Source organism: Streptomyces sp. NPDC015130 (assembly GCF_043080005.1).
Classification (GTDB): Bacteria; Actinomycetota; Actinomycetes; order Streptomycetales; family Streptomycetaceae; genus Streptomyces.
The window spans coordinates 1-54,355 of sequence record NZ_JBIBVC010000029.1; the positions used below are offsets into that span (position 1 = coordinate 1).

Genomic DNA, 54,355 nt, shown 5'->3' on the forward strand with positions numbered 1-54,355 from the left:
TAATCTGGCGTTGATTTTTGGCACGCTGTTGAGTTCTCAAGGTGCGGACGCTTCCTTTGTACTCACCCTCGCGGGCTTTCCTCCGGGCTTTTCCTTCGTTCCGAAGCCTATCAGATGTTTTCCATCCGATTTCCTCGGCGCTTTCCGGTCCCTTTCGTTTTCACTCCGGGGGCCTTTCGGCGTGTCCACTACGTTAGCTGATTTCTCCGGCGACTCATAATCGAGCCATTCGAATCGAATTTCGGAATGCCGAAATACGCCCCAGCCGGGGAATCATCGAGAGTAGTGGGTGGCCGCCACGGGGTGCTTGAACAAGCAGGCCCGCTTTCTGCGGCTCGGGCCACGTTAGTAGCTCGGGCGGTCAGAGTCAAGGCGGCGCTTCCTGGGGGTGTGGGGGCGGTACGGGCTGACCGTCGGGTCGTCGGTGATCCAGAAGCGCCAGGGGTGTGGGGCGCCCTCGCCGCCGACGCCGGTGCGGGGGCCGCTGCTGATCGCTTCGGGGGCGGGGGGTGTGCCGGTGAGGAGGGTGAGGGGGGCGTTCGGGCCGGCGCAGGTGTCCGTGCCGTTGAGGGAGAGCGCGACGTCCAGGGCTGTGGCCAGGCGGGCCGGGCCTTTGGCCAGCTCCCTGTCGTTGCGGGCCGAGCGGCGGCGGGTGCGAGCCTGTTCCGCGCCGGCCAGGATCTCGCCCGCGCGCAGCAGGACTCCGCTCGCCTCGCCCTCGGGGCCGCAGACCAGGTTCAGGCAGTGCCACATGCCGTAGGTGAAGTAGACGTACGCGTGACCGGGTGGGCCGAACATGACCGCGTTGCGTGCGGTGCGGCCGCGGAAGGCGTGCGAGCCGGGGTCGATCGCGCCGGCGTACGCCTCCACCTCCGTGAGACGCAGTTCGATCCGTCCTTCGGCCGTGTCGCGGACGAGGGTGCGGCCGAGCAGGTCCGGGGCGACCACGAGGACGGGCCGGTCGAAGAAGCTCCGCGGGAGGCGCGTACGGGAGGGGGTGTCGCTCATGGCGGCCGAGCGTAGTGGCGGGCGGCGGGGAACCGGCTACGGTCGTCGCGCGTATGTAGAGGTCAGTACCGAGAAGGAGTGGAAGTCATGGGATTCAAGAAGCTGCTCGCGAGCCTGGGTGCCGGTGGGGCCACCGTGGAGACCGTTCTCTCCGAGGTGAACGTCGTTCCGGGTGGTGTTGTCCAGGGTGAGGTGCGGATCCAGGGCGGCAACGTCGACCAGCAGATCGAGGCGCTCTCCGTCGGGCTGCAGGCGCGGGTCGAGGTCGAGGGCGGCGACCAGGAGCACAAGCAGGACATCGAGTTCCTCAAGGTGCGTCTGGGTGGTGCCTTCGAGGTGAAGGCCGGTGCGGTGCACGTGGTGCCGTTCGGTCTGGAGGTGCCGTGGGAGACGCCGGTGACCTCCGTCGCCGGTCAGCAGCTGCACGGCATGAACATCGGTGTGACCACGGAGCTGGAGATCGCCCGGGCCGTGGACTCCGGTGACCTGGACCCGATCAACGTGCACCCGCTGCCGGCGCAGCAGGCGATCCTGGACGCCTTCATCGGTCTGGGCTTCCGCTTCAAGAGCGCCGACATGGAGCGCGGGCACATCCGGGGGACGCGCCAGAAGCTGCCGTTCTACCAGGAGATCGAGTTCTTCGCGCCGCAGCAGTACCGCGGCCTGAACCAGGTCGAGGTCAGCTTCGTCGCCGACGAGCGGGAGATGGACGTCGTCCTGGAGATGGACAAGAAGCCCGGTCTGTTCGGTGAGGGCAGCGACTCGTTCCGCGCGTTCAAGGTGGGGCTGCACGACTTCCACACGACCGACTGGGCGGCCTACCTGAACCAGTGGCTCGCCGAGGTCGGTGGCCGTCGCAACTGGCTCTAGGCTCGGCGGGGACAGGCTGCTGAGGCAGTAGGTACGGGCGATACGGAGGTTTCCACGTGTCCGAGGGCAAGAGGGCGCCGCTTCCTCATGACTTCCACCCGCCGGTGGCGGAGTTCACGGTCGTGAGCGACGACGTCACGCCGGGCGGAGTCCTGAAGGACGCGCAGGTGTACGCGGCGGGGAACACCTCTCCGCATCTGCGCTGGGAGGGGTTCCCCGAGGGGACGAAGAGCTTCGCCGTCACGTGCTTCGACCCGGACGCCCCAACGGGGAGCGGGTTCTGGCACTGGGTGCTGTTCGACATCCCGGTGTCGGTGACGGAGCTGCCCGTCGGTGCCGGGTCGGGCTCGTTCGAGGGGCTGCCGGCCGGGGCCGTGCACGTCCGGAACGACTACGGCGCGAAGGAGTTCGGCGGCGCCGCTCCCCCGGCCGGTGACCCGGCGCACCGCTATGTGTTCACGGTGTACGCCGTGGACGGCGAGCGGCTCGGGCCGGACGACGGCGCCTCGCCGGCGGCCGTCGGTTTCAACCTGCGCTTCCACACGCTGGGCCGTGCCCAGTTGGTCGCCGAGTACGCGGCTCCCGCGGCGGTCTGATCGTTCGTTTGTTGTTTGCCCGCTTCTGGTCTTGGAGAGATCAGAAGCGGGCATCTTTTGTTGCGCAGGAAAATTGCGTTGTCCGACCCCGGCCGGCCCGGCCATCGTTGATCCAGGCTCCACGTCCCGCTCCGGGGCGGGGCCGGCACACGGGAGGTGGGCACAATGCGGGACACGCTGGTACTGAACGCGAGCTTCGAGCCGCTGTCGACGGTCACACTCAACCGTGCGGTGGTGCTTGTCCTGCAGGACAAGGCCGTCGTCGAGCAGGCCCATCCCGAACTGCGGGTGCGAGGTGCCGCCGTCGATCTTCCGGTGCCGCGGGTGATCAGGCTCTGCCGGTACGTACGGGTGCCCTTCCGAAGACACGCCCCGTGGTCGAGGCGGGGGGTGTTGGTCCGGGACCAACACAGGTGCGCGTACTGCGGGAAGAGGGCGACGACCGTCGACCATGTCGTGCCGCGTGCCCAGGGGGGTGGGGACAACTGGCTGAACACCGTCGCCTCCTGCGCCGAGGACAACCACTTCAAGGCCGACCGGACGCCGGAGCAGGCGGGGATGCCGCTGCTGCACGAGCCGTTCGTGCCGTCGCCGGCGGACGCGATGCTGCTCGCGCTGCGGGCCGGTGAGCGGTCCGCGCTGCCGGATTGGCTCGCGAACTCGGCCGCGTAGACCGTCTCGTACGGTGTCCGCCGTCTCGTACGGTGTGAGCCCGCCTTCCCTTGTGGGGAGGGCGGGTTCTTTCGTGGCCGGGGACGGCCGGGCTACTTCAGGGTGAGCTGGAGGATAGCGACGATGCCGACGGCGATGATCACCCCGCGCAGGACGGTGGGCGGCAGCTTGCGGCCGACCTTGGCGCCGATCTGACCGCCGATGGTGGAGCCGACGGCGATCAGGAGGACGGCCGTCCAGTCGAACTCGGCGACGAAGAGGAAGAAGACGGCCGCGACTCCGTTGACGAGGGCGCCGAGGATGTTCTTGACGGCGTTGATCCGCTGCAGGGTGTCGTGGAGGAGCAGGCCCATGAGGGAGAGGTAGAGGACTCCCTGGGCGGCGCCGAAGTATCCGCCGTACATGCTGGCGAGGCAGAGGCCGACGAGGAGGACGGGGCCGCCGTCGGGGTGGGCCGCCGTGCCGGTCTGTTCGCGGCGGCGCTGGACGGCCGCGGCGATGCGGGGCTGGAGGAGGACCAGGACGAGCGCGAGGCCGATGAGGACGGGGACGATCGCGTCGAAGGCGTCGGACGGCAGGGCGAGGAGGAGGACCGCGCCGATGAGCCCGCCGAGGAGGGCCACGCTGCCGAGGCGGATGATGCGGGCCTTCTGGCCCTTCAGTTCGCGGCGGTAGCCGATGGCCCCGCTGATGGAGCCGGGGACGAGGCCCAGGGCGTTGGAGACGTTCGCGGTGATCGGGGGCAGTCCGGTCGCGAGAAGGACCGGGAACGTGATGAGCGTTCCCGATCCGACGATGGTGTTGATGGTGCCGGCGCCGATGCCGGCGGCGAAGACTGCCAGTGCTTCCCAGATGGACAACGCCATCTCCTTACATGGTCAATGAGTCGCCTCCCCGCACTGAGTTGGTCAGGGTCGAGGGGCTCGCACCGATCATGCACGAGTTTTAGGTGTACGTGTCAGTCAACCGGGGGTTCTTCTCGCCTGGCGGCCGGTACGTCCTTGGTGTTGAAGCCGGGGGTGCCGCCGCCGATGTTCCCGAAGGCGCCGGAGAGGCCCTTGAGGGCGTCGCCGATCTCGCTGGGCACGATCCAGAGCTTGTTGGCGTCGCCCTCGGCGATCTTCGGGAGCATCTGGAGGTACTGGTACGAGAGGAGCTTCTGGTCGGGGTCGCCGGCGTGGATGGCCTCGAAGACCGTACGGACGGCCTGGGCCTCGCCCTCGGCGCGCAGGGCCGCCGCCTTGGCCTCGCCCTCCGCGCGGAGGATCGCCGACTGCTTCTCGCCCTCGGCGGTGAGGATCTGGGACTGGCGGGTGCCCTCCGCGGTGAGGATGGCGGCGCGCTTGTCGCGCTCGGCGCGCATCTGCTTCTCCATCGAGTCCTGGATGGAGGTCGGCGGCTCGATCGCCTTGAGCTCGACGCGGTTGACGCGGATGCCCCACTTGCCGGTGGCCTCGTCGAGGACGCCGCGGAGTGCGGCGTTGATGTCCTCGCGGGAGGTGAGGGTCCGCTCCAGGTCCATGCCGCCGATGATGTTGCGCAGGGTGGTGACGGTGAGCTGCTCGATCGCCTGGATGTAGCTGGCGACCTCGTAGGTCGCGGCCCGGGCGTCGGTCACCTGGTAGTAGATGACCGTGTCGATGTTGACGACGAGGTTGTCCTGGGTGATCACCGGCTGCGGCGGGAACGGGACGACCTGTTCACGGAGGTCGATCCGGTTGCGGATCGAGTCGATGAACGGGACGACGATGTTCAGTCCGGCGTTGAGGGTGCGGGTGTAGCGGCCGAAGCGCTCCACGATCGCCGCACTCGCCTGCGGGATGACCTGGATCGTCTTGATCAGGGCGATGAAGACGAGCACCACCAGAATGATCAGGACGATGATGACTGCTGACATCGTGTTTCCCCGTGCCCTTCGCTACCGGTTGACTGCCGGACGGCTTTCGATGATCGAGTTTCCCAGACGACGGAACGTCATGGGCGAGGTTCGGTCACATGACGACGGCCGTCGCACCGTCGATCTCGGCGACGTCGACCTGGTCTCCCGGTTCGAAGGTCTGTCCGCTGTCGAGCGCGCGGGCCGACCAGATCTCGCCGGCGAGCTTGATGCGGCCTCCGCCGCCGGCGTCGATCCGTTCCAGGACGACGGCCTGACGCCCCTTCAGGGCGTCGATGCCGCTGGCCAGTCGGGGCCGGTCGTCGCGGTGGCGGGCGGCGATCGGGCGTACCACCGCGATCAGGGCCACGGAGACGACGGCGAAGACGAGCACCTGGGGGGTGACGCCGAAGCCGAGGGCGGCGGTCACCGCCCCGGCGACCGCGCCGACGGACAGCATTCCGAACTCCGGCATCGCGGTCAGGACCAGCGGAATGCCGAGCCCCACCGCGCCGATCAACCACCAGACCCACGCGTCGATGTCCACGTGGTCATGGTAGGGCGGTGGGGTCCCTCCGGGACAGGGCGCGGGCGGCTGTGCGGGACGCCGGCGCTCCGCTGCGTCACTTCAGGGGCAGGCCCTGGGCGGTCCAGCGGTCGCCGACGCGCTCGACGACGAGCGGCAGGCCGAAGCAGAGCGAGAGGTTGCGGGAGGTCAGCTCCATCTCCACCGGACCGGCCGCGAGGACCTTGCCCTGACGGATCATCAGGACGTGGGTGAAGCCGGGCGCGATCTCCTCGACGTGGTGCGTGACCATGATCATGGAGGGGGCGTACGGGTCGCGGGCGAGGCGGCCGAGGCGGCGGACGAGGTCCTCGCGGCCGCCGAGGTCGAGGCCGGCGGCGGGCTCGTCGAGGAGGAGGAGCTCGGGGTCGGTCATCATCGCGCGGGCGATCAGGGTGCGCTTGCGCTCGCCCTCGGAGAGGGTGCCGAACTTGCGGTCCAGGTAGTCGTTCATGCCGAGGCGGTCGAGGAAGGCCTTGGCGCGGTCCTCGTCGACCGGGTCGTAGTCCTCGTGCCAGGTGGCCGTCATGCCGTACGCGGCGGTGAGGACGGTCTGGAGGACGGTCTGGCTCTTGGGCAGCTTCTCCGCCATCGCGATGCCGGCCATGCCGATGCGGGGGCGGAGTTCGAAGACGTCGGTGCCGACGCCGCCGAGCTGCTCGCCGAGGATCGTTGCGGCGCCCTTGGTGGGGAAGAGGTAGCTGGAGGCGATGTTCAGAAGGGTGGTCTTGCCGGCGCCGTTGGGTCCGAGGATCACCCAGCGCTCGCCCTCCTTGACCGACCAGGAGACCTCGTCCACCAGAGCCCGTCCGCCGCGGACCACGGATACGTCCACCAGCTCCAGTACATCGCTCATGAGCGCGTTGTCTCCCCTTGCGGTCGAGTCGTGTCGTCGCCTTGCGCCGGTGGGCGCGGCGTCCAGGGGAAAACCTACGTTATCGACGGAGCGGGCCGGTCCCTAGGGCGTCCTTTGAGTCCTTAGTCTGGGGGGATGCTTTCGGAACCACGCTCAGGACGCCTGGCCGCCTGGGGCAATGCCCTGCTGGCCGGGGCGGTGTCGCCGGACGACGCGGCGCTGGCCATTGTCGGGGAGGACGCGGTGCACCGCGTGGAGGGGCTGCCGGGTGAGGCGGCGCCGGTGGGGCTGACGCTCGCGCTGGGCCGGCTGCGGCGGCTCGGGGTGACCGGTTGGCGGGTGGCGCTGCCCGCGCCGGGGCATCCGCTGGGGCTGAGCGGTCCGCCGGAGTTCAACGCGCGTGCCCTGGAGGCCGCGGAGGCCGTGGTCGGCTTCGGCGCGCCGTACGGTCTCGTGCCGGAGGTCTCGGAGGCGGGGCCCGCGGGCGATGTGCACGTGGAGGTCGTCTGGCGCTGTCTCGCCGTGCGGGAGGCTCCGCCGGCGGACGTGCCGTCGCTCGGCGAGGCGGAGCGGGAGCTCGCCGAGGCGCTGCGGGACGCGACGGCCGTGCTGACGCGGCTGGACGTGGCGGCCTCGGGTCCGGCGGCCGACGCGGCACGCGAGGCGTACCGGGCGCGGGCCGAGGTGGGGCGGGAGGTGCTGGCCCCGGGGTACCCGCCGCGGGCCGTGCGGGTCCTGGAGCTCGCCCAGCGGATCGGGCTCCTCGTGGACCTCGCGTACGACCGCGGGCACGGGGGCGCGGTCAGTGCCTCGGAGATGGCGGCGCGGGGGGAGGCGCTGCGGCCGGTGGAGCGGGTGGCCCGGCGGGCGCAGGTCGCCGCGTACAACGCGTACGTGGAGGAGAGGGAGCGCGCGCGGGAACGGGACCGGGGCTTCTGAGCCTCGGGCCCTCGATGCGCCCGGGGGCCGGGGGGTGCCGCCTGGCGTGCCTGCGGGGCTCGGGCCGGAAGGCCGTGGGCGCGGCCGTCCCAGGAGTAGGGGAAAAGGGCCGGCCCCCGGAGGGTTCTCCGGGGGCCGGTGGTTCTGGGGTGGCTCAGCCGTTGACGGCGTGGTTGCCGAAGGCCGGGTTGAGCAGGCCGATCACGTTGACCGTGTTGCCGGAGACGTTCACGGGGACGTGGACCGGGACCTGCACCAGGTTGCCGGACGCGACGCCCGGCGAGTTGAGGGCCTTGCCCGTGGCCTCGGCGCCGTGGGCGGAGGCGACACCCGCACCGGCGGCGATGATCCCGCCGGCGACCATGGTGACGGCAGCGGCCTTCTTGAGGTTCTTCACTTGGTACATCCTCCTGGTCATCGCTGCGACAGGTCCGCCGCAGCACGCCATGGAGAACGCCGTCACCCCCGTCGGGTTGCGCCGAACGGGGGATATACACCCGACGGTATGAAGGACTGAACGGTCGTGCGCCCGGCGCATCCGGGGGCGCTTTGCTGCTCGGCACAGCCCTCCCTGTGGGGCGCGTCAGTCGGTGAGGCCGTGGCGGACCGCCCAGAGGGCGGCCTGGGTGCGGTCCGCCAGGTCGAGCTTCATCAGGATGTTCGAGACGTGCGTCTTGACCGTCTTCTCGGAGAGGACGAGTGCGCGGGCGATCTCGCGGTTGGACCGGCCGTCCGCGATCAGGCCGAGGACCTCGCGCTCGCGTTCCGTGAGGGTCGTGCCCCGTCCCGTGCCGCCCGGGGCGTCCTCCTGGCTGAGGAGCGCCTCGGCGACCTCCGGCTGGAGCAGGACGTGGCCCGCGTGGACGGAGCGGATGGCGCCGGCGAGGGCGTCGGGGTCGATGTCCTTGTAGACGTATCCGCAGGCTCCGGCGCGGAGCGCGGGGACGACCGTGCGCTGCTCGGTGAAGCTGGTGACGATCAGGACCCTGGCCGGGTTGGCGAGCTCGCGGAGCCGCTTCAGCGCCTCGATGCCGTCGGTGCCGGGCATCTTCACGTCCATGAGGACCACGTCGGGGCGGAGCTCCTCGGCGCGGGCGACGCCCTCGGCGCCGTCGGAGGCCTCCCCCACCACCTCTATGTCGTCCTGCACCTCCAGGAAGGTGCGCAGGCCTCGGCGGACGACCTGGTGGTCGTCGACCAGCAGGACACGGATCGGCTTGTCAGCCACCGGGAACCTCCATCTCGATCGTGGTGCCCTGGCCGGGGGCCGAGGTCACGGTGAGTCCGCCGCCGACGCCGCCCGCCCGGTCCCGCATGGAGACCAGGCCGAGGTGGCGGCCCGCGCTGCGGACCGTGCGCGGGTCGAAGCCCCTGCCGTCGTCGGTCACGGTGAGCCGCGCGCCCTGGCCGCTGCGGGCGAGGGTGACGGTGACGAGCTCGGCCTCGGCGTGGCGCAGGGCGTTGTGCAGGGCCTCCTGGGCGACGCGGAGCACCGCCTCCTCCTGGGCGGCGGGCAGGGCCCTGATCCCCGGGCTCTCGAAGGTGACCCGGGCCGCGTGGGCGCGGTCCATGACCTGGATCTGGGTGCGCAGGGTGTGGACGAGGCCGTCCTCGTCGAGCGCCGCCGGTCGGAGCTCGACGACCGCCGCGCGGAGCTCGTCGGCCGCCTCGGCCGCGAGGGCGGCGACCTGCTGGAGCTCGTCCTTGGCCCGGGCCGGGTCGCGGTCGACGAGGGCGGCCGCCGCCTGGGCCGTGAGCCGGAGCGAGAAGAGCTTCTGGCTCACGGCGTCGTGGAGCTCGTGGGCGAGGCGGGAGCGCTCCTCGGCGATGGTGAGCTCGCGGCTGCGCTCGTACAGCCGGGCGTTGGTGAGGGCGATGGCGGCGTGCTGGGCGAGGATCGAGAGCAGCTCCTCGTCCTCCGCCGTGAATCCGCAGCCCCCCTTCTCCTTCGGGCAGCGCTTGTTGGCGAGGAAGAGGGCGCCGAGGATCTCGTCGCCGTCCCTGACGGGGAGGCCGAGGAAGTCGGACATCTCGGGGTGGGCCGCGGGCCAGCCCTCGAAGCGGGGGTCCTCGCGGACGTCGGCGAGGCGCTCGGGCTCGGCCTTGTGGAGCATCGCGGCGAGGATGCCGTGCTGCCTGGGGAGCGGTCCGATCGCCTTCCACTGCTCGTCGCTGACGCCGTCGACCACGAACTGGGCGAAGCCGCCGTGGTCGTCCGGGACGCCCAGCGCCGCGTACTCGGCGTCGAGGAGCTCGCGGGCGGAGGCCACGATCGTCTTGAGGACGTCGCGGACCTCCAGATGGCGGCTCATCGCGAGGAGGGCGGTGCTCACGGCGGCGAGGCCGGAGCTCGGTCGATGGCTCATGTGTTCACCGTACCGGCGGGGTGTGACCGTCCGTATCCGTCCGGGGACGGCCTGGGAGGGGACCCGGGACCTAGGTCCTGTCGTCAGACTCCCGTCGTCCGCCCGAAGGGCGGGCCCTGCGGCGGCAGGTGCGTGCTCTCGGCGTGCCGGGCGCGGGCCCGCGTACTGGATGTACGCGGGTCTGCGCCCGGTGCGGCGAGAGTGCGTGCATGTCGTCGCGGGGCGGGCGGGAGTCTGACGACAGGGCCTCGGACCTGAGGAGGGCCCGAGGGAGGGGTTCCGGGGCGGCGTCGGGGGGTGCGCAGGGGGTGGGGGCGCCTCTGGTCGTAGGGGGGAAGCGGTCTCCTCCTCCTTGGGGAGGATCCGGCTCACCGTCTGCATTGCTGACGCAACGCCTGGTGAGTTTGTTACGGGGCCGATGTGAGCCCGCGCATAGGACCCACATCACTTACGAAGCTCCCTAGTGGACGCCGGAAGGGCGGTCAGGCACGGAGGAACCTGGCCGGATCGGGCATTCCGTGGTCCGTGCACGGGCCCCTGATCCACTACCCGGGATCGTACGTCACACCTTTGCCAGCGGATTTTGCTGCCGCTAAGAATTGCCCCCGTCGCCGCCGAGTAGGCGCAGCGCCGCCCCGGCGAGCGACCCCCCAGCGATTCGAAGAGGTAGTCCTGATGTCTGCGAACACTCCCGGCCACAGTCGTGGTCTGAAGAAGACCCACAAGGCCACGATCGCCGGCGTCGCCGCTCTGGGCGCGGCCGCGCTCACCCTCTCCCTCGTACCGGGCAACGGCGGCTCCACCGAGACCGAGCCCCAGGCCCTTTCCGGCACCCAGCAGGTCGCCTGGTCGTACGACGCGGCCAGCCCGCAGGCGAAGGCGCTGGCCGCCAGCGTCACCGAGCAGCAGACCACCATCGGTCTGCAGGCCAAGCAGGAGGCCGACGCCAAGGCCGCCGCGAAGGCGAAGGCCGACGCTCAGGCCGCCGCCAAGGCGAAGGCCGCCGCCAAGGCCAAGGCCGACGCTCAGGCCGCCGCCAAGGCGAAGGCCGCCGCGAAGGCCAAGGCCGAGGCCAAGGCGAAGGCGGACGCGAAGAAGCGCGCCGCGGAGAAGGCCGCCGCGAGCCGTTCCGTCGCCCGTACCCCGGTCTTCGCGAACAACCTCGACGGCTGGATCCGCGAGGCGCTGTTCATCATGGACAAGCACAACATCCCGGGCACCTACAACGGCCTGCACAAGAACATCATGCGTGAGTCCAGCGGCAACCCGCGGGCCATCAACAACTGGGACATCAACGCCATCAACGGCGTCCCGTCGAAGGGCCTGCTGCAGGTCATCTACCCGACCTTCAAGGCCTACCACATCCCGGGCACCAAGTTCGACCAGTACGACCCGGTCGCCAACCTCGTGGCCGCCGCCAACTACGCGGCCGACCGCTACGGCTCGATCGACAACGTCAACAGCGCGTACTGATCCGCTGTCGCACCCCCCTGTACGCCGGAGGGCGGCACCCCTGTGCGGGGTGCCGCCCTCCGGCGTGCTGCGTGGGCCGCTACTTGCGCATGACCTCGGGCTCGTGGCGGCGCAGGAGGCGCGCCACGACGAAGCAGCAGACGACCGCCATCAGGAGCTGGACACCGAGGTCCAGGCTCCACTGGCCGACCGTGTGCTCCCACAGGGGGTCGGTGTCGGTGGGGTTCTTGGGGTCCCACGGCGGCATGAGGCGGGCCAGGTCGAGGGTGGTGCCGGCGCCGGCGATGCCCCAGCGGGAGGGCATCAGCCAGGCGAACTGCTCCAGGCCGGGCGAGCCGTACACCTGGAAGAGGATGCCGGTGAAGACGACCTGGATGATCGCGAACATGACCAGGAGCGGCATGGTCTTCTCGGCGGTCTTCACCAGCGCGGAGATGACCAGGCCGAACATCATCGAGGTGAGGCCGAGGGCGATCACCTGGATGCACAGCTCGACGGCGGGCGGCATGAAGAGGCCCTCGGCCGGCAGTGCGCGGGTGGAGAAGCCGATGCCGCAGATGATGACGCCCTGGAAGGCCGTGATGAGGCCGAGGACGATCACCTTGGACATCAGGTAGGCCGAGCGGGAGAGGCCGGTGGCGCGCTCCCTCTCGTAGATGACCCGCTCCTTGATCAGTTCGCGGACCGAGTTGGCGGCGCCGCTGAAGCACATGCCGACCGCGAGGATCAGCATGATCGTGCCCGCGTCGCCGTTGAAGCGGGACGGCGGCGTCGGTGAGCCGAGGCCGAAGTCCGCCGGGATGACGACCGAGACCGCGCCGAGGACGGCCGGCAGGATCACCATCAGGCCCAGGAAGCCCTTGTCGGAGGCGATCACCGACACGTAGCGGCGGATCAGCGTCCAGAGCTGGGAGCCCCAGCCCTGCGGCTTCGGCGGGCGGGCCATCGCCTGCTGCGGCATGTGGACGGGCTGCGCGGCGACGGCGTCGATGTCCGCGGCGTACATCTGGTAGTGCTGCGAGCCCTTCCAGCGGCCCGCCCAGTCGTAGTCGCGGTAGTTCTCGAAGGCGGAGAAGACGTCGGCCCAGGTGGAGTAGCCGAAGAAGTTCAGGGCCTCCTCCGGCGGGCCGAAGTACGCCACCGAGCCGCCGGGCGCCATGACGAGCAGCTTGTCGCAGAGGCCGAGCTCGGCCACCGAGTGGGTGACGACGAGGACCGTGCGGCCGTCGTCGGCGAGGCCGCGGAGCAGCTGCATGACGTCGCGGTCCATGCCCGGGTCGAGGCCGGAGGTCGGCTCGTCCAGGAAGATCAGCGACGGCTTGGTGAGGAGCTCCAGGGCGACGGAGACGCGCTTGCGCTGGCCACCGGAGAGGGAGGTGACCTTCTTCTCCTTGTGGATGTCGAGCTTGAGCTCGCGCAGGACCTCGTCGATACGGGCCTCGCGCTCGGCCGCGGCGGTGTCGCCGGGGAAGCGGAGCTTGGCCGCGTAGCGGAGCGCCTTCACGACGGTCAGCTCCTTGTGCAGGATGTCGTCCTGCGGGACCAGACCGATGCGCTGGCGCAGCTCGGCGAACTGCTTGTAGAGGCTGCGGTTGTCGTAGAGGACGTCGCCCTCGTTGGCCGGGCGGTAGCCGGTCAGCGCCTTGAGTAGCGTGGACTTTCCGGAGCCGGACGGGCCGATGACACCGATCAGCGACTTCTCCGGGACGCCGAAGGTGACGTCGCGGAGGATCTGCTTGCCGCCGTCGACCGTGACCGTGAGGTGGCGGGCCGAGAAGGAGACGGAGCCGGTGTCGACGAACTCCTCGAGCTGGCCGCCGACGATGCGGAACGTCGAGTGGCCGACGCCGACGATGTCCTGCGGGCCGAGGACGGCGGTGCCGCCCTTCGGGATCGGCTGGCCGTTGACGTACGTGCCGTTGTGCGAGCCGAGGTCGCGGATCTCGAAGCGGCCGTCGGGCGTCGCGTGGAAGTCGGCGTGGTGCCGCGAAACCTGGAGGTCGGAGACGACCAGCTCGTTCTCGAGGGCACGGCCGATGCGCATGACGTGGCCGAGGTTCAGCTGGTGGAACGTGGTCGGGCTGCGGTCGGCGTAGGCCGACGACGCGGCCGCAGGTCCGCCGCCGGGAACCTTCTGCGCGAGCTGCTCGACGGGGCCGCCCTGCCCCGGGTACCCGGCCGGGCCCTGCTGGTGCGGGACCTGCTGGTGCGCGGGGGCGTGTCCGCCCTGCTGCGGCCAGCCCTGCTGCTGCGGGGGTGCCTGGTGCGTGGCCCAGTCGGCCTGCGCCGCGGCGGCGGGCTGATGGGCGGGGGCCTGATGGGCCGGGGCCTGCTGCTGCGGTACGGCGGCCGCGCCGGAGGCGGCGAGATTCAGCCGGGGGCCGTCGGTCGCGTTGCCGAGGTGGACGGCCGACCCGGGACCGATCTCCATCTGGTGGATCCGCTGCCCCTGGACGAACGTTCCGTTCGTGGAGCCGTGGTCCTCGATGACCCAACTACGGCCGCCCCAGCTGATGGTGGCGTGTCGCCACGAGACCCTGGCGTCGTCGATGACCAGGTCACCCTGCGGGTCCCTGCCCAGGGTGTACGACCGGGACGGATCGAGCGTCCAGGTCCTGCCGTTCAATTCCAGTACGAGTTCTGGCACTCCGAGCCCCACTACTTGTCCCCCGATGTACCCCCGTCTTCGGGAGTCCAGGGATGCGAATCATCCTGGGGAACTATTTCAGGCCCGGTCCCGTCTCGGAAAGTCGGGCCGTGTGAAGACCTTCGGGGCGAGCCGTCGACCACTCGGGTGTCCGCTGGGCGGGACGGGGGGTCAGGTGGCACGCGGTGCCCGATACGGTGGAACCACCATGAGCGCATCGCAGACCTCAGACGTTCCCACCCTTCTCGTCAAGATCTTCGGCAAGGACCGTCCCGGGATCACCGCCGGACTCTTCGACACCCTCGCCGCCTACTCCGTCGACGTCGTGGACATCGAGCAGGTCGTCTCCCGCGGCCGGCTCGTCCTGTGCGCGCTCGTCACCGAGCCGACCGTCGCCTCGCAGGGCGAGCTGCGGGCGACCGTCCACAGCTGGGCCGAGTCCCTGAAACTCCAGGCCGAGATCATCTCCGGTACGGGTGACAACCGGCCGCGCGGTGAGGGGCGCTCGCACGTCACCGTGCTCGGCAACCCGCTCACCGCGGAGCAGACGGCGGCCATAGCGGCCAGGATCGCGGAGTCGGGCGGCAACATCGACCGTATCTTCCGGCTCGCGAAGTATCCGGTGACGGCCGTGGAGTTCGCCGTCTCGGGCTGTGAGACCGAGCCGCTGCGGACCGCGCTGGCGACCGAGGCCCACACCATCGGGGTCGACGTGGCCGTGGTCTCCGCGGGGCTGCACCGGCGGGCCCAGCGGCTCGTCGTGATGGACGTGGACTCGACCCTGATCCAGGACGAGGTCATCGAGCTCTTCGCGGCGCACGCGGGCTGCGAGGACGAGGTCGCCGAGGTGACGGCGGCGGCGATGCGCGGTGAGCTGGACTTCGAGCAGTCCCTGCACGCGCGGGTGGAGCTGCTCGCCGGTCTCGACGCCTCGGTGGTCGACAAGGTCCGCGCGGAGGTGCGGCTGACGCCGGGGGCCCGGACCCTGATCCGTACGCTCAAGCGGCTCGGCTACCAGGTGGGTGTGGTCTCCGGCGGGTTCACGCAGGTCACCGATGATCTGAAGGAGCGGCTGGGGCTCGACTTCGCCTCGGCCAACACGCTGGAGATCGTGGACGGCAAACTCACCGGGCGGGTGACCGGCGAGATCGTGGACCGCGCGGGCAAGGCGCGGCTGCTGCGCCGGTTCGCGACGGAGGCGGGCGTGCCGCTGTCGCAGACCGTGGCCATCGGCGACGGGGCCAACGACCTGGACATGCTGAACGCGGCGGGCCTCGGGGTGGCGTTCAACGCCAAGCCGGTGGTGCGCAAGGCGGCGGACACGGCGGTGAACGTGCCGTTCCTGGACACCGTGCTCTATCTGCTGGGGATCACGCGCGAGGAGGTCGAGGTCGCCGACGGCGGCCAGGACCTGCTGCACTGAGCCTTCGGTTCGCCCGTACGGGAGAGGGCCCGGTCGTCGTCGGACGGCCGGGCCCTTTCGCGTGCGGAGCGGGGGTGCGGTCCGTCAGGCGTGCGGGGCCCAGAAGTGGACGAGCCGTGCGACGCCGTGCTCGACGGACTTCCAGGAGCCGTTGAAGGCGAGGACGGCGAAGGCGGAGGTCGGGAAGCCGCTGCGGTTCATGCGCGGCAGGGCATCTCCCTCGGCCTCGCCCGCGAGGGCGTCGGTGAGGGCGTGCATCCCGGGGTTGTGGCCGATGAGGAGGAGGTCGTCGACGTCTTCCGGGGTCTCGTTGATCAGGGCGATGAGCTCGCCGAGCGAGGCCTCGTACAGCCGGTCCTCGTACACGGTCCTGGGGCGCTGCGGCAGTTCGTGCACGGCCAGCTTCCAGGTCTCCCTGGTTCTGAGGGCGGTCGAGCAGAGGGCCAGGTCGAAGCCGATGCCGGTCTCGGCGAGCCTGCGGCCCACGACGGGGGCGTCCGCGCGGCCTCGGTCGGCGAGGGGGCGCTCGTGGTCGGACTCCTGGTTCCAGTCTGCCTTCGCGTGGCGGAGCAGCGCGATCCTGCGGGGTGTATCGACGCTCATGGTCAACAGCTTCGCACGGAACGGCTTTCGGTGGCTCAGGGAGCGAGCGTTTGCTGGAGCTGGACCAGGACCCGTCCGACCCCCGGGTCGTCGGCGGTCGCCTGGGTCCCACCCGGCCCGGCTATGAGCAGGAGCAGGGCGGCGAACGCGGCCACGGGGAGGGCGAGCGCCCACCAGGGCAGCCGGGTGTCGACGCGGGTCGGCAGGGGCCGGGTGCTGGTGTCCGTACGGGCCGACATGGCCGCCTCCGAGAGGGGTGGGAGTAGCGCGCGTCGTCGTCTCCGACGCCTGTCTCCAACCTACGGATCGGGTGCCCGTCGGCCCATCAGGTGATCCACCCACTTGACCCTGACACTCACCCCCTAGGGGATGCGGGGGTTTTCCCCACCCCCCGGGGTCACGGAGAGGCGATGGAGGCGATCACGCCGATCACCACCGTGATGCCGATCATCGCGCCGAACACGATGAGCAGCTTCTTCTGGCCGTTCTGGGGATTGGGTTCGAGGACTGGCATGGGACCAGTCTCGCATCTCAGCATTCGTCCTCGACGGTCCGGTCCCTGCCCGCGAGGGTTCCGACGATCATCTGGGGGATCATCAGGCCGCCCATGAGGGCGATGGGCAGTCCCCAGCCGCCGCTGTGCTGGTAGAGGACGCCGACGAGGAGGGGGCCGGGGATGGAGATGAGGTAGCCGACGCTCTGGGCGAAGGCGGAGAGGCGGACGACGCCGGCGCCGGTCCGCGAGCGCATCCCGATCATGGTGAGGGCGAGCGGGAAGGCGCAGTTGGAGACGCCGAGCAGGACCACCCAGACCCAGGCTCCGGCGGCGGGGGCGAGGAAGAGGCCGGTGTAGCCGCCGAGCCCGCACAGGCCGAGTGCGACGACGATCGGTCCCTGGGTCTTCATCCGGGTCGCGAGCCGGGGGATGACGAAGGCGAGCGGGACGCCCATGACCATGGTGACGGCGAGGAGCACGCCCGCGGTGGAGGCGGGGACGCCCGCGTCGCGGAAGATCTGCGGCATCCAGCCCATGGTGATGTAGGCGCCGGTGGCCTGGAGGCCGAAGAAGCAGCCGAGGGCCCAGGCGGTGCGGCTGCGGGTGACGCGCGGGGCGGGGGCCTCCGTCGCGGTGGCGGTCCTGGTCTGCTCGGGGGCGCGGTCCCGGTCGCGTACGAGCGGGATCCAGGGCAGGACGGCCAGTGCGGCGACGGCCGCCCAGACGCCGAGGCCGGTGCGCCAGTCGCCGCCGAGGGCGGCGGTCATCGGGACGGTCGCGGCCGCGGCGACGGAGGTGCCGAGGGCGAGGGCCATGGAGTAGAGGCCGGTCATGGTGCCGATGCGGTCGGGGAAGTACCGCTTGACGATGACCGGCATCAGGACGTTGCTGACGGCGATGCCCATGAGGGCGAGGGCGCTGGCGGCGAGGAAGCCGGCGGTGCCGCCCGCGAAGGGGCGGAGGACGAGGCCCGCGAAGATCGCCGCCATGCCCGCGCAGACGACGACGGCGGGGCCGAAGCGGCGGGCCAGGCGGGGGGCCGTGATGCCGAAGATCGCGAAGCAGAGCGGGGGGACCGAGGTGAGGACGCCGGCGACGGTGCCGCTCATGTGGAGGTCCGCGCTGACCTCTTCGAGGAGGGCGCCGAGGCTGGTGATGGCCGGGCGCAGGTTCAGTGCGGCGAGGACGAGCCCGACGGTGACGAGGCCGAGGGTCCAGCTCCGCGTCCGGCCCGCCGCGGGGGAATCGTCGGCGACGGCGGCTCCGGGCGGGGCCGTGGTGGCCGCCGGGACGGTGGTCGTGGCCGGTCGTGTGGCGGGGTCGAGGGTCTTCGGCTCGTCAGGCATGAGGGCATCATAGAATCATGGGATGATTGGTTGTCCAATCTCGAACTGTCTCCGGACGGTCCCGGACGGCGTCGACCGGTCGGACCTCGAACGAATGGGAAGATGCTCATGGCCCTCGGTCATCCGCGGCGCGCAGGACTCTCCGATCAGGTGATCGCCGAGCTGCGGAACCAGATCACCTCCGGCGAGTGGCCGGTGGGTTCGCGCATCCCGACCGAGCCCGAACTGGTCGAGCAGCTGGGCGTGGCCCGCAACACCGTCCGCGAGGCCGTCCGGGCACTCGCGCACAACGGACTCCTCGACATCCGCCAGGGCTCGGGGACGTACGTCATCGCCACCAGCGAGCTGGCGGGCGTCATGCACCGCCGCTTCGCCGGCTCCGACCCCCGGCACGTCGCCGAGCTGCGCTCGACCCTGGAGTCCGCCGCGGCGCGCTTCGCGGCGGAGCGGCGCTCGGAGCGGGACCTGAAGCAGCTCGACGCGCTGCTCGTACGACGTGAGGAGGCGTGGGAGTCGGGCGACGCGGAGCGGTTCGTGACGGTCGACGCGGCCTTCCACCACGCGGTCGTCGCCGCCGCGGGCAACGACGTGCTGACGGAGCTCTACGCGGACCTGGGCGATCTCCTGCGGGACTGGCTGCGCGACGACGTGGGGCAGGAGCTGCGGCCGGAGAACCACATGGACCACGCGCGGCTGGTGGACGCGATCCGGGCGGGCGACACCGAGCGGGCCGGGGCGGAGGCGGCCGGCTACCCCTTCCTGTGCCTCAAGAGCCCCGCACCGGAGCCGGTTCCCGCGCCGGAGCCGGTTCGGGTTCCGGTTCCGCCGGCTGGTGCGTGACCCAGGCGGACCGGACCTCCTTCCAGCAGCGGCCGGAGATCTGGGCGTAGTCCGCGGGGCCGACGTCCACGGGGGCGCTGTCGGTGTCGACGTCCCACCACCGGTCGCACTCGACGTGGAGCCGGACGCGGTCGGTGGCGGGGTACGGGTTCTGGCAGTAGGCGGTGACGCGGGAGCCCTGGACGACGGTGCGGCAGGACGCCCCGAAGTTCTCCGGCTCCTCCGCGGCCGCGGTGGGGGCGGGGAGCTCCTCGGCCGGGGCGGGAGCGGCGCGCACCTCGGCGGCGACGGCGATCCCGGTGAGCAGAACGGCGACCGAGGCGAACGCGCCGAACCCGTGACGTATCGCGCGCATGCCCGTACCTCCTCCCCGTCAGCAACAGAACATCACGCTCTGCCCTAGTCTGGGGCGATTCGCGCTACTTTTCGAGTCGGGAGCGATCAGGCCTGATCGGGGGCACGGGAAAGGCCCGCGCGTCCGCCCCGTACAGGGGGGACACACGGGCCTTCTGCCCAGCGGGGCGGACGCGGGCGCTTACGCGCCGATCGCGTGCAGACCGCCGTCGACGTGGATGATCTCGCCCGTCGTCTTCGGGAACCAGTCGGAGAGCAGGGCCACGACGCCGCGGCCGGCCGGCTCCGGGTCCGAGAGCTCCCACTCCAGCGGGGAGCGGGTGTCCCACACGGCGGCCAGGTCGCCGAAGCCCGGGATGGACTTGGCGGCCATCGAGCCGAGCGGGCCCGCGGAGATCAGGTTGCAGCGGATGTTCTGCTTGCCCAGGTCACGCGCCATGTAGCGGCTGGTGGCCTCCAGGGCGGCCTTGGCCGGGCCCATCCAGTCGTACTGCGGCCAGGCGAACTTCGCGTCGAAGGTGAGGCCGACGACGGAGCCGCCCTCGCTCATCAGCGGCAGCAGCGCCATCGTCAGCGACTTCAGGGAGAAGGCGGAGACGTGCATGGCGGTGGCCACGGACTCGAACGGCGTGTTGAGGAAGTTGCCGCCGAGGGCGTCCTGCGGAGCGAAGCCGATCGAGTGGACGATGCCGTCGAGGCGGTCGCCCAGGTGCTCGCGGACCTGGCCCTCCAGGCGCGCGAGGTGCTCGTCGTTCGAGACGTCGAGCTCCAGGACCTTGACCTTGTCGGGGTGCGGGAGCTTCTTGGCGATGCGCTCGGTCAGCGTCGGCCGGGGCCAGGCGGTGAGGATGATCTCCGCGCCCTGCTCCTGGGCCAGCTTCGCGGTGTGGAAGGCGATGGAGGACTCCATCAGCACACCGGTGATGAGGATGCGCTTGCCCTCGAGAATTCCGCTCATGGTCAGTGACCCATGCCCAATCCGCCGTCAACCGGGATGACGGCTCCAGTGATGTACGAGGCGTCGTCGGAGGAGAGGAACTTCACCGCGGCGGCGATCTCCTCCGGCTGCGCGTAACGGCCCAGCGGCACCTGGGACACGATGCCCGCGCGCTGCTCGTCGGTGAGGACCGCGGTCATGTCGGTGTCGACGAAACCAGGGGCGACGACGTTGAACGTGATGTTGCGCGAGCCGAGCTCACGCGCGAGGGAGCGGGCGAAGCCCACGAGGCCGGCCTTGGAGGCGGCGTAGTTGGCCTGGCCCGCGGAACCCAGCAGGCCGACGACCGAGGAGATCAGGACGACGCGGCCCTTCTTGGCCCGCAGCATGCCGCGGTTGGCGCGCTTGACGACCCGGAAGGTGCCGGTGAGGTTGGTGTCGACGACGGAGGTGAAGTCCTCCTCCGACATGCGCATGAGGAGCTGGTCCTTCGTCACGCCGGCGTTGGCCACGAGGACCTCGACCGGACCGTGCTTCTCCTCGATCTCCTTGTACGCCTGCTCCACCTGCTCGGCGTCGGTGATGTCGCACTTGACGGGCAGGCAGCCGAGCTCGACCAGGGCGGCCGGCGGCTCGCCGGAGCGGTACGTGATCGCGACCTTGTCGCCGGCCTCGGCGAACGCGCGGGCGATGGCGAGGCCGATGCCCCGGTTTCCTCCGGTGACGAGAACCGAGCGGCTCAACGGATCACCCTTTCGATAGCGGTCTGGTAGCCGAAAACCTATCGGTATCCCTCCCGACATGAGGAATCGACCTCCGACAGTGGCGTAGGGGCGGCACTGTCGGATCCCTACAGCTCGGAGCGGGTACGGGTCCGCCGGAGAACGCCCGGCGAGCGGCCCGCGGGGAGCGCCCCTAATGGGCCCACCCGGCCGCCTTTCCCATGATTGACTTCCGGAACAGCTCAACCGCAATCTTCCGATCACCGAGAGCGAGGCCGCTCGTGGTCCATCAGATCGACCCTTCGTTCGTCGCGCTGCCCCTGCGGGCGCTCGCCGACGCGGCGCTCGCCCGGGCGCGTGCGCTCGGCGCCGAGCACGCGGACTTCCGCCTGGAGCGGGTGCGCAGCGCCTCGTGGCGGCTGCGGGACGCCAAACCGTCCGGTTCCTCGGACACCACCGACCTCGGGTACGCGGTGCGGGTGGTGCACGGCGGGGCCTGGGGCTTCGCGTCCGGGGTCGACCTGACCATGGACGGGGCGGCGCGGGTCGCCTCGCAGGCCGTGGCCATGGCGAAGCTGTCGGCGAAGGTGATCGCGGCGGCGGGCTCCGACGAGCGCGTGGAGCTGGCCGAGGAGCCGGTGCACTCCGAGCGCACCTGGGTCTCCTCGTACGAGATCGACCCCTTCTCCGTCCCCGCCGAGGAGAAGAGCGCGCTGCTCGCCGACTGGAGCGCGCGGCTGCTGCGGGCGGAGGGCGTGGCGCACGTGGACGCCTCGCTGCTCACGGTCCACGAGAACAAGTTCTACGCGGACACCGCGGGCACGGTCACCACGCAGCAGCGCGTGCGGCTGCACCCGCAGTTCACGGCGGTCGCCGTGGACGGGACGACGGGCGAGTTCGACTCGATGCGGACGATCGCGCCGCCGGTCGGGCGGGGCTGGGAGTACCTGACGGGCACCGGCTGGGACTGGGACAAGGAGCTGGACGAGATCCCGGGGCTGCTGGCCGAGAAGATGCGGGCGCCGAGCGTCGAGGCCGGGCGGTACGACCTGGTCGTGGACCCGTCGAACCTCTGGCTGACGATCCACGAGTCGATCGGGCACGCCACCGAGCTGGACCGGGCCCTCGGCTACGAGGCGGCCTACGCGGGCACCTCCTTCGCCACCTTCGACCAGCTGGGCAAGCTGGCGTACGGCTCGTCGATCATGAACGTGACGGGTGACCGGACCGCCGAGCACGGGCTCGCGACCATCGGTTACGACGACGAGGGCGTCGAGGCGCAGTCCTGGGACCTGGTGAAGGACGGCACGCTCGTCGGCTACCAGCTGGACCGGCGGATCGCGAAGCTCACGGGCCTCGGCCGCTCGAACGGCTGCGCGTTCGCGGACTCCCCCGCGCACGTGCCGGTGCAGCGGATGGCGAACGTCTCGCTCCAGCCGGACCCGGGCGGTCTGTCGACCGAGGACCTGATCGGCGGGGTCGAGCGGGGCGTCTACGTGGTCGGCGACCGGTCGTGGTCGATCGACATGCAGCGGTACAACTTCCAGTTCACGGGTCAGCGCTTCTTCCGCATCGAGAACGGCCGGCTCGCCGGGCAGCTGCGGGACGTGGCGTACCAGGCGACGACCACCGACTTCTGGGGCTCGATGGAGCAGGTCGGCGGCCCGCAGACGTACGTCCTCGGCGGCGCCTTCAACTGCGGCAAGGCCCAGCCGGGCCAGGTCGCCGCGGTCTCCCACGGCTGCCCCTCCGCCCTCTTCCGGGGCGTCAACATCCTTAACACGACGCAGGAGGCCGGTCGATGAGCCGCGTCAGCAAGCCCTACGAGATCGTCGAGCGGGCGCTTGAGCTGTCCCGTGCCGACGGGTGTGTCGTCATCGCCGACGAGGAGTCCTCCGCCAATCTGCGCTGGGCCGGGAACGCGCTGACCACCAACGGGGTCACTCGCGGGCGCACCCTCACCGTCATCGCGACCGTCGACGGCGCGCAGGGCACCGCCTCCGGTGTCGTCTCGCGGTCGGCCGTCACCGTCGACGACCTGGAGCCGCTGGTCCGGGCCGCCGAGGCCGCCGCGCGGGCCGCCGGGCCCGCCGAGGACGCACAGCCGCCGGTCGAGGGCGTGCCCTCCTCCCCCGACTTCACGGACGCCCCGGCCGAGACCTCCTCCGCGGTCTTCGCCGACTTCGCCCCGGCGCTCGGCGAGGCCTTCGCCCGGGCCCGGGACGGCGGCCGTGAGCTCTACGGCTTCGCCAACCACGAGCTGACCTCGACCTACCTGGGTACGTCGACGGGGCTGCGGCTCCGTCACGACCAGCCCAACGGGACCCTGGAGCTGAACGCCAAGTCGCCCGACCGGTCGCGCTCCGCCTGGGCCGGGCGCTCGACGCGGGACTTCAAGGACGTCGACCCGGCCGCGCTCGACGCGGAGCTGGCGACCCGGCTCGGCTGGGCGGAGCGGCGGATCGAGCTGCCCGCCGGGCGGTACGAGACGCTGCTGCCGCCGACGGCGGTGGCCGACCTGATGATCTACCAGCTGTGGTCGTCCACGGCCCGGGACGCGGTGGAGGGCCGTACGGTCTTCTCCAAGCCCGGCGGCGGCACCCGGCTCGGCGAGACCCTCTCCCCGCTGCCGCTGACCCTGCGCAGCGACCCGAACGAGCCGGGCCTGGAGTCCGCTCCGTTCGTGATCGCGCACTCCTCCGGCGACGACTCCTCCGTCTTCGACAACGGTCTGCCGGTCGCGCCGGTCGACTGGGTGAAGGCCGGCAGCCTGGCCCACCTGATCACCACCCGGCACACCGCGGGCCTCACCGGGCTGCCCGTGGCGCCCGGGGCGGGGAACCTGATCCTGGACGGCGGCGGCGAGCGCTCCCTGGAGGAGATGGTCGCCTCGACCGACCGCGGCCTGCTGCTGACCTGCCTCTGGTACATCCGCGAGGTCGACCCGGCGACGCTGCTGCTGACCGGGCTGACCCGGGACGGCGTCTACCTCGTCGAGAACGGCGAGGTCGTCGGCGAGGTGAACAACTTCCGCTTCAACGAGTCGCCGGTGGACCTGCTCTCGCGGGCCTCGGAGGCCGGCCGGACGGAGAAGACGCTGCCGCGCGAGTGGAGCGACTGGTTCACCCGGGCCGCGATGCCCGCCCTGCGCATCCCGGACTTCAACATGAGCTCGGTCAGCAAGGGGGTCTGACCCACCACCTAGACTGAGGCGTCGTACCACCAACAACCTGAGGAGACTGACGGTCGTGACGGACATCGTCGACGAGCTGAAGTGGCGTGGGCTCTTCGCCCAGTCCACCGATGAGGACGCACTGCGCAAGGCTCTCGCGGACGGCCCCGTCACGTTCTATTGCGGTTTCGACCCGACCGCGGCCAGTCTCCACGTCGGCCACCTGGTCCAGGTCCTCACCGTCCGCCGGCTCCAGCAGGCCGGGCACCGGCCACTGGCGCTGGTCGGCGGGGCCACCGGGCAGATCGGTGACCCGCGGCCGACGGCCGAGCGCACCCTGAACGACCCGGAGACGGTCGCGAACTGGGTGAACCGGCTGCGCTCGCAGATCGAGCCCTTCCTCTCCTTCGAGGGGGAGAACGCGGCGGTCATGGTGAACAACCTGGACTGGACCGCCGGTCTCTCGGCGATCGAGTTCCTGCGGGACATCGGCAAGCACTTCCGGGTCAACAAGATGCTGACCAAGGACTCCGTCGCCCGGCGCCTGGAGTCCGAGCAGGGCATCAGCTACACGGAGTTCAGCTACCAGCTGCTCCAGGCCATGGACTTCCTGGAGCTGTACCGCCGCTACGGCTGCGTGCTCCAGCAGGGCGGCTCGGACCAGTGGGGCAACCTGGTGGCCGGTCTCGACCTGATCCACCGCCTGGAGCCGGGCGCGGACGTGCACGCGCTCGCGACGCCGCTGATGGTCAAGGCGGACGGCACCAAGTTCGGCAAGACCGAGGGCGGGGCCGTCTGGCTGGACCCGGAGATGACCACGCCGTACGCGTTCTACCAGTTCTGGCTGAACGTGGACGACCGGGACATCTCGACGTACATGCGGATCCTCTCCTTCAAGTCCCGCGAGGAGCTGGAGGAGCTGGAGGCGCAGACCGCCGAGCGGCCGCAGGCGCGGGCCGCGCAGCGGGCGCTCGCCGAGGAGCTCACCACGCTCGTGCACGGCGCCGAGCAGTGCGCGGCCGTCATCAACGCCTCGAAGGCGCTGTTCGGGCAGGGCGACCTGGCCGAGCTGGACGGGGCGACGCTGGCCGCCGCCCTCTCCGAGCTGCCGCACGCGCGCGTGACCGAGCTCGGCCAGGTCGTGGACCTGTTCACCGAGGTCGGGCTCGCGCCGAGCAAGTCGGGCGCGCGCCGCACGGTGAAGGAGGGCGGGGCCTACGTGAACAACGTGAAGGTCACCGCCGAGGACGCCGAGGTGTCGGCGGACGAGCTGCTGCACGGCCGCTGGCTGGTGCTGCGGCGCGGCAAGAAGAACCTGGCGGCGATCGAGTTCGCCGGCGCGGAGGGCTGAGCGGAACGCCCGTACGCCCGGGAGGCCCGGTGCGGCAGCTGAGCTGCGGCACCGGGCCTCCCGGTTTTCACGCGTGCGTCACGCCCGCTGTCTGTTGCCCTTGATCGAGGCCCAGAGCATGTCGCCCAGTCCGACCACGACGACGGCGCCGATCAGCTGGAGCAGGTGGCGGGTCCAGTCGATGCCCTTGGTGTCCTCGACACCGATCCAGCCCGCGACCGCATTGCCGAGCACGCTGCCGAGAATGCCGAACACGGTCGTCAGCCAGAGCGGGATCTGCTGCTTCCCCGGCAGGATCGCCTTCGCGATCAGGCCGAGGACGAATCCCACGATGATCGCCCACAACCAACTCATCGTCGCCTCCTTTTGCGCACGTGGGCCCAGTCTCGGACCGCCCGCCATACGGCGCATGTCGGACAGCTCCATCCGTGCCCCGGTCTCGTCGGCGCGCAGGGCCGGGCGTACGGTGGAGCGAGGTCCGGACCGGGGAGGGTCCGGCGCGAGCGGCTGGTGGTGGACGGCGATGACGAAGCGCGGCGGAACCGAGGTCTTCCGGATCACGGGGGCCCGTCAGGGGCTCGCCGACGACGTCCGGGGGCGGCAGCGGCGGTACGTCATCTCGATGACCGTGCGAACGCTCTCCGTGATCGCCGCGGCGGTGCTGTGGAACGTCGAGCGGCACGTGGCGATCGTGGCCCTCGCCCTCGGGATCCTGCTCCCCTACATCGCCGTGGTCATCGCCAACGCGGGCCGCGAGTCGGCCCCGTCCCTTCCCTCCACCTTCGTACCGGCTCCGGTGCGTCCCGCGCTCGGCGCGGCAGGGACGGCGGAGGCCGCGGAGGGCACCGGGCCGGAGACACCGTACGGCCGGAACTGATCACGGACAGTGGCCGGAAACCTCAAGAAAAGCTCAGATCAATCATGACGTTCCAGTGCACCGCACCCCATGTGCCGTGACATACTGCCTACGCGCTCCGCATCCCCCGTCGGAGCGACGGACCGATGCCGGGCAGCTCCCCCCGTGGCTGCCCGGCATCGCCCTTGCTGGACAATGATCAGGTGAGCGAAGAGAAGCCGATCTGTTCCGCCAAGGGCTGCCGCGTCGACGCCGTCTGGGTCCTCGCGTGGAACAACCCCAAGCTGCACACGCCCGAGCGGCGCAAGACGTGGCTCGCGTGCGACGAGCACCGCGAGCACCTCTCCCAGTTCCTGGGGGTACGGGGTTTCCTGAAGGACGTCGTCCCGCTGAGCGAGTGGGAGGAGCCGGCCGAGGGCTGAGGCCCTGCGGCCCCGGGGTCAGCCGCCGATCGCCGACATCGGGCGGTCCGGCTGGAGGAAGCTCGGGTCGTCGAGGCCCGAGCCCGCCTTCTTGCCCCACATGGCCTTCTTCCAGAGCTCCGCGACGGCCTCGTCCGCAGCGGGCGACGGCTCCTCGGCGCGCAGCGCGGCCCGCAGGTCCGTCTCCTCGGTGGCGAAGAGGCAGGTGCGCACCTGTCCGTCGGCGGTGAGCCGGGTGCGGTCGCAGGCCCGGCAGAACGGGCGGGTGACCGAGGCGATGACGCCGACCGTGTGCGGTCCGCCGTCGACGACCCAGCGCTCCGCGGGGGCGGAGCCGCGCTCGTCGGCGCCCTCGGCGGTCAGGGTGAAGCGGGTGCGCAGGGACTCCAGGATGTCCCCGGCGGTGATCATGCCGTCGCGCTTCCAGCCGTGCTGGGCGTCGAGCGGCATCTGCTCGATGAAGCGGAGCTCGTAGCCCTCCTCGATCGCCCAGGCGAGCAGGTCGGGGGCCTCGTCGGCGTTGAGCCCGGGCATCAGGACCGCGTTGACCTTCACCGGGGTGAGGCCGGCGTCGCGCGCGGCGGCCATGCCGTCGAGGACGTCGCGGTGGCGGTCGCGCCGGGTGAGGGTCTTGAAGACCTCGGGGCGCAGGGTGTCCAGGGAGACGTTGACCCGGTCGAGGCCGGCGGCCTTGAGGGCGGTGGCCGTGCGCTTGAGTCCGATGCCGTTCGTGGTGAGGGACATGCGGGGGCGCGGCTCCAGGGCGGCGCAGCGCTCGACGATCCCGACGAGGCCGGGGCGGAGCAGCGGCTCGCCGCCGGTGAAGCGGACCTCGGTGACGCCGAGGTCGGTGACGGCGATGCGGATCAGCCGGACGATCTCGTCGTCGGTGAGGAGATCCGGCTTCGCGAGCCACTGGAGGCCCTCTTCCGGCATGCAGTACGTGCAGCGCAGGTTGCACCGGTCGGTGAGCGAGACGCGCAGGTCGGTGGCGACCCTGCCGTAGGTGTCGATGAGCACTGTGGGCCCCCTCCCCGTCTTGCGGATGCGTGTGGTGCCGAGCCTACGTGAGGCCGCCGACAACGAGCAGGGGCAGATTGTCACGGGACCGGCGCGGCCGCGTCGTAGAACCCTACGACGCGGCCGGTGGATCGCTGCTGTACGTGTGCGAGAGGTCGCACTCCGGTCAGTGTCTGACCGCCGCGGCGACGCCGACGCCGGTGAGGGACTTGACCTCGAGCTCGGCGTACTTGCCGGCGTCCGGCTCCTCCTTGGAGAGGAGGGAGCCGAGCCAGCCGAGGAGGAAGCCGAGCGGGATCGAGACGAGGCCGGGGTTCTCCAGCGGGAACCAGTGGAAGTCCACGCCCTTGAACATCGAGGCCGGGCCGCCGGAGACGACCGGTGAGAAGAGGACGAGGACGACGGAGGAGATCAGTCCGCCGTAGATCGACCAGAGCGCGCCCTGGGTGGTGAACCGCTTCCAGAAGAGCGAGTAGAGGATCGTCGGCAGGTTGGCCGAGGCGGCGACCGCGAAGGCGAGGGCGACCAGGCCGGCGACGTTGAGGTCGCGGGCGAGGGCGCCGAGCGCGATCGAGACGATGCCGATGAGGACGGTGGACCAGCGGGCGGCCCGCATCTCCTCCTTCTCGGTGGCCTTGCCGCGCTTGATCACGTTCGCGTAGATGTCGTGCGCGAAGGACGAGGAGGAGGCCAGGGTCAGTCCGGCGACCACGGCGAGGATGGTGGCGAAGGCGACGGCGGAGATCACCGCGAGGAGGATCGCGCCGCCGGTGGAGCCGGCGCCTCCGCCGACCTCCAGGGCGGTGAGCGGGGCCGCCGTGTTGCCCGCCTTGTTGGACGCCGTGATGGTGTCGCCGCTGAGCAGGGCGGCGGCGCCGAAGCCGAGGACGATCGTCATCAGGTAGAAGGCGCCGATGATGCCGATGGCCCAGTTGACCGACTTACGGGCGGCCTTGGCGGTCGGCACCGTGTAGAAGCGGATCAGGATGTGGGGCAGGCCGGCCGTGCCGAGGACGAGCGCGATGCCGAGGGAGAGGAAGTCCAGCTTCGACAGGGCGGTGGCCCCGTACTTGAGGCCGGGGTCCAGGAAGGCGTCGCCCTTGCCGCTGTTGGTGGCGGCGGCGCCGAGCAGCTCGGAGATGTTGAAGTTGAACTTGAGGAGGATGAGGAAGGTGATCAGGAGGGTGCCGGCGATGAGCAGGACGGCCTTGACCATCTGCACCCAGGTGGTGCCCTTCATGCCGCCGATGGTCACGTACACGATCATCAGGACGCCCACGAGGGCGACGATCGCGATCTTGCCGCCGTCGCTGGTGATGCCGAGCAGCAGCGAGACGAGCACGCCCGCGCCCGCCATCTGCGCGAGCAGGTAGAAGATCGAGACGACGATGGTGGAGGTGCCGGCGGCGGTCCTGACGGGGCGCTGGCGCATCCGGTAGGCGAGGACGTCGCCCATCGTGAACCGGCCGGAGTTGCGCAGGGGCTCGGCGACCAGGAGCAGGGCGACGAGCCAGGCGACGAGGAAGCCGATGGAGTAGAGGAAGCCGTCGTAGCCGTAGAGGGCGATGGCGCCGCTGATGCCGAGGAAGGACGCGGCGGACATGTAGTCGCCGGAGATCGCGAGGCCGTTCTGGAAGCCGGTGAACTGGCCTCCGCCGGCGTAGAAGTCGGCGGTGCTGCGGGTCTGGCGGCCGGCCCAGACGGTGATGACCAGGGTGGCGACGACGAAGGCGCCGAAGAGGGCGATGATCAGGGGCCGGTGCTCGCTGGTGGCGTTGCCCGCCGCGAGCAGGACGGTGGAGCTCATGCGTCGCCCTCCATACGGTTCCGGATCGCCTCGGCGCGGGGGTCCAGGCGGTTCGCGGCGTGCCGCGAGTAGAGCCAGGCGATGAGGAAGGTGGTCAGGAACTGGCCGAGGCCCAGGACCAGCGCCACGTTGATGTTGCCGAAGAGCCTGGTGCTCATGAAGTCGCCCGCGTAGTTGGAAAGCAGCACGTAGAGCAGGTACCAGGCGATGAAGGCGAGGGTCAGGGGGAAGGCGAAGGAACGGTACGTCCGGCGCAGTTCGCCGAACTCCCCGCCCTCCTGCACCTCGACGAACTGCTCCGTCGTGGGCGGCACGTGACCGTGCTCGGTCTCCGTTCCGTTTCTGGGCGGCGGCGGTGCTTCGGTAGCCACGGAATCTCCTCGTGACGCGGGGGCGGACGACATGCTCAAGGGGGCCTCACCGGGGGTGCGGGAACGGGGGCACCGATCGGAGCCCCTCCCCTGTCCAACGGCACGGAGCCGGATGCGAAGTGGTTCACACGAGGGATTTATTCGCACAGATCTTCATGAAGTCTTCTCAACTCATTGAAGAGGCAGGAAGATCAGCGATAGCTTCACTCGTCATGCACCTGTCCGCGCGTAAACCCGCGCGTGGGCAGTACATACGGATGATGTGGAGAACCCATGGCTCATCTGGGATCGAGGCGCAGCCGAGCTCTTGCTCTGCCTGCCGGTCTCGCGCTCACGGCCTCGCTCGGCTTCCTTCCCTCCGGCGCCGCCTCCGCCGCGGAGCTGAGTGACGCTCCCGCGGCCTCCGTCGCCGCGACGAACGGGCCGAAGCTCTCGTACGTCGTCAACATCGCGGGTGGCCACTGGACCGCCGCCTCGGTGAAGAAGGCGATCGCCGCCGCCGGCGGAGAGGTCGTCATCTCGTACGACAAGATAGGCGTGATAGTCGTCCACTCGCAGAACCCCGAGTTCGCGAAGACGATCCGTCAGGCGCGTGGCGTGGTGTCCGCCGGTTCGACCCGTACCGCCCCGCTCTCCGTCCAGACCGACACCTCGGTCGACGAGGGCGCCCAGACGCTGTCCGCGGCCGAGGCCAAGGCCGCCGCGGCCAAGGCGACGGACGAGCAGGACCCGCTGGAGCCCCTGCAGTGGGACCTGCCCGCCATCAAGGCGGACAAGGCCCACCAGAAGACGCTGGGCAGCAAGCGCGTCACCGTCGCCGTCATCGACACGGGCGTCGACGACACCCACCCGGACCTGGCGCCGAACTTCGACGTCAAGGCCTCCGCCAACTGCGTGACCGGCAAGCCGGACACCACCGCCGGCTCGTGGCGTCCGAACCCGGGCGAGAGCGACCACGGCACGCACGTCGCCGGCACGATCGCCGCCGCCAAGAACGGCATCGGCATGACCGGTGTCGCCCCGGGCGTCAAGGTCTCCGGCATCAAGGTGTCGACCCCGGACGGCTTCTTCTACACCGAGGCCGTGGTCTGCGGCTTCATGTGGGCGGCCGAGCAGGGCGTCGAGATCACGAACAACAGCTACTACACCGACCCGTGGATGTTCGCCTGCAAGAACGACGAGGACCAGAAGGCCCTCATCGAGGCGGTCACCCGGGCCACCCGGTACGCGGAGAAGAAGGGCACGGTCAACGTCGCCGCGGCCGGCAACTCCAAGTTCGACCTGGCTGCCGACGAGATCCTCGACAACAGCAGCCCGAACGACACCACCCCCGGCGACCGGGTCATCGACCCGAAGGAGTGCCTGGACTACCCGGCGATGCTGCCGGGTGTCGTCACGGTCTCCGCGACCGGAGCCAAGGACCTCAAGGCGTCCTACTCCAACTACGGTCTCGGCGTGATCGACGTCTCCGCCCCCGGCGGTGACCGCACCGAGTACCAGACCCCGGACGCCCCGGCGGTCAACGGCCGCATCCTGTCGACCACGGTCAACGGCGGCTACAACTACAAGGCCGGCACGTCGATGGCCTCGCCGCACGCGGCGGGCGTCCTCGCGCTGATCAAGTCGACGCACCCCTACGCGAGCCCGGCGGCCCTCAAGGCGCTGCTGTACGCGCAGGCCGACGACCGCGCCTGCACCAACCCGTACGACATCGAGGGCGACGGCAAGATCGACGCCGTCTGCGAGGGTGGCAAGAACAAGAACGGCTTCTACGGGGCCGGTCTGATCGACGCGCTGGACGCTGTCCGCCGCTGATGATCTGCGAGGGGCCCCGGTGCGGTGTGCCGCGCCGGGGCCCTTTCGCATGCCCTTCCCCGGAGGCAGGTGGCACTGAGTGCCACCTGTCGTGTCATAGTGCCGTCATGGACAACACACCTCGTTCCGGTACGGAGTTGCTGTGGGCGGCCCTGGGCGGCGATCCCGCCCTGGTCGACCGCGTGGAGTACGGCGGGACCTCCGGGCTGCTGCCCGCGCGGCTGCCCGTGATGGACCTGGCCCGGGCCGCGGTCGCGGTCTGCTCGCTCGCCGCCGTGGAGCACGCGGGGCTGCCGGGGCCGGTGCGGGTGGACGACGGGGCCGTCGCCACCGCCTTCGTGAGCGAACGGCACCTGCGGGTCGACGGGCGGGCGCCGGTGAGCTTCGCGCCGCTGTCGCGGTTCTGGCGGGCGGCGGACGGGTGGGTCCGTACCCACGCCAACTATCCGCACCACCGGGCCGCGTTGCTGGCGGCGCTGGGCGTCCCCGACACCGGCCCGGACTCCGGCTCGGACCCCGGCTCCGGCCTCGTCGGGGTGGTGGCCCGGGCGATCGGCGAGCGGAGGGCCGTCGAGGTCGAGAACGCGGTGTACGCGGCCGGGGGCCTGGCCGTCGCCCTGCGCACGCCCGCGGAGTGGGCGGAGCACCCGCAGGGCCGGGAGGTGGCGGCCCGGCCGCTGCTGACCCGGGAGCGGCTCGACGAGGCCCCGCCGCGGCGCCGTTCGGGTCCGCTGCGGGTGCTCGATCTGACCCGGGTGATCGCCGGCCCCGTCGCGACGCGGACGCTGGCGCTGCTCGGGGCGGACGTGCTGCGGATCGACCCGCCGGGCAACCCGGAACTGCCGGACCAGCACGCGGACACGAACGTCGGCAAGCGGACCGCCGCCCTCGACCTGGAGCGGCCGTCGGACCGGCGGACCTTCGACGAACTCCTGGACGCGGCGGACGTGCTGGTCACCGGCTACCGGCCGGGGGCGCTCGACCGGTTCGGCCTCGACCGGCCGGGCCTGGTGACCGCGCGGCTGTCGGCCTGGGGCGACTACGGCCCGTGGGGCGAGCGGCGCGGCTTCGACTCCCTGGTGCAGGTGGCGACGGGCATCGCCGTGACCGAGGGCTCGGCGGAGGAGCCGGGGGCGCTCCCGGCGCAGGCCCTGGACCACGGGACCGGGTATCTGCTCGCGGCGGCGGTGCTGCGGTCGCTGACGGAGCAGCGGGCGGAGGGCGGAGGGCGGCTCGTACGGCTCGCCCTCGCCCAGACGGGCCACTGGCTGACGCACGCGCTGCCGCGGTACGAGCCCGGGCGGTACGTCGGCGAGTCGGACGGCCCGCTGGGGCGGCTGCGGTACGCGCTGTCGCCGGTGTCGTACGAGGGCGCCCCGGCGGACTGGTCCCGGCCCCCGGGCGTCGCGGGGGCGGACGCACCGGGGTGGCCGGGGGTCTGACGGGGGCACGCCGTACTGAGCCGGTCTCAGGCGGTACGGGCTGGGCGGGGCCGGGAGACGGGTTCCCGGCAACGGGGCGTGTGCCCACCCGTCCCGCCCTGCGGGACGACTGCCCACACGGGTAGCGGGCGACGGGTCACCGGCGGGCACGGGGTGGGCACGCGCGTGCCGCTCACGCGGGCGATGGGGCGGGCCCCTGCCGCGGTTACGGCTTGACCAGGACCTTGAGGGCCGTGCGGTCGTCCATGGACTTGTAGCCGGCGGGGACGCCGGCCAAGTCGACCGTCAGGTCGAAGACCGGGGACGGGTCGATCGTGCCGGCGAGGACGTCCGGGAGGAGTTCCGGGATGTAGGCGCGGACCGGGGCGACACCGCCGCGCAGGGCGATGTTGCGGTCGAACATGACCGAGAGGTCGAGGCCCGTGCCGCTGCCGTGGGGGACGCCCACGTAGCCGATGGAGCCGCCGTCGCGCGTGACGGCCACCGCGGTGCGCATGGACTGCTCGGTGCCGACGGCCTCGATCACGCCGTGGGCGCCCTGGCCGCCGGTGAGTTCGCGGACGGCGGCCTCGGCGGCCTCCCCGCGCTCGGCGACGACGTCGGTGGCGCCGAAGGCGCGGGCGATGTCCGTGCGGGCGGTGTGGCGGCCGAGGGCGATGATCCGCTCGGCGCCGAGGCGCTTGGCGGCGAGGACCCCGCAGAGGCCGACGGCGCCGTCGCCGACGACCGCGACGGTGGAACCGGGCCGTACGCCCGCGCCGAGGGCGGCGTGGTGGCCGGTGCCCAGGACGTCGGAGAGGGCGAGCAGGGCGGTCAGCAGGCGGTCGTCGGAGGCGGCCTCGGCGGGGAGCTTGACGAGGGTGCCGTCGGCGAAGGGGACGCGGACGGCCTCGCCCTGGCCGCCGTCGGAGCCGACCGAGCCCCAGAAGCCGCCGCGGGGGCAGGACGTCTGGAGGCCCTCGGCGCAGTACTCGCAGGTGCCGTCGGACCAGACGAAGGGCGCGACGACGAGGTCACCGGCGGCGAAGCCGGTGACCTCGGAGCCGGCCGCCTCGACGATGCCGAGGAACTCGTGGCCGATGCGCTGGCCGGGCTGCCGGGCGGACTCGCCCCGGTAGGCCCACAGGTCGCTTCCGCAGATGCAGGCGCGCAGCACCCGCAGGACGACGTCGGTGGGGTCCTGGATCACCGGGTCGGGCACGTCCTCCACGCGCATGTCGAACGGGGCGTGGATGGTGGTGGCGCGCATGGGCGGCGGTCCTTGCTGTCAGACGGTTGTACGACGTTCACCGTACATCGCGGCGAGCACTCCCCTCGTCAGCAGGTACTGCGCCGCGATGTAGGTCAGCATGACCCAGAAGTCGGGCGTCGGCAGCTGGGGCCACTCGGCGATGCCCGTGGCGATGAGGGTGTCGGACAGCAGGAACAGGGCGCCGCCGAGGCCGGCGAGGAGCCCGAGGGCGCTCGCGCGGTAGGCCGTCGCGGTGAGCAGCAGCGAGTACCCGGCGACGGGGATCCGCAGCTCGGCGGGGAGGTCGGGCCAGAGGAGCACGACGGTGGTGAGCAGCGCGGCCGCGTATCCGGCGCCGAGGAGCGGTGACGTACGTCTCCGCCCGAAGTGGAGCAGGTAGCAGACGTGTCCGGCCGCGAAGCAGCCCATCCCGACGAGGAAGGCCCAGTCGGCGTCGGAGAGCAGGAAGACGTCGCCGCCCCAGCCGAGGAGGAGCGCGGCGCTCAGGGGCTTCGGGGCGCCCCGGGTGACCGCGTACGCGGCGAGCAGGGGCATCAGGAGCGGCTTGGCGAGCTGGTGGCCGAGCTCGGCGCCCGCCAGGAGCGAGCCCAGGTCGACGGCGGCGGCGAGGCCGAAGGCGGCGAGCAGCGCCCGGGAGGGGAGTGCGAGGGGCCGGACGGCCGTGGTGTCGGTGCTCACGCGGCCGCCTCCGGTGCCGTACCGGTCCGCGGGGAGGGCTCCGGCGCGGGTTCCGGTTGCCAGCCCGGGCCGCGGAGGATCCGGCCGGCCCGCTCGCGCCAGTCGCGTGCGGAGCGGACGTCGCGGGCGATGGCGGCGTACTCGTGGGTGGCGACGCGCAGGGGGTTGTACGTCTCGATGTTCTTGGTGAGCCCGTAGACGGGCCGGTCGGTCTCGCCGACCCAGGAGCCGAACATCCGGTCCCAGACGATGAGGATCCCGCCGAAGTTCCGGTCCAGGTAGCCGCCCTGGGAGGCGTGGTGGACGCGGTGGTGGGACGGGGTGTTGAGGACGTACTCGAAGGGGCGCGGCAGCTTGCCGATCCGCTCGGTGTGGATCCAGAACTGGTAGACGAGGTTCACCGAGGAGCAGAAGGCGAGCGCGGCCGGGTGGACGCCGAGCGCGATCATGGGCAGATAGAACGGCCAGGAGGTGAAGCCGGTCCAGGGCTGGCGCAGGGCGGTGGAGAGGTTGAACCTGCGGCTGCTGTGGTGCACCACGTGACTGGCCCAGAGGACGCGGATGACGTGGTGCCCGCGGTGCGACCAGTAGTAGAAGAAGTCCTGGGCGAGCAGCATCAGCGGGATCGTCCACCACAGGACGGGCACGCGGAGCGGGGTGAGCTCGTGGACGGCGGCGTAGACCGCGACGATCGGGATCTTCCACACGAGGTCGACGAAGAGGCTCCCGAGCCCCATGCCGATGCTGGTGGCGGCGTCCTTGGCCTCGTACCCGGCGGCGTCGCCGTCGGGGCGGAGCCGGTAGCTGACCATCTCGACGACGGTGAGCAGGACGAACGCCGGTATGGACCAGAGCACGACATCGGGCAGGTTCGGCATGCCGATGACGGTAGGGCTGAGGGTCGGGGTGCGGATAGACGTGATTACCGACAAGTATGCGAGACGACTTGTCAGTAAGCCTTGGCACCTTCCGACAAGGAGACCTGGGACGCCTAGGGCGTGTTGCGAAAGTAGCGCCGGCCGCCCGTCGGGCAGGCGGGACTTTCGCAACACGCCCTAGACGCCCGTCGCTCCCAGCAACGAACCCGCGCCGTAGGTGACCGCCATCGCCAGCGCGCCGCCCGCCACGTTGCGGAGGACGGCGCGGCCGGCGGGGGCCTCGCCCAGGCGGGCGCTCCACCAGCCGGTGAGGGTCAGGGCCGCGAGGACGGAGACGACCGTGACCCAGAGGCGGGCGGAGGCGGGGGGAAGGACGATCGCGAGGAGGGGCAGCAGGGCGCCGACGGTGAAGGCGAGGAAGCTCGCGGCGGCCGCGTGCCAGGGGATCGTGAGCTGATCCGGGTCGATGCCCAGCTCCACGCGCGCGTGGGCGCGCAGGGCGTCGCGTTCGGTGAGCTGTACGGCGGCCTCGCGGGCCACGTCGTCGGAGAGGCCGCGGGCGGCCAGGAGACCGGTCAGTTCGGCGAGTTCCGCCTCCGGGTCCTCGCGCAGCTCGCGCTTCTCCTGGGCGAGGGCGGCCTCCTCGGAGTCGCGCTGGGTGGAGACCGAGACGTACTCCCCCGCCGCCATCGACATCGATCCGGCGAGCAGTCCCGCGAGACCGGCGGTGAGCAGCGCCGCCTGGGACTCGGTGGCCCCCGCGACGCCCACGACGAGGCCGGCGGTGGAGACGACCCCGTCGTTGGCTCCGAGCACGGCGGCCCGGAGCCAGTTCAGACGGGAGCCGAGGCCTCCGCCGTGGGCCGCGTGTGCGGAGGCTTCGGTGTCCTCGGGTGCGTCGGTCACGTCAGGAGGGTCGCACCCGGCGGGTCACCAGACGCGGACCGACCCGCCCGGTGCGAAGGCCGGGCTCGTGGCCCCCGCCGGCACCTCCTTCAGCGGTTCGGCGATCTCCGCGACGGTCGGGCCGTGGACGGCGGCGAGCCGGTCGAGGAGGGCGAGGTCGAAGCCGTAGACGCGGGCGGCGTTGCCCCCGACCATGGCGGCCACCTCCTCCCGGGGAAGTCCCGCGTAGGCGATGCGGAGGCCCTCACGGGAGTACGGGGTGGTTCCCTCGTCGTGCGGGTAGTCGGTGCCCCACATGATCTTGTCCAGGCCGATCCGCCCGCGCAGCGGCACCTCGTGGGGGCGCATGAAGCTCGCGCCGACGAAGCAGTTGTCGCGCCAGACCTCGCTGGGGCCCTTGCCCATGGACTCCGCGAGCCCCGCGCCGAACTTGGACTCGGCGGTGGAGGCCTTCGTCGCGGCCGACACCAGACGCCCGTGGTAGTAGTCCAGCATGTCGAGCACGCCCGGGATCCAGCCCGAGCCCTGCTCGGTCAGGACCAGCTTGAGCCCCGGGTGGCGCCGGAACGCGCCGCCGAAGACCAGGTGCCACAGGGCCCGGTGGGAGAACCACGTCGTCTCCACCATGAAGACGGCGCGGGCCGCCGGCTCCTCCCCGAGCGGCGGCGACGCCGACCCGCCGTGGTGGTTGACCGGCACGTCCAGCTCCGCGCAGACCGCCCAGATCGGGTCGTACGTCTCCGAGTACAGCTCCGGGACGGGCGAGCCCGGCGGGACGCCGGGGAGCAGGATGCCCCCGGTGAGCCCGGCCTCGCGGGTGCGGCGGATCTCCGCGACCGCCGCGTCGACGTCGTTGAGGAGGATCTGCGCCACGCCCGCCCTGCGCCCCGGCGCGTCCGCGCAGAAGTCGGCCAGCCAGCGGTTGTGCGCCTGGAGCCCGGCCCAGCGCTGCTCGTACTCGGCGCGGGTGGGCGGCTGCGCCATCAGCGAGGCCTTGGGGAAGAAGGGCGGGATGGTGTTGGGGAAGACGACCTCGGCGACGACGCCGTCCTCCTCCAGCTCGCGCAGCCGGCGCCGCGAGTTCCAGTTGCGGTCGGCGGTGTCGGCGAGGAGGTCCTCGTACGGGTTGACGTACGTCGCCGCCCAGGCGTCGAAGTCGTCGTGGTGCTTCTTCTCCAGGTACGGCCGGTAGTCCAGCAGGTCGGCGCCGGCGTGGCAGTCGGCCGAGATGACGGTGTACCTGTCCTGGTCGTCCATTCAGTTCGCCCCCAGCACCGGGAAGTCGTGGTCCGTCAGCCAGTGGCGGCCGACCTCGCGGGAGCGGGCCCAGGAGGCCTCGACGGCCGCCTGGTCGGCCGGCTGGCCGAGCTCGGCGGGGGTGGGGCCGATCCGGCGGGCGATCGGTTCGAGGGCGGCCAGGTCAAAGCCGAAGACCTCCGCCGCCGCGAGCCCCAGCATCCGCCGGGTCTCCGCCACCGGGATGTCGTGGAAGGTGTTCCGCAGCCACGCGCGCGTGGCGGGCCAGGTCCCCTCCGGGTGCGGGAAGTCCGAGCCCCACAGGATGTTGTCGACGCCGATCTCGTACCGCTGGGCGAGCTCGCGCCGCTTGGTGTTGGTCGCGCAGACGAAGACCTGCCGGTCGAGGTACTCGCTCGGCGGTCGCCTCAGCTCGGCGAACGGGGACAGCTTCTTTCCGCCGTGCGCGCCGAGGTAGAGCCGGTCCATGAACCAGAGCAGGTTCGGCAGCCACCAGCAGCCGGACTCGGCGACGCCGAAGCGCAGGCCGGGGTGGCGCTCGAAGACCCCGGACCAGAGGAGGAACCAGAGCGGCCTGGCCGGCCAGAAGGTGACCTCGGAGACGTAGATCCCGAGGTGGTCGCCGTACTCCTCGCGGGGCGCGGCGCCGGAGTGGGTGACGACCGGCATGCCGGTCTCGGCGGCGGCCGCCCACACCGGGTCGTACCGCCGGTCGTGGTACGGGGCCTTGTCGACCCACATGGAGGGGATCATGAGCGCGCCCAGTCCGGACTCCCTGGCCCGGTGGATCTCGGCGACGACCTCGACGGGGTCGGCTGTGACGGGGAGCAGCGCCACCCCGCAGTGCCGCTCGGGGTTCTGTCCGACGAACTCGGCGAGCCAGCGGTTGTGCGCCTTCGCGCCCGCCATGCCGAGCACCGGGTCCTGGTCGCCGGAGAGGCCGAGGCCGACGCCGAAGGGGGCGGCGGTCTGGCTGTCGACGGCGTCCGCGTCGGGGAAGACGACCTCGGCTGCGACCCCGTCCCCGTCGAGCTCCTTGAGCCGCTGGGCGGTGTCCCAGCCGCCGCGCAGGCCCTCCTCGTTGTCGTGGAACCACTTGTCGGCGAAGGCCTCGTTGCGCACGCCGAGGCGGGTCATCGCCTCGCGGCGCGCGTCGCGGCCGGCGAGGAACTCGTCGAAGGCGCGGTGGTGGCGGGACTCCAGATAGGGCCGGTACTGCTCGGTGGGCAGTCCGGCGTGACAGTCGGAGGAGATGATCAGATACGGATCCTCGTACGTCGTCATGGCGGTACGCCCCTCAGTCTCGGTCTCGGTCCGGGTCGCGGTCGAGGATGAAGCTCTCCAGGTACGACGGGTTGGCGCGGTCGAGCATCGACCGCGAGCGCGCCCGGATCTGGCCGTCGCTGTGCCCGCTCTCCGGCAGCATCCAGAACCGGTCGGCGCGGATGCCCTCGACGACCAGCTCGGCGACGTCCTCCACCGGGGTGAAGGCGATCTCCTGCCCGGCCTCCTTCATCGCGGCCTCCCACTGGTCGAGGCTGCGGTACGGGGTCCTGCGCGGCCGCTCCTTCGCGAAGCGCTCGGGCCGGTTGCGGTGCGACTCCCACAGGCCGGTCCGGAGCATGTGCGGGCCGGGGAAGAGCACGGAGGCGCCCACGCGCGCGTGCTCGGCGCGGAGATGGGCGTAGAGCGACTCCGTCATGGTGACGACGGCCGCCTTGGTGACCGCGTACACGGAGGCTGTGGGCAGCGGGGCGATACCGCCGTCGGCGGAGGAGGTGTTGACGACGTGGCCGGGCTCGCCGCTCGCGATCATGCGCGGGAGGAAGGCCTGGATGCCGTGGAAGACGCCCCAGACGTTGACGGAGAACGCCCACTTCCAGTCGTTCGGCTCGTGCTCCCACATCCGGCCCTCGGCGCCGGAGCCGACGCCGGCGTTGTTGCAGAGGACGTGGACGGCGCCGAAGGTCTCGTACGCCGCGTCCGCGAAGGCCCGGACCTCGTCGGGGTCGGAGACGTCGACCGTCCGGGCGAGGATCTGCGCCCCGCCCGCCATCAGCTCGTCGGCGGCCTCCGCGAGGGCGCCCGGCTCGACGTCCCCGAGGACGACGGACATCCCCTCGGCGGCGAAGCGGCGGGCCATGGCGAGCCCGATGCCGCTCGCCGCGCCCGTGACGACGGCGACCTGTCCCGCGCGCAGCTCCATCAGGCACTTCCTTCCGGGGGGCCGTCGAGGATCTGCTGCGGGTCGTCGTACCGCTGGTGGACGTAGGGCAGCAGCGCCTGGGCGGAGACGCGTTCGGCGACCGTGCCCCGCTGGTCGGTGGTCTTCTCGCCGATCGTGATCTCGACGAGCCGCCGGACGGGCAGGTCGGCCACCGGGTCGTACATGGACTCGCGCAGGACCACGTCACCGGTGATCCGCTCCAGCTTCCGCACCTTCTCGTTGCGGACGCAGTGGACGAGGACCGGGTCGGCGTCGAAGCCGGTGCCGTCGACGCCCGGCAGGAACTTGAAGTAGAAGTCGGTCTTCTCGACGGGCTCCGGCAGCGGCAGCGGGCCGGAGACCGCGCCGCGCACCTCGACGAAGGCGATGCCGTGCCGGGCGAGGGCCGCGCGCACGACGAGCCCGTCGCGCTCGACCGTGACCTCGCCCAGTTTCTTCGGTTCGCCGAAGACCTCGCGCCCGCCGATCAGGGCGCGCTCGTGGGTCATCGGCATGACCAGCGGGTACCAGCCCTCGCGGTCGCCGTGGGCGGCGGCCACCGCCACGGAGCCGGCGCCCAGGGGGTAGCCGGGCAGGTCGACCTGGCTGATGTTGACGCGGACGAGCGGACGCGAGGTGGGTTTCAGCGGGGGCGGCAGGATCGCCGCGACGACGTCGGGGTCGGTCTCCCAGACGGCGACCACTCCGGTCGACCAGATGTCGGGGAGCTTCGCGCTCTTCGTGCGCGCCGCCGCGATCTCGGCGTCGGTGCGGGCTCCGTACCGTACTCGTGCCATGACGTACCACCCTTGGGGAAGGTCCTCCGGACAGTCGGCCTGTAACACAGTTACACCGTCACCGATGAAGGGTAAAGACCCGTGCACGCCAAGGAGTTGGGGGAGCGATGGCACGCTCGGCGCTGAGCCGCGAGGAAGTCCTGGACACCGCGGCCGCCCTGGTGAGGGAGCACGGTCCGGCCGCCCTGACCATGCGCAGGCTCGCCGCCGAGCTGGGCACGGCGGTCACCTCGATCTACTGGCACGTGGGCAACCGCGAGTCGCTCCTCGACGCGCTCGTCAGCCGCACCGTCACCGACCTCGGCACGATCCGCCCGCGCGGGACGACCCCCGCCGAGCGGATCGTCTCGGTCGCCCGCTCGCTCCGGCGCGCCCTGCGCGAGCGCCCGCACCTGGTGGCGATGGTCCACGAACGGGGCCTGACGGAGCGGATGTTCCTACCGGCCCAGCGCGCCCTGGCCCACGAGGCCCACGCGGCCGGGTTGCGCGGGGCGCACGCGGCGCGGGCCGTCCGCGCGCTGCAGTTCCAGGTCGTCGGCTACGTCCTGGTGGAGCGCAACCGCGAGCGGGCGCCCGCCCAGTCCCCCGCCGAGGAGGAGCTGTGGCGCGCGGAGACGGCCGGGTCGGACGCCGAGCTGGCCCGCGCCCTGGCCGCGCCGATCGACACCGACGCGCTCTTCGTCGACTCGGTGCGGGCCCTGGTGGACGGTCTGCTCGCGGGGGCCTCCGGGGACACCGGGGACGGCACTGTCGGTCGCGGGCCGTATTCTCATTGACCATGCTCGACGACCGTACGACAGCAGCGACGTGGCCGGCCGCCTACCCACAGGGGTACGCGGTCGTCGACGTGGAGACCACCGGACTCGCCCGCGACGACCGGATAGTGTCGGCTGCCGTCTACCGGCTGGACGCCCAGGGGAACGTCGAGGACCACTGGTACACGCTCGTCAACCCCGAGCGCGACCCCGGTCCCGTCTGGATCCACGGGCTGACCAGCGACGTCCTGGCGGGCGCGCCGCTCTTCCCGGAGATCGCGGCGGAGTTCGCGGCCCGGCTCGACGGCCGGGTCCTCGTCGCGCACAACGCGATGTTCGACTGGCAGATGATCGCCAGGGAGTACGCGCGCGCCGAGCGGACCGCGCCCGTGCGGCAGCGCCTGTGCACGATCGCGCTCGCCAAGGAGCTGGCGCTGCCGCTGCCCAACCACAAGCTGGCGACGCTCGCCGAGCACTTCGGCGTCGTCCAGCAGCGCGCGCACAACGCGCTGGACGACGCGCGGGTCCTCGCCGAGGCGTTCCGGCCGAGCCTGCACGCGGCGGCCGAGCGGAACGTCCGGCTGCCGCTCCTGGAATGCCGGCCGCTGACGGAGTGGGCCGGGGCCCCGGCGCAGCCCCGGATCGGTCACCAGGGTTCGTACGGGGCGACGTCCTCGTCCGCGTACCGCATGAACTCCTGGCGCCCCTCCCGGAAGCGTCCCGCCTGCCCGTACCCCAACCCCGGCCGGTACGAGACGGACCGGCCGCTCAAGCAGGGCATGCGGGTGGCCTTCTCCGGCGACACCTCCGTCGACCGGGAGCTCCTGGAGGACCGCACGGTCGAGGCGGGGCTCCATGTCGCGACCAGCGTGTCCCGGCTGACGAGCCTGCTCGTCACGAACGACCCTGACGCGCCCACCTCCAAGACGCTGAAGGCGAAGTCCTTCGGCACGCCGGTCGTCGACGAGGCGGCCTACACGCAGCTGCTGCGGGACGTGGCCCCGGCAGACGGGTGACGCGCGGGGTCGGGCGGGCGTGGCTCGCCGCTCCGGCCCGCCGGGAGCTCCACCCTGTGGCGCATGGCACGTTGTGAGGTCTGCGGAAACGATTACGGCATGTCCTTCGAGGTTCATGCCCAGGGTGCGGTCCACGTCTTCGACTGCTTCTCGTGCGCCATTCACCGCATGGCGCCCATCTGCGAGCACTGCCGTGTGCAGATCATCGGGCAGGGCGTCGAGGTCGAGGGCAGCTGGTACTGCGGCGCCCACTGCGCCCGCGCGGAGGGAAAGGTGGGCATCGTCGACAGGGTGTGAGCCGGCCGGGTCCGCTGTCCCGGCCCGGCGCACCGGTCTCCGGGTCGACCGTTCCGGCCCGACGCACCGGTCTCCGGGTCCGCCGTTCCGGCCCGGCACACCGATCTGAGGAAACGATCCTGGGGCCTGCGGCCTCCCCGGGTCGGCCGAACCCCGCCGCACGCACCCCATGACCCCGGTTGTACCGTCATGGGGTGTACCGCTTCCTGTTGTCCCGGCAGTGGGTGATCCTCACCCTCATCGCGCTCGTCCTCGTCCCCACGATGATCGAGCTGGGCTTCTGGCAGTTCCACCGGCACGAGCGCCGCGTGGCCCAGAACGCCCTGATCGCCGGCAACCTGAAGGCGAAGCCGGTCCCGGTCGAGGAGCTCACCTCCCCCGGCCACACCGTCCCGCGCGCCGACTACTGGCGGCAGGTCACCGCCACCGGCACCTTCGACACCGCCCACGAGGTGGTCGTCCGCCGGCGCACCTCCACCGACGACCGGGTCGGCGTGCACGTCCTGAGCCCGCTGGTCCTCCGGGACGGCCGGGTCCTCCTGGTCAACCGCGGCTGGGTGCCGGCCGCCGCCGAGCAGCGCGCCTACCCCGAGGTGCCGCCCGCGCCCAAGGGCGAGGTCACCGTCACCGGCCGGCTCAAGGCGGACGAGACGACCGGCGCCAGCGGCATCAAGGACCTGAAGGGCCTGCCGGACCGCCAGGTGATGCTGATCAACAGCGCGCAGCAGGCCGCGCTCATCGACCGCGAGGTCCTCGGCGGGTACCTCGAACTGATCACCCCCGAGTCGCCCGGCGGCACCCCCGAGCCGATCGCCGAGCCCGACCACGAGTCGATCGGCGCCCACATGGCGTACGCCGTGCAGTGGTGGCTCTTCGCCGCCGGGGTACCCGTCGGCTGGGTGATCCTCGTACGCCGGGAGGTGCAGGACCGGCGGGCCGCCGCCCGCGCCGAGGCCGCTGCCGACGGGGACGGAGAGGGTGACGGGGACGCGGCCGGGGAGCCGACGGCGGTCCGGGCCACACCGTCCCTCTGATTGACGGGCGTCACTTCCGGGAACAGCCCAAAGCGTGACGCAACGTATCGACGACTACGCCCTCATCGGCGATCTCCAGACCGCCGCGCTCGTCGGCCGTGACGGGTCGATCGACTGGCTGTGTCTGCCCCGCTTCGACTCGGCCGCCTGTTTCGCCGCGCTGCTCGGCGACGAGAACAACGGCCACTGGCAGCTCGCGCCCAAAGGCGCCACGAACTGCACGACCCGCCGCTACGCCGAGGACTCCCTCGTCCTGGAGACCTACTGGACGACCCGCACCGGCACCGTGAAGGTCGTCGACTTCATGCCCCAGCGGGACGCCTCCCCCGACGTCATGCGGATCGTGGAGGGCGTCAGCGGCACCGTCGAGATGAGCTCCGTGCTGCGGCTGCGCTTCGACTACGGCTCGATCGTGCCCTGGATGCGGCGCGCCGACGGCCACCGCGTCGCCATCGCCGGGCCCGACTCCGCCTGGCTGCGCAGCGAGCCGGCCGTGAAGACCTGGGGCCAGCAGTTCGCCACCTGTTCGGCCTTCACCGTCACCGCCGGCGAGAAGGTGGCCTTCGTCCTCACCTGGCACGCCTCCCACGAGCCGCGCCCCGAGCTCGTCGACCCCTTCGAGGCCCTGGAGCTCTGCCTCTCGGACTGGCGGGAGTGGGCGGCCCGCTGCACCTACCGGGGCCCCCACCGGGACGCGGTGCTGCGCTCCCTGATCACGCTGAAGGCGCTCACCTACGCCCCGACCGGCGGGATCGTCGCCGCCCCGACCACCTCCCTCCCGGAGGAGCTCGGCGGCGTGCGGAACTGGGACTACCGCGCCTGCTGGCTGCGCGACTCCTCCCTCACCCTCGGCGTGCTGCTCGCCGCCGGGTACGTCGACGAGGCGATCGCCTGGCGGGACTGGCTGCTGCGCTCGGTCGCGGGCGACCCGGCCGACCTCCAGATCATGTACGGCCCCGCCGGGGAGCGGCGGCTGCCCGAGACCACACTGCCGTGGCTGCGGGGCTACGCGGACTCGGCGCCGGTGCGCACCGGGAACGCGGCCGTGGAGCAGTTCCAGCTCGACGTGTACGGCGAGGTCATGGACTCGCTCTTCCGCGCGCGGAACGCCGGGATCCCGGCGAAGCGGCACGCCTGGAACCTCCAGCTGAGCCTCCTCGGCTTCCTGGAGTCGACCTGGCGGGACCCCGACGAGGGGCTGTGGGAGGTGCGCGGGCCGCGCCGCCACTTCACCCACTCGAAGGTGATGGCGTGGGTGGCCGCCGACCGGGCGGTGCGCACCCTGGAGGCGCACCCCACGCTGCCGGGCGACGCGGCCCGGTGGCGCGCGATGCGCGACGAGATCCACGCCGAGGTGTGCGCGAAGGCGTACGACCCCGTCCGGAACACCTTCACGCAGTCGTACGGCTCGCAGGAGCTGGACGCCGCCACGCTGCTCATCCCCCAGGTCGGATTCCTGCCCGTCGACGACCCCCGGGTGGTCGGGACGGTGGACGCCGTGCAGGCGGAGCTGCTGCACGGCGGGTTCGTGAACCGGTACAGCACGGCCTCCGGGACGGTGGACGGCCTCCCGGGCCAGGAGGGGACGTTCCTCGTCTGCTCGTTCTGGCTGGCGGACGCGCTGCGGCTGATCGGCAGGACCGAGGAGGCGCGCAAGCTCTTCGACCGACTGGTCGCCCTCCGGAACGACGTGGGGCTCCTGGCGGAGGAGTACGACCCGGTGGCGGGGCGTCAGCTGGGCAACTTCCCGCAGGCCTTCAGCCACATCGGGCTCGTGGGCACCGCTCTCGGGCTCGCCGCCGAGGACGAGACGACGGAGCCGGTGGCGAAGGAGGCGGAGAAGGGGGCGGAGAAGGGGGCGCGGGAGGCGGCGGAGACGGCGGAATAGGCCAGGATGGGGCCATGGATCTTGGACTGAGGGACCGTGTGTACGTGGTGACCGGCGCGACCCGCGGGCTCGGCCGGGCCTCGGCGGAGGCGCTGCTCGCCGAAGGCGCGAAGGTGCTGGTCACCGGGCGCGAGGAGAAGTCGGTCGCGGACGCCGTGGCCGAGCTGGGCGCGGGCGCGGACGGGAGCACCGTCGCGGGTGTCGCCGCCGACAACGCCGACCCCGGGACCCCGGCCCGGCTGATCGCCGAGGCGCGGGCGCGCTTCGGCGGCTTCGACGGCATCCTCATCAGCGTCGGGGGCCCGGCGCCCGGCTTCGCGGCGGACAACACCGACGAGCAGTGGGCGGCCGCCTTCGACGCCGTCTTCCTGGGGGCCGTACGGCTCGCCCGCACCGCGGCCGAGACGCTCACCGAGGGCGGTGTGATCGGCTTCGTGCTGTCCGCCTCGGTCCACGAGCCGATCCCCGGCCTGACCATCTCGAACGGGCTGCGCCCCGGCCTCGCCGGCTTCGCCAAGTCCCTCGCCAACGACCTGGGCCCGCGCGGGGTCCGGGTCGTCGGGCTGCTCCCGAGCCGGATCGACACGGACCGGGTGCGCTCCCTCGACGCGCTGTCCGGCGACGCGGACGCGGCCCGCGCGGCGAACGAGGCCACGATCCCGCTGCGCCGCTACGGCACCCCGGAGGAGTTCGGGCGCACGGCCGCCTTCCTGCTGTCGCCGGCCGCCTCGTACCTGACGGGGCTGATGCTCCCGGTGGACGGCGGGGCGCGCGCCGGCTTCTGAGGCCCGGGGGCGTGTCGGGCTCAGGTGACCCCGGGGGCGTGTCGGGCTCAGGTGACCCCGGGGGCGTGTCGGGCTCAGGTGACCCCGGGGCATGTCGGACTCAGGTGACGCCGGGCCCGACGGGCTCAGGTGACCCTGCGGGCCCGGTGCTTCACGGCCCGCAGGCGGGCCTCCGTCGGGAGCTCGGGAAGCCCCGCGGACGTCCGGGCGTGGGCCAGGGCGTCGTCGCCGAGGCGGCTGAGGGCGTCCCCGGGGGAGGCGTACGGCTCCAGGTCGAGGGCGACGCGGGTGCGGGGGGCGCCACGGCGGCCCGTGAGGGAGACCTTGGCCCGGGCCACGCCCTCCTGGGCGGCGGCGTCCGCCTCCAGGACGGTCTCCAGGGCCCGGCCGCGGAGGATCGCCTCCTCGCCGTCGCCGGTGTCGACGAGGAGCTCGCGGAGCCGGGCCCGCCGGAACTGGACGAGCAGCCACCACAGGGCGAGCAGGACGACGATCCCGAGGACGGCGATGACGACCGGCCACCACCAGCTCTCCTCGCGCCACCGCTGCCGGTCCGCGGCGGAGAGCAGGACGTCGGAGCGGCCCGACCAGGGCCACCAGGACGGTACGGGCAGGTCGAGGGCGGCGGCGAGGACCGCGCCGCCGCCGACGACGAGGAGCAGCCCGGCGAGGCCGAGCAGGACGCGGTTGACGCGGCGGAGGACGACCGTCACGGGCGTTCACCCCTTCTTCGGCGGGCGGGTCACCCGTACGGTCAGCGCGGGCGGGTGGGCGAGGCCGAGCTCGTCGACACCGGTGGCGAGGACGGTCTCCACGTCGTTGCGGACCTCGTCGAGGTCCCGGAAGTGCGAGACCGCCCGGACCTCGGCCTTGGCCCGGCCGACGCGGACCTTGACGGACTGGACGCCGGAGACCTCCATGGCGCGGTCCCGCAGGACGAGGGCGGCGGCCTCCCGGTCGAGCCCGGCCCGCACGTCGGCGTGCCGGCGGCTCATCGGGAGGACGGCCCGCAGCCCGGGGGTGGCGGCCAGGATCAGCAGCCAGACGCCCAGCAGGACGGCGACGGCCGCGCCGGCGACGACGGGGGTGCTGTCGAGGGGCTCGCTCGCGAGGCTGTCGGCGAACTCGCGCCGCCAGGCCATGGCGGAGCGCTCGGCCCGGACGGCCGCCACGTCGTACAGGAGCAGCCCCGCACCGCCGAGGACGACGGCCGCGAGCAGGGCGGCGGGGATCCGCCGGACCGCCCAGAAGCGGCGGACGCCCGGTCCACCGGCGTCCGCCAGGACGGGTACGGAGTCGGGGTCCCCGGGCGCCCCGGAGGCCGGGGGCTCGGGGTGGGGGGCGGTGCCCTCGGGGTCCGGGGCCGGGGTGGTGGTCATGAGAGGCGGCCCCTCGGTGTGGTGTCGCGGGTGTGCGGGGAGTGGAGGCGTTCCACATGGACGGCGACCTCGTGGACCTCCATGCCGACGAGGCCCTCCAAGCGGCTGCGGACCCGGCCCCGGACGGCCCCGCACTGGCGGCCGATGTCGGTCGGGTAGGCGAGTTCGAGGCTCACCGAGACCCGGGCGACGTCCCGGTGGACGACGACCGAGGCGTGCGGCGCCGAGCCGCCCTCGGGCACGGCGCCCAGCGCCTCCCGCGCGGCCTGGGAGGCGATCTTCGCGACGACCCGGTCGGCGATCGTGGTCGCCCCGCGGTCACGTACCGGGTCCGCTGCCACCCCGGGTCACCGCCGCCGGTCGCCGCGCTCGCGGCCCCGGAACAGGTCGCCGGGTTCGAGGTCGCCGTCGAGGAACCGGCCGGCCACGAAGCCGATCGCGCCCAGGGCCGCGACCAGCAGGAACGCCCCGAAGCCGCCGAAGTACCCGGCGAATCCCAGGGCCATGCCGGCCACCAGGCCGACCACCGCCATGCTCATTTCCTGTCCCCTTCCGAGACCTGTCCGAGGGCTGTCCGAGGGTTACTGGAGTCTCGACTCCGGTTCGTCCTCCTCTTCGTCGGGGAGCTTGACGTCGCTGACCGCGATGTTGACCTCGACGACCTCCAGGCCGGTCATCCGCTCCACGGCGGTGATGACGTTGTTCCGGACGTCGCCGGCGACGTCGGCGATGGAGACGCCGTAGTCGACGACGATCTCCAGGTCGAGGGCGGTCTGCAACTCGCCGACCTCGGCCTTCACCCCTCGGGTGACGCTCGCCTTGCCGCCTCCCCCGCCGGGTACGCGGTCGCGTACGGCGCCGAAGGTGCGGGAGAGCCCGCTGCCCATGGCGTGGACGCCGTCGACGTCGCGTGCGGCGAGGCCGGCGATCTTCTCCACGACGCCGTCGGCGATCGTGGTCCGGCCCCGGGAGGCCGGGGCGCCGCCGCCGCGTTTGGTCACGGAGGTGCGGCGCGGTTCGTCGGATGCGGTGTCACCGGAGAGTGCGCTGTCCACCATCAGATATCGCCCCTTCTGGGATATTTCGGGGTTCTTTGCCCACACTAAGGGCGGCTGCCCCGTCTCGCCCCGGGGATACGGCAGGCTGGGGCAATGACGACGGCTGAGGGTTGGACGGCGGCGGTACGCGACCGGCTCGCACCGGGTCGGCTGCTGCCGCTCGGGGCGCCGGAGGACGGGGCCTGGATCACGGAGCGCGCGGTGCGGACGGCCCTGGACGAGGCCACGGCGGCGGTACGGGGGGTGGCGCCGGGCGAACTCCGCATCGACCTCGCCGCGGAGCCGGGCGGGGACGCCGGGGCAGAGACCGGTGGGGGCGCCGGTGCCGGGCGGGTTTCCGGGGCTTTCCCCGTACCGCCGGGCGGGCTGCCGCCGGGGGCGCTGCGGATCTCGGCGGGTTTCGGGGCGGTGGCCGGGCGACCGCTCACCGAGCTCGCCGCAGAGCTGCGTACGGCCCTGCTCACGGCGGCCGAGGAAGGGCTCGGCCTCGTCGTGGCCGCCGTCGACCTGCGGGTGACGGAGCTGCTCGACGCGGCTCCGGCACATTCCGGTCCCGCCGCTCGCCCACCCGGGCGAACCTCCCCCGCGACGGACGACCCCGCCGCGCTCGCGGCGCTGCGGGTCGAGGGGGTCGCGGCCGTGACGGACACCCTGGGCCCGCCGGTGCACCGCGCCCCGGGCCGGGTGCGAATCGAGCTGGCGGTGTCGGCGGGGCACCGCCCCCTGGACGTCGCCCGCGCCGTGCGGAACGCCGTGACCGCCGCGGCCGGGGAGGCGACGGCGGTCACGGTGCTGGTCTCGGAGCTGCGGTAGGAACCGCGGCGGGGCGGCGGGGAGCGTCAGTCGCCGAGGCCCGCGAGGTCGCGCAGCCGGCGTGCCTGGGCGGCGCGCTCGGCGGTGCGCTGCTCCTCGTAGGAGCGGCCGGCGGCGGCCTGGAGCAGCGCCTTGGTCTCGTTGACCGCGGCGCGCGGCGCCGCGAGCAGGGCGGCACTGAGGTCCCGTACCGTCGCGTCGAGCTCGTCCGCGGGCACGGCGATGTTGGCGAGACCGATGCGCTCGGCCTCCGCCGCGTGGACGAAGCGGCCGGTGGCGCAGATCTCCAGCGCGCGGGCGTAGCCGACGAGCGAGACGAGCGGGTGCGTCCCGGTCAGGTCCGGGACGAGACCCAGGCTGGTCTCGCGCATGGCGAACTGCACGTCCTCGGTGACGACCCGCAGGTCGCAGGCGAGGGCGAGCTGGAAGCCCGCGCCGATGGCGTGTCCCTGGACGGCCGCGATCGACACGAGGTCGCTGCGGCGCCACCAGGTGAACGCCTCCTGATAGGCGGCGATCTCCGCGTCGAGGTCCGCGTCGGAACCGCGCGCGAGATCGAGGAAGGACGGCTCTCCGTCGAAGCCCTCGGGCGTGAACGCCTGCCGGTCGAGCCCCGCGGAGAAGGACTTCCCCTCTCCGCGCAGGACCACGACCCGCACGCTGCCGGGCAACGACCGGCCGGCTTCTGTCAACGCCCGCCACAGAGCGGGAGACTGAGCGTTGCGCTTCGCCGGGTTGGTCAGGGTCACCGTGGCAACGGCGTCCTCGACGGTGAGCCGTACACCGTCCTTGTCGAATACGAGCTCAGAGTCGTCGAGCGTAGTCATGGGGCGCCTCCGGTTCCGGTGCAGCACTTGCGAGGATGCTAAGTGACTGCACAGTAACCACCTGGCCGGCAGTGCGGTCGACCGGGTGGCCACCGAGAGTTCCGGTGGCCGGTCGAGCCGCCCCGATGACTCAGACCGAGGCTGCCTTCTTGCCTCGTGTCGCTCCGCCGCGTCCACGCAGCGTGACTCCGGACTCGCTCAGCATCCGGTGGACGAATCCGTAGGAGCGGCCGGTTTCCTCGGCCAGCGCCCGGATGCTCGCACCGGAGTCGTACTTCTTCTTCAGGTCTGCCGCGAGCTTGTCGCGCGCGGCGCCGGTCACCCGGCTGCCCTTCTTCAGAGTCTCGGCCACCCGTGCCTCCTCATGGGAAGTGCGCTCTGGACTTCTCATGATCACCCCTACCCGGCGTCCTGGCCACCCATTCGACAAGGTCCGTGCGGCCGGGTTGCGGGAGGAGCACCCCCTCGCCACGACCGGAGGCACAGATTCCGCACAGGGGGAAAGTGGGCCCCGCCCCGCGCCGGGCGGGAAGTGCCAGGTCAACGCCGCAGCGGGAACACACGTACGGCGCGGGTCTGCCGGAAGGATTCGGCAGAGCACCGCGCCGGGGTGTACGAGACGCCCTCACTCAGATGAAGGATCACCCATGAGCCGAATGATCCAGCTCTGAATGATCACCTCGGGCTCCGGAGCCCGCCCGCGGGCGCTTCCGGAGCCGTGGGCCGGGGTCAGGCCAGGGCCACCAGGTCCGCGTAGTCCGCGCCCCACAGGTCCTCGACGCCGTCCGGGAGCAGGATGATCCGCTCCGGGTCGAGCGCCTCGACCGCGCCCTCGTCGTGGGTGACGAGGACGACCGCGCCCTTGTACGTCCGCAGGGCGCCGAGGATCTCCTCGCGGCTCGCCGGGTCGAGGTTGTTGGTGGGCTCGTCGAGCAGGAGCACGTTGGCCGAGGAGACGACGAGGGTCGCGAGCGCGAGACGGGTCTTCTCGCCGCCGGAGAGCACGCCGGCCGGCTTGTCGACGTCGTCACCGGAGAAGAGGAAGGAACCGAGCGTCTTGCGGACGTCGACGAGGTCGAGGTCGGGCGCGGCCGAGCGCATGTTCTCCAGGACGGTCCGCTCGGGGTCGAGCGTCTCGTGCTCCTGGGCGTAGTAGCCGAGCTTCAGGCCGTGCCCCGGGGTGACCTCGCCCGTGTCGGGCTTCTCCACGCCGCCGAGGAGGCGCAGCAGGGTCGTCTTGCCCGCGCCGTTGAGGCCGAGGATGACGACGCGGGAGCCCTTGTCGATGGCGAGGTCGACATCGGTGAAGATCTCCAGCGAGCCGTAGGACTTGGAGAGCCCCTCGGCGGTCAGCGGGGTCCTGCCGCAGGGCGCGGGGTCCGGGAAGCGGAGCTTGGCGACCTTGTCGGAGGCGCGCACGGCCTCCAGGCCGGACAGCAGCCGCTCGGCGCGCTTGGCCATGTTCTGCGCGGCGACGGTCTTGGTGGCCTTGGCGCGCATCTTGTCGGCCTGCGAGTTGAGGGCGGCGGCCTTCTTCTCGGCGTTCTGCCGCTCGCGCTTGCGGCGCTTCTCGTCGGCCTCGCGCTGCTGCTGGTAGAGCTTCCAGCCCATGTTGTAGACGTCGATCGTGGAGCGGTTGGCGTCCAGGTAGAAGACCTTGTTCACGACGGTCTCGACGAGGTCGACGTCGTGGGAGATGACGATGAAGCCACCGCGGTAGGTCTTCAGGTAGTCCCGCAGCCAGATGATCGAGTCGGCGTCGAGGTGGTTGGTCGGCTCGTCGAGGAGGAGCGTGTCGGCGTCCGAGAAGAGGATCCGGGCGAGCTCGACGCGACGGCGCTGACCGCCGGAGAGGGTGTGCAGCGGCTGGCCCATGACCCGGTCGGGCAGGCCGAGGGCGGCGGCGATGGTGGAGGCCTCGGCCTCGGCCGCGTAGCCGCCCTTGGTCAGGAACTCGGTCTCCTGGCGCTCGTACTGGCGCATGGCCTTGTCGCGGGTGCCGCCGGTGCCGGTCGCGATGCGCTCCTCGTTCGCCCGCATCTTCTTGAGGAGGGTGTCGAGGCCGCGGGCGGAGAGGATGCGGTCGCGGGCCAGGACGTCGAGGTCGCCGGTGCGCGGGTCCTGCGGGAGGTAGCCGACCTCACCGGAGCGGGCGATGCTGCCGCCGGCCGGCTGGCCCTCGCCCGCGAGGCACTTGGTGAGGGTCGTCTTGCCCGCTCCGTTTCGGCCGACGAGGCCGATGCGGTCGCCCTTGGCGACGCGGAAGGAAGCGGACTCGATGAGGACGCGGGCGCCGGCGCGCAGCTCGATGCCGGTGGCGGTGATCACGGACAGACTCCAGGGCGATGAGAAACGGCGGAAGGACGGTTGCTGACGGGCTTCGACGCCGCTAATGCACGGGGAGAGTGGCCATACGGCCAGTCTAACGGGCTCCTGCAACTGGTTTTCGGCCATGTGGGTGTTCGACGGCCCGATCGGAGCTTTCTCACATTCACGCTCATTCCTCTCTGATCACGCAAAAGGGGCGGGAGGGTGAAGATCGACCGATACTCGGCGCAGGGCGGCGGCCACTGCCGCGGCAGTGACGCGGAGGGTGGTGGACCGTGCAGTTCGACGACGACGCCGACCTGGACACCTCGGAGGTCAAGGACGTCCGGAACAGCCGCGTCCCGGGCGGCAGGGCGACCGTCGGCGGCGGCGTCATCGGCCTCATCGCGCTGGTCCTGGGCGTGCTGTTCGGGGTCGGGCCCGAGCAGCTCGGGCTCTCCGACGGCGGCGAGGAACCGGTCGCGACCTCGTCCTCCGCGGCCCAGGTGAACCAGAGCTGCAGGAAGGGCTCGGACGCGAACACCCGCGAGGACTGCCGGATCGTCGCGGTCGTCAACAGCCTCCAGGACTTCTGGCGGACCGAGTACGCGCGCCGGGGCGGGACCTACGGGAACGCCGCCACCGTGATGTTCACCCAGCGGGTCGGGACCGCGTGCGGCTCGGCGACCTCGGCCGTCGGGCCCTTCTACTGCCCCGGGGACCGGCAGGTCTATCTGGACCTGGGCTTCTTCGAGGAGCTGCGGACCACGTTCGGGTCGAGCGGCGGCCCCTTCGCCCAGGCGTACGTGGTGGCGCACGAGTACGGCCATCACATCCAGAACCTGATGGGGACCCTGGGCCGGGCCCGGGACGGGCGCACCGGCGCGGACTCCAACGCCGTCAGGGTCGAGCTCCAGGCCGACTGCTACGCCGGGGTGTGGGCGCGGCACGCGACGACCACCCCCGACGACCGGACGGGCCGCCCGCTGCTGACCCGGCTCACGGACGCGGACATCCGGGACGGCCTCGACGCGGCGGCCGCGGTGGGCGACGACCGGATCCAGGAGAGGTTCCAGGGCCGGGTCACGCCGGAGAACTGGACGCACGGCTCGGCGGCGCAGCGGCAGCAGTGGTTCCACCAGGGCTACCGGACCGGCGACATGGCCCGGTGCGACACCTTCCGCTGAGTTGTCGGTGGCGGCTGCCAGACTGAGATCCAGGTCACATTCGGCCGAATCGAGAGGAAGTGGTCGGGATGGCTGAGGCACCCCACATCTGTCCGACGCTGACGTACGAGGACGCGAAGGCCGCGATCAAGCTGCTCACGGAGGGCTTCGGTTTCACGGCGAGCGCCGTGTACGAGGCCGAGGACGGGCT

General features: G+C 71.8%; 60 protein-coding genes (1 of these 60 cut by a window edge). 24 read left to right on the forward strand and 36 right to left on the reverse strand.

Going from position 1 to position 54,355, the window contains the following annotated elements; genetic code table 11:
- Positions 1-220: hypothetical protein (locus ACF08F_RS36450; protein ID WP_392302844.1), on the forward strand; the 220-nt coding region annotated here is incomplete at its 5' end.
- A 125-nt stretch (positions 221-345) separates the two neighbouring features.
- Here ACF08F_RS36450 and ACF08F_RS36455 read toward each other — a convergent pair.
- Positions 346-1,008, reverse strand: coding sequence for a DNA-3-methyladenine glycosylase (locus tag ACF08F_RS36455; RefSeq protein WP_392302845.1), 663 nt, complete (start codon positions 1,006-1,008; stop codon positions 346-348).
- 87 nt (positions 1,009-1,095) lie between these two features.
- Between ACF08F_RS36455 and ACF08F_RS36460 the strand changes: the two genes are divergently transcribed.
- From ACF08F_RS36460 to ACF08F_RS36470, 3 genes are all read left to right on the forward strand, one after another.
- Positions 1,096-1,878, forward strand: coding sequence for a sporulation protein (locus ACF08F_RS36460; protein ID WP_392302846.1), 783 nt, complete (start codon positions 1,096-1,098; stop codon positions 1,876-1,878).
- A 56-nt stretch (positions 1,879-1,934) separates the two neighbouring features.
- Entirely contained in the window at positions 1,935-2,474 is a 540-nt protein-coding gene (locus ACF08F_RS36465; protein WP_392302847.1) for a YbhB/YbcL family Raf kinase inhibitor-like protein, read from the forward strand.
- A gap of 165 nt (positions 2,475-2,639) precedes the next feature.
- Positions 2,640-3,146 carry an HNH endonuclease gene (locus tag ACF08F_RS36470; protein ID WP_392302848.1) on the forward strand — a complete coding sequence of 169 codons (507 nt, stop codon included), beginning with the start codon at positions 2,640-2,642 and terminating at the stop codon, positions 3,144-3,146.
- A 92-nt stretch (positions 3,147-3,238) separates the two neighbouring features.
- Here ACF08F_RS36470 and ACF08F_RS36475 read toward each other — a convergent pair whose 3' ends face one another.
- The 4 genes from ACF08F_RS36475 to ACF08F_RS36490 all read right to left on the reverse strand — a co-directional run bounded on the left by ACF08F_RS36475 (position 3,239) and on the right by ACF08F_RS36490 (position 6,443).
- On the reverse strand, positions 3,239-4,012 hold the full coding sequence (locus tag ACF08F_RS36475; RefSeq protein ID WP_392302849.1) for a sulfite exporter TauE/SafE family protein: 774 nt from the start codon (positions 4,010-4,012) through the stop codon (positions 3,239-3,241).
- Positions 4,013-4,104: 92 nt separating this feature from the next.
- Positions 4,105-5,043, reverse strand: coding sequence for an SPFH domain-containing protein (locus ACF08F_RS36480; RefSeq protein ID WP_392302850.1), 939 nt, complete (start codon positions 5,041-5,043; stop codon positions 4,105-4,107).
- A gap of 94 nt (positions 5,044-5,137) precedes the next feature.
- Positions 5,138-5,569 carry an NfeD family protein gene (locus tag ACF08F_RS36485; RefSeq protein WP_392302851.1) on the reverse strand — a complete coding sequence of 144 codons (432 nt, stop codon included), beginning with the start codon at positions 5,567-5,569 and terminating at the stop codon, positions 5,138-5,140.
- Positions 5,570-5,645: 76 nt separating this feature from the next.
- Complete coding sequence (locus ACF08F_RS36490; RefSeq protein WP_392302852.1) at positions 5,646-6,443, reverse strand: ABC transporter ATP-binding protein; 798 nt, start codon at positions 6,441-6,443, stop codon at positions 5,646-5,648.
- Between the two features lie 135 nt (positions 6,444-6,578).
- Between ACF08F_RS36490 and ACF08F_RS36495 the strand changes: the two genes are divergently transcribed.
- A complete protein-coding gene (locus ACF08F_RS36495) occupies positions 6,579-7,382 on the forward strand; it encodes a hypothetical protein (RefSeq protein ID WP_392302853.1) in 804 nt (267 codons plus the stop codon).
- A gap of 154 nt (positions 7,383-7,536) precedes the next feature.
- Here the strand turns inward: ACF08F_RS36495 and ACF08F_RS36500 are convergent, their stop codons facing one another.
- The 3 genes from ACF08F_RS36500 to ACF08F_RS36510 form a co-directional block, all read right to left on the reverse strand.
- Positions 7,537-7,779 (reverse strand): chaplin, encoded by a 243-nt coding sequence (locus tag ACF08F_RS36500; protein WP_392302854.1) that lies wholly within the window; start codon positions 7,777-7,779, stop codon positions 7,537-7,539.
- Between the two features lie 186 nt (positions 7,780-7,965).
- Positions 7,966-8,610, reverse strand: coding sequence for a response regulator (locus ACF08F_RS36505; RefSeq protein ID WP_392302855.1), 645 nt, complete (start codon positions 8,608-8,610; stop codon positions 7,966-7,968).
- Complete coding sequence (locus tag ACF08F_RS36510) at positions 8,603-9,748, reverse strand: GAF domain-containing sensor histidine kinase (RefSeq protein WP_392302856.1); 1,146 nt, start codon at positions 9,746-9,748, stop codon at positions 8,603-8,605. Before ACF08F_RS36510 ends, ACF08F_RS36505 begins: the two co-directional genes overlap by 8 nt.
- A 675-nt stretch (positions 9,749-10,423) precedes the next feature.
- Between ACF08F_RS36510 and ACF08F_RS36515 the strand changes: the two genes are divergently transcribed.
- Positions 10,424-11,221, forward strand: a complete 798-nt coding sequence (locus ACF08F_RS36515) for a transglycosylase SLT domain-containing protein (RefSeq protein WP_392302857.1) — start codon at positions 10,424-10,426, stop codon at positions 11,219-11,221.
- Positions 11,222-11,300: 79 nt separating this feature from the next.
- Here ACF08F_RS36515 and ACF08F_RS36520 read toward each other — a convergent pair whose 3' ends face one another.
- Entirely contained in the window at positions 11,301-13,880 is a 2,580-nt protein-coding gene (locus ACF08F_RS36520; protein ID WP_392302858.1) for an FHA domain-containing protein, read from the reverse strand.
- 196 nt (positions 13,881-14,076) lie between these two features.
- Between ACF08F_RS36520 and serB the strand changes: the two genes are divergently transcribed.
- Entirely contained in the window at positions 14,077-15,291 is a 1,215-nt protein-coding gene (gene serB / locus ACF08F_RS36525) for a phosphoserine phosphatase SerB (RefSeq protein ID WP_392302859.1), read from the forward strand.
- 84 nt (positions 15,292-15,375) lie between these two features.
- Here serB and ACF08F_RS36530 read toward each other — a convergent pair whose 3' ends face one another.
- The 4 genes from ACF08F_RS36530 to ACF08F_RS36545 form a co-directional block, all read right to left on the reverse strand.
- Positions 15,376-15,894, reverse strand: a complete 519-nt coding sequence (locus tag ACF08F_RS36530) for a SixA phosphatase family protein (protein WP_392302860.1) — start codon at positions 15,892-15,894, stop codon at positions 15,376-15,378.
- Positions 15,895-15,929: 35 nt separating this feature from the next.
- Positions 15,930-16,133: a hypothetical protein gene (locus ACF08F_RS36535; protein ID WP_392302861.1), complete on the reverse strand. Its 204-nt coding sequence runs from the start codon at positions 16,131-16,133 to the stop codon at positions 15,930-15,932.
- Between the two features lie 158 nt (positions 16,134-16,291).
- Positions 16,292-16,408: an SGM_5486 family transporter-associated protein gene (locus ACF08F_RS36540; protein WP_392302862.1), complete on the reverse strand. Its 117-nt coding sequence runs from the start codon at positions 16,406-16,408 to the stop codon at positions 16,292-16,294.
- A gap of 17 nt (positions 16,409-16,425) precedes the next feature.
- Positions 16,426-17,736 carry a CynX/NimT family MFS transporter gene (locus ACF08F_RS36545; protein ID WP_392302863.1) on the reverse strand — a complete coding sequence of 437 codons (1,311 nt, stop codon included), beginning with the start codon at positions 17,734-17,736 and terminating at the stop codon, positions 16,426-16,428.
- Between the two features lie 108 nt (positions 17,737-17,844).
- Here ACF08F_RS36545 and ACF08F_RS36550 point away from each other — a divergent pair, with 108 nt between their 5' ends.
- Positions 17,845-18,576 (forward strand): FadR/GntR family transcriptional regulator, encoded by a 732-nt coding sequence (locus ACF08F_RS36550; protein ID WP_392302864.1) that lies wholly within the window; start codon positions 17,845-17,847, stop codon positions 18,574-18,576.
- Here ACF08F_RS36550 and ACF08F_RS36555 read toward each other — a convergent pair.
- The 3 genes from ACF08F_RS36555 to fabG all read right to left on the reverse strand — a co-directional run bounded on the left by ACF08F_RS36555 (position 18,503) and on the right by fabG (position 20,610).
- Positions 18,503-18,931: a hypothetical protein gene (locus ACF08F_RS36555; RefSeq protein WP_392302865.1), complete on the reverse strand. Its 429-nt coding sequence runs from the start codon at positions 18,929-18,931 to the stop codon at positions 18,503-18,505. The genes ACF08F_RS36550 and ACF08F_RS36555 overlap by 74 nt on opposite strands.
- 180 nt (positions 18,932-19,111) lie before the next feature.
- Positions 19,112-19,888, reverse strand: coding sequence for an enoyl-ACP reductase FabI (fabI, locus tag ACF08F_RS36560; protein WP_392302866.1), 777 nt, complete (start codon positions 19,886-19,888; stop codon positions 19,112-19,114).
- 2 nt (positions 19,889-19,890) lie between these two features.
- Positions 19,891-20,610, reverse strand: a complete 720-nt coding sequence (gene fabG, locus ACF08F_RS36565) for a 3-oxoacyl-[acyl-carrier-protein] reductase (protein WP_150271597.1) — start codon at positions 20,608-20,610, stop codon at positions 19,891-19,893.
- Positions 20,611-20,870: 260 nt separating this feature from the next.
- On the opposite strand from fabG, the gene ACF08F_RS36570 reads away from it, so the two are divergent.
- Genes ACF08F_RS36570 through tyrS form a run of 3 tightly spaced genes read left to right on the forward strand, consistent with a single transcriptional unit; the run spans position 20,871 to position 25,112 of the window.
- The gene (locus tag ACF08F_RS36570; RefSeq protein WP_392302867.1) at positions 20,871-22,394 is read left to right on the forward strand and encodes a TldD/PmbA family protein; all 1,524 of its coding nucleotides are present in this window, start codon (positions 20,871-20,873) and stop codon (positions 22,392-22,394) included.
- A complete protein-coding gene (locus ACF08F_RS36575) occupies positions 22,391-23,782 on the forward strand; it encodes a metallopeptidase TldD-related protein (RefSeq protein ID WP_392302868.1) in 1,392 nt (463 codons plus the stop codon). Before ACF08F_RS36570 ends, ACF08F_RS36575 begins: the two co-directional genes overlap by 4 nt.
- Before the next feature lie 55 nt (positions 23,783-23,837).
- The gene (tyrS, locus tag ACF08F_RS36580) at positions 23,838-25,112 is read left to right on the forward strand and encodes a tyrosine--tRNA ligase (protein ID WP_055644273.1); all 1,275 of its coding nucleotides are present in this window, start codon (positions 23,838-23,840) and stop codon (positions 25,110-25,112) included.
- A 78-nt stretch (positions 25,113-25,190) separates the two neighbouring features.
- Here the strand turns inward: tyrS and ACF08F_RS36585 are convergent, their stop codons facing one another.
- Positions 25,191-25,466 (reverse strand): GlsB/YeaQ/YmgE family stress response membrane protein, encoded by a 276-nt coding sequence (locus ACF08F_RS36585; protein ID WP_392302869.1) that lies wholly within the window; start codon positions 25,464-25,466, stop codon positions 25,191-25,193.
- Positions 25,467-25,635: 169 nt separating this feature from the next.
- Between ACF08F_RS36585 and ACF08F_RS36590 the strand changes: the two genes are divergently transcribed.
- Positions 25,636-25,989 carry a DUF3099 domain-containing protein gene (locus ACF08F_RS36590; RefSeq protein ID WP_392302912.1) on the forward strand — a complete coding sequence of 118 codons (354 nt, stop codon included), beginning with the start codon at positions 25,636-25,638 and terminating at the stop codon, positions 25,987-25,989.
- Positions 25,990-26,171: 182 nt separating this feature from the next.
- On the forward strand, positions 26,172-26,390 hold the full coding sequence (locus tag ACF08F_RS36595; RefSeq protein ID WP_392302870.1) for a hypothetical protein: 219 nt from the start codon (positions 26,172-26,174) through the stop codon (positions 26,388-26,390).
- Positions 26,391-26,408: 18 nt separating this feature from the next.
- On the opposite strand, the gene moaA is transcribed toward ACF08F_RS36595, so the two are convergent.
- The 3 genes from moaA to ACF08F_RS36610 form a co-directional block, all read right to left on the reverse strand.
- Positions 26,409-27,410, reverse strand: coding sequence for a GTP 3',8-cyclase MoaA (gene moaA, locus ACF08F_RS36600; protein WP_392302871.1), 1,002 nt, complete (start codon positions 27,408-27,410; stop codon positions 26,409-26,411).
- Between the two features lie 166 nt (positions 27,411-27,576).
- Positions 27,577-29,217, reverse strand: coding sequence for a cation acetate symporter (locus tag ACF08F_RS36605; protein ID WP_392302872.1), 1,641 nt, complete (start codon positions 29,215-29,217; stop codon positions 27,577-27,579).
- Complete coding sequence (locus ACF08F_RS36610; RefSeq protein WP_392302873.1) at positions 29,214-29,588, reverse strand: DUF485 domain-containing protein; 375 nt, start codon at positions 29,586-29,588, stop codon at positions 29,214-29,216. Before ACF08F_RS36610 ends, ACF08F_RS36605 begins: the two co-directional genes overlap by 4 nt.
- 273 nt (positions 29,589-29,861) lie before the next feature.
- On the opposite strand from ACF08F_RS36610, the gene ACF08F_RS36615 reads away from it, so the two are divergent.
- Both ACF08F_RS36615 and ACF08F_RS36620 read left to right on the forward strand, forming a co-directional pair.
- The gene (locus ACF08F_RS36615; RefSeq protein WP_392302874.1) at positions 29,862-31,403 is read left to right on the forward strand and encodes a S8 family serine peptidase; all 1,542 of its coding nucleotides are present in this window, start codon (positions 29,862-29,864) and stop codon (positions 31,401-31,403) included.
- A gap of 107 nt (positions 31,404-31,510) precedes the next feature.
- Entirely contained in the window at positions 31,511-32,845 is a 1,335-nt protein-coding gene (locus tag ACF08F_RS36620; RefSeq protein ID WP_392302875.1) for a CoA transferase, read from the forward strand.
- A 205-nt stretch (positions 32,846-33,050) separates the two neighbouring features.
- Here ACF08F_RS36620 and ACF08F_RS36625 read toward each other — a convergent pair whose 3' ends face one another.
- The 8 genes from ACF08F_RS36625 to ACF08F_RS36660 form a co-directional block, all read right to left on the reverse strand.
- The gene (locus ACF08F_RS36625) at positions 33,051-34,094 is read right to left on the reverse strand and encodes a zinc-dependent alcohol dehydrogenase family protein (RefSeq protein ID WP_392302876.1); all 1,044 of its coding nucleotides are present in this window, start codon (positions 34,092-34,094) and stop codon (positions 33,051-33,053) included.
- Between the two features lie 18 nt (positions 34,095-34,112).
- The gene (locus ACF08F_RS36630) at positions 34,113-34,775 is read right to left on the reverse strand and encodes a lysoplasmalogenase (protein WP_392302877.1); all 663 of its coding nucleotides are present in this window, start codon (positions 34,773-34,775) and stop codon (positions 34,113-34,115) included.
- A complete protein-coding gene (locus tag ACF08F_RS36635; RefSeq protein ID WP_392302878.1) occupies positions 34,772-35,653 on the reverse strand; it encodes a sterol desaturase family protein in 882 nt (293 codons plus the stop codon). Before ACF08F_RS36635 ends, ACF08F_RS36630 begins: the two co-directional genes overlap by 4 nt.
- Before the next feature lie 177 nt (positions 35,654-35,830).
- Complete coding sequence (locus ACF08F_RS36640) at positions 35,831-36,559, reverse strand: VIT family protein (protein ID WP_392302879.1); 729 nt, start codon at positions 36,557-36,559, stop codon at positions 35,831-35,833.
- A gap of 24 nt (positions 36,560-36,583) precedes the next feature.
- Entirely contained in the window at positions 36,584-37,816 is a 1,233-nt protein-coding gene (locus tag ACF08F_RS36645; RefSeq protein WP_392302880.1) for an amidohydrolase family protein, read from the reverse strand.
- Positions 37,817-39,100, reverse strand: coding sequence for an amidohydrolase family protein (locus ACF08F_RS36650; RefSeq protein WP_392302881.1), 1,284 nt, complete (start codon positions 39,098-39,100; stop codon positions 37,817-37,819).
- A 13-nt stretch (positions 39,101-39,113) separates the two neighbouring features.
- Entirely contained in the window at positions 39,114-40,022 is a 909-nt protein-coding gene (locus tag ACF08F_RS36655; protein ID WP_392302882.1) for an SDR family NAD(P)-dependent oxidoreductase, read from the reverse strand.
- Positions 40,022-40,819 carry an acetoacetate decarboxylase family protein gene (locus tag ACF08F_RS36660; RefSeq protein ID WP_392302883.1) on the reverse strand — a complete coding sequence of 266 codons (798 nt, stop codon included), beginning with the start codon at positions 40,817-40,819 and terminating at the stop codon, positions 40,022-40,024. Before ACF08F_RS36660 ends, ACF08F_RS36655 begins: the two co-directional genes overlap by 1 nt.
- Positions 40,820-40,926: 107 nt before the next feature.
- On the opposite strand from ACF08F_RS36660, the gene ACF08F_RS36665 reads away from it, so the two are divergent.
- The 6 genes from ACF08F_RS36665 (at position 40,927) to ACF08F_RS36690 (ending at position 46,594) form a co-directional block, all read left to right on the forward strand.
- Positions 40,927-41,595, forward strand: coding sequence for a TetR/AcrR family transcriptional regulator (locus tag ACF08F_RS36665; RefSeq protein ID WP_392302884.1), 669 nt, complete (start codon positions 40,927-40,929; stop codon positions 41,593-41,595).
- The gene (locus ACF08F_RS36670) at positions 41,592-42,590 is read left to right on the forward strand and encodes a DEDDh family exonuclease (RefSeq protein WP_392302885.1); all 999 of its coding nucleotides are present in this window, start codon (positions 41,592-41,594) and stop codon (positions 42,588-42,590) included. Before ACF08F_RS36665 ends, ACF08F_RS36670 begins: the two co-directional genes overlap by 4 nt.
- Positions 42,591-42,653: 63 nt before the next feature.
- Positions 42,654-42,887 (forward strand): hypothetical protein, encoded by a 234-nt coding sequence (locus tag ACF08F_RS36675; RefSeq protein WP_267042895.1) that lies wholly within the window; start codon positions 42,654-42,656, stop codon positions 42,885-42,887.
- Between the two features lie 194 nt (positions 42,888-43,081).
- Positions 43,082-43,921: an SURF1 family protein gene (locus ACF08F_RS36680; protein WP_392302886.1), complete on the forward strand. Its 840-nt coding sequence runs from the start codon at positions 43,082-43,084 to the stop codon at positions 43,919-43,921.
- A gap of 34 nt (positions 43,922-43,955) precedes the next feature.
- The gene (locus ACF08F_RS36685) at positions 43,956-45,809 is read left to right on the forward strand and encodes a glycoside hydrolase family 15 protein (protein ID WP_392302887.1); all 1,854 of its coding nucleotides are present in this window, start codon (positions 43,956-43,958) and stop codon (positions 45,807-45,809) included.
- 14 nt (positions 45,810-45,823) lie between these two features.
- On the forward strand, positions 45,824-46,594 hold the full coding sequence (locus ACF08F_RS36690) for an SDR family oxidoreductase (RefSeq protein ID WP_392302888.1): 771 nt from the start codon (positions 45,824-45,826) through the stop codon (positions 46,592-46,594).
- 125 nt (positions 46,595-46,719) lie between these two features.
- Here the strand turns inward: ACF08F_RS36690 and amaP are convergent, their stop codons facing one another.
- From amaP to ACF08F_RS36715, 5 genes are read right to left on the reverse strand one after another with little or no spacing between them, the layout of a single operon-like run.
- Complete coding sequence (gene amaP, locus ACF08F_RS36695; RefSeq protein ID WP_392302889.1) at positions 46,720-47,307, reverse strand: alkaline shock response membrane anchor protein AmaP; 588 nt, start codon at positions 47,305-47,307, stop codon at positions 46,720-46,722.
- Between the two features lie 6 nt (positions 47,308-47,313).
- Positions 47,314-47,973, reverse strand: a complete 660-nt coding sequence (locus ACF08F_RS36700) for a DUF6286 domain-containing protein (protein ID WP_392302890.1) — start codon at positions 47,971-47,973, stop codon at positions 47,314-47,316.
- Positions 47,970-48,314: an Asp23/Gls24 family envelope stress response protein gene (locus ACF08F_RS36705; RefSeq protein WP_392302891.1), complete on the reverse strand. Its 345-nt coding sequence runs from the start codon at positions 48,312-48,314 to the stop codon at positions 47,970-47,972. Before ACF08F_RS36705 ends, ACF08F_RS36700 begins: the two co-directional genes overlap by 4 nt.
- 6 nt (positions 48,315-48,320) lie before the next feature.
- Positions 48,321-48,512, reverse strand: coding sequence for a hypothetical protein (locus ACF08F_RS36710; RefSeq protein WP_024756245.1), 192 nt, complete (start codon positions 48,510-48,512; stop codon positions 48,321-48,323).
- Between the two features lie 42 nt (positions 48,513-48,554).
- On the reverse strand, positions 48,555-49,031 hold the full coding sequence (locus ACF08F_RS36715) for an Asp23/Gls24 family envelope stress response protein (protein WP_392302892.1): 477 nt from the start codon (positions 49,029-49,031) through the stop codon (positions 48,555-48,557).
- A gap of 93 nt (positions 49,032-49,124) precedes the next feature.
- Between ACF08F_RS36715 and ACF08F_RS36720 the strand changes: the two genes are divergently transcribed.
- Entirely contained in the window at positions 49,125-49,844 is a 720-nt protein-coding gene (locus tag ACF08F_RS36720) for a hypothetical protein (RefSeq protein WP_392302893.1), read from the forward strand.
- Between the two features lie 26 nt (positions 49,845-49,870).
- Here the strand turns inward: ACF08F_RS36720 and ACF08F_RS36725 are convergent, their stop codons facing one another.
- The 3 genes from ACF08F_RS36725 to ACF08F_RS36735 all read right to left on the reverse strand — a co-directional run bounded on the left by ACF08F_RS36725 (position 49,871) and on the right by ACF08F_RS36735 (position 52,999).
- Positions 49,871-50,671, reverse strand: coding sequence for an enoyl-CoA hydratase/isomerase family protein (locus ACF08F_RS36725; RefSeq protein WP_392302894.1), 801 nt, complete (start codon positions 50,669-50,671; stop codon positions 49,871-49,873).
- Positions 50,672-50,801: 130 nt separating this feature from the next.
- Entirely contained in the window at positions 50,802-51,023 is a 222-nt protein-coding gene (locus tag ACF08F_RS36730; protein WP_024756249.1) for a helix-turn-helix domain-containing protein, read from the reverse strand.
- A gap of 377 nt (positions 51,024-51,400) precedes the next feature.
- Complete coding sequence (locus ACF08F_RS36735) at positions 51,401-52,999, reverse strand: ABC-F family ATP-binding cassette domain-containing protein (RefSeq protein ID WP_392302895.1); 1,599 nt, start codon at positions 52,997-52,999, stop codon at positions 51,401-51,403.
- 275 nt (positions 53,000-53,274) lie between these two features.
- Between ACF08F_RS36735 and ACF08F_RS36740 the strand changes: the two genes are divergently transcribed.
- Together ACF08F_RS36740 and ACF08F_RS36745 are read left to right on the forward strand one after the other, a co-directional pair.
- Entirely contained in the window at positions 53,275-54,165 is an 891-nt protein-coding gene (locus ACF08F_RS36740) for a neutral zinc metallopeptidase (protein WP_392302896.1), read from the forward strand.
- A gap of 68 nt (positions 54,166-54,233) precedes the next feature.
- Positions 54,234-54,355, forward strand: partial view of a VOC family protein gene (locus ACF08F_RS36745; protein WP_392302897.1) — the beginning only. It continues 280 nt past the right edge of the window; the window shows 122 of its 402 coding nt (coding positions 1-122); it begins with the start codon at positions 54,234-54,236; its stop codon lies off the right edge, out of view.

What these genes read in the sequence shown, in the direction of transcription:
- ACF08F_RS36550 (WP_392302864.1), top strand. Translation starts at nt 17,845, where the DNA reads ATGGCCCTCGGTCATCCGCGGCGCGCAGGACTCTCCGATCAGGTGATC.
- ACF08F_RS36660 (WP_392302883.1), bottom strand. Translation starts at nt 40,819, where the DNA reads ATGGCACGAGTACGGTACGGAGCCCGCACCGACGCCGAGATCGCGGCG.
- ACF08F_RS36720 (WP_392302893.1), top strand. Translation starts at nt 49,125, where the DNA reads ATGACGACGGCTGAGGGTTGGACGGCGGCGGTACGCGACCGGCTCGCA.
- ACF08F_RS36700 (WP_392302890.1), bottom strand. Translation starts at nt 47,973, where the DNA reads ATGACCACCACCCCGGCCCCGGACCCCGAGGGCACCGCCCCCCACCCC.
- ACF08F_RS36625 (WP_392302876.1), bottom strand. Translation starts at nt 34,094, where the DNA reads ATGCGCGCCACCACCATCCACGCCCCGTTCGACATGCGCGTGGAGGAC.
- ACF08F_RS36575 (WP_392302868.1), top strand. Translation starts at nt 22,391, where the DNA reads ATGAGCCGCGTCAGCAAGCCCTACGAGATCGTCGAGCGGGCGCTTGAG.
- ACF08F_RS36645 (WP_392302880.1), bottom strand. Translation starts at nt 37,816, where the DNA reads ATGGACGACCAGGACAGGTACACCGTCATCTCGGCCGACTGCCACGCC.
- ACF08F_RS36495 (WP_392302853.1), top strand. Translation starts at nt 6,579, where the DNA reads ATGCTTTCGGAACCACGCTCAGGACGCCTGGCCGCCTGGGGCAATGCC.
- serB (WP_392302859.1), top strand. Translation starts at nt 14,077, where the DNA reads ATGAGCGCATCGCAGACCTCAGACGTTCCCACCCTTCTCGTCAAGATC.
- ACF08F_RS36460 (WP_392302846.1), top strand. Translation starts at nt 1,096, where the DNA reads ATGGGATTCAAGAAGCTGCTCGCGAGCCTGGGTGCCGGTGGGGCCACC.
- ACF08F_RS36490 (WP_392302852.1), bottom strand. Translation starts at nt 6,443, where the DNA reads ATGAGCGATGTACTGGAGCTGGTGGACGTATCCGTGGTCCGCGGCGGA.
- ACF08F_RS36650 (WP_392302881.1), bottom strand. Translation starts at nt 39,100, where the DNA reads ATGACGACGTACGAGGATCCGTATCTGATCATCTCCTCCGACTGTCAC.
- ACF08F_RS36515 (WP_392302857.1), top strand. Translation starts at nt 10,424, where the DNA reads ATGTCTGCGAACACTCCCGGCCACAGTCGTGGTCTGAAGAAGACCCAC.
- ACF08F_RS36620 (WP_392302875.1), top strand. Translation starts at nt 31,511, where the DNA reads ATGGACAACACACCTCGTTCCGGTACGGAGTTGCTGTGGGCGGCCCTG.
- ACF08F_RS36635 (WP_392302878.1), bottom strand. Translation starts at nt 35,653, where the DNA reads ATGCCGAACCTGCCCGATGTCGTGCTCTGGTCCATACCGGCGTTCGTC.
- fabI (WP_392302866.1), bottom strand. Translation starts at nt 19,888, where the DNA reads ATGAGCGGAATTCTCGAGGGCAAGCGCATCCTCATCACCGGTGTGCTG.
- ACF08F_RS36535 (WP_392302861.1), bottom strand. Translation starts at nt 16,133, where the DNA reads ATGTCGGCCCGTACGGACACCAGCACCCGGCCCCTGCCGACCCGCGTC.
- ACF08F_RS36605 (WP_392302872.1), bottom strand. Translation starts at nt 29,217, where the DNA reads ATGAGCTCCACCGTCCTGCTCGCGGCGGGCAACGCCACCAGCGAGCAC.
- ACF08F_RS36470 (WP_392302848.1), top strand. Translation starts at nt 2,640, where the DNA reads ATGCGGGACACGCTGGTACTGAACGCGAGCTTCGAGCCGCTGTCGACG.
- ACF08F_RS36555 (WP_392302865.1), bottom strand. Translation starts at nt 18,931, where the DNA reads ATGCGCGCGATACGTCACGGGTTCGGCGCGTTCGCCTCGGTCGCCGTT.
- ACF08F_RS36590 (WP_392302912.1), top strand. Translation starts at nt 25,636, where the DNA reads ATGACGAAGCGCGGCGGAACCGAGGTCTTCCGGATCACGGGGGCCCGT.
- ACF08F_RS36530 (WP_392302860.1), bottom strand. Translation starts at nt 15,894, where the DNA reads ATGAGCGTCGATACACCCCGCAGGATCGCGCTGCTCCGCCACGCGAAG.
- ACF08F_RS36545 (WP_392302863.1), bottom strand. Translation starts at nt 17,736, where the DNA reads ATGCCTGACGAGCCGAAGACCCTCGACCCCGCCACACGACCGGCCACG.
- ACF08F_RS36475 (WP_392302849.1), bottom strand. Translation starts at nt 4,012, where the DNA reads ATGGCGTTGTCCATCTGGGAAGCACTGGCAGTCTTCGCCGCCGGCATC.
- ACF08F_RS36715 (WP_392302892.1), bottom strand. Translation starts at nt 49,031, where the DNA reads ATGGTGGACAGCGCACTCTCCGGTGACACCGCATCCGACGAACCGCGC.
- ACF08F_RS36675 (WP_267042895.1), top strand. Translation starts at nt 42,654, where the DNA reads ATGGCACGTTGTGAGGTCTGCGGAAACGATTACGGCATGTCCTTCGAG.
- ACF08F_RS36540 (WP_392302862.1), bottom strand. Translation starts at nt 16,408, where the DNA reads ATGCCAGTCCTCGAACCCAATCCCCAGAACGGCCAGAAGAAGCTGCTC.
- ACF08F_RS36585 (WP_392302869.1), bottom strand. Translation starts at nt 25,466, where the DNA reads ATGAGTTGGTTGTGGGCGATCATCGTGGGATTCGTCCTCGGCCTGATC.
- ACF08F_RS36615 (WP_392302874.1), top strand. Translation starts at nt 29,862, where the DNA reads ATGGCTCATCTGGGATCGAGGCGCAGCCGAGCTCTTGCTCTGCCTGCC.
- ACF08F_RS36455 (WP_392302845.1), bottom strand. Translation starts at nt 1,008, where the DNA reads ATGAGCGACACCCCCTCCCGTACGCGCCTCCCGCGGAGCTTCTTCGAC.
- ACF08F_RS36690 (WP_392302888.1), top strand. Translation starts at nt 45,824, where the DNA reads ATGGATCTTGGACTGAGGGACCGTGTGTACGTGGTGACCGGCGCGACC.
- ACF08F_RS36725 (WP_392302894.1), bottom strand. Translation starts at nt 50,671, where the DNA reads ATGACTACGCTCGACGACTCTGAGCTCGTATTCGACAAGGACGGTGTA.
- ACF08F_RS36665 (WP_392302884.1), top strand. Translation starts at nt 40,927, where the DNA reads ATGGCACGCTCGGCGCTGAGCCGCGAGGAAGTCCTGGACACCGCGGCC.
- ACF08F_RS36480 (WP_392302850.1), bottom strand. Translation starts at nt 5,043, where the DNA reads ATGTCAGCAGTCATCATCGTCCTGATCATTCTGGTGGTGCTCGTCTTC.
- ACF08F_RS36710 (WP_024756245.1), bottom strand. Translation starts at nt 48,512, where the DNA reads ATGAGCATGGCGGTGGTCGGCCTGGTGGCCGGCATGGCCCTGGGATTC.
- ACF08F_RS36655 (WP_392302882.1), bottom strand. Translation starts at nt 40,022, where the DNA reads ATGGAGCTGCGCGCGGGACAGGTCGCCGTCGTCACGGGCGCGGCGAGC.
- ACF08F_RS36510 (WP_392302856.1), bottom strand. Translation starts at nt 9,748, where the DNA reads ATGAGCCATCGACCGAGCTCCGGCCTCGCCGCCGTGAGCACCGCCCTC.